The organism is Phenylobacterium soli, assembly GCF_003254475.1.
Lineage (GTDB): Bacteria > Pseudomonadota > Alphaproteobacteria > Caulobacterales > Caulobacteraceae > Phenylobacterium > Phenylobacterium soli.
The window spans coordinates 2034406-2088294 of record NZ_QFYQ01000001.1 but is presented as its reverse complement, the minus strand read 5'-3'; the positions used below and the strand labels follow the sequence as shown (position 1 = coordinate 2088294).

The 53889-nt window shown below is 69.1% G+C and carries 62 protein-coding genes (2 of these 62 cut by a window edge); 15 read left to right on the top strand and 47 right to left on the bottom strand.

The features are described from left to right. Positions 1–1387: the 5' portion of a tyrosine-type recombinase/integrase gene (locus tag DJ017_RS10360; RefSeq protein ID WP_111528651.1), read on the bottom strand. The gene continues 113 nt to the left of window position 1, outside the view; the window shows 1387 of its 1500 coding nt (coding positions 1–1387); it begins with the start codon at positions 1385–1387; its stop codon lies beyond the left edge, outside the window. A gap of 283 nt (positions 1388–1670) precedes the next feature. Then, entirely contained in the window at positions 1671–4766 is a 3096-nt protein-coding gene (gene putA / locus DJ017_RS10355) for a bifunctional proline dehydrogenase/L-glutamate gamma-semialdehyde dehydrogenase PutA (protein ID WP_111528650.1), read from the bottom strand. 119 nt (positions 4767–4885) lie between these two features. Between putA and DJ017_RS10350 the strand changes: the two genes are divergently transcribed. Further along, on the top strand, positions 4886–5365 hold the full coding sequence (locus DJ017_RS10350; RefSeq protein WP_111528649.1) for an Lrp/AsnC ligand binding domain-containing protein: 480 nt from the start codon (positions 4886–4888) through the stop codon (positions 5363–5365). Here the strand turns inward: DJ017_RS10350 and DJ017_RS10345 are convergent. The 7 genes from DJ017_RS10345 to DJ017_RS10320 are packed head-to-tail and all read right to left on the bottom strand — an operon-like array spanning position 5362 to position 9252. Beyond that, positions 5362–5559, bottom strand: coding sequence for a hypothetical protein (locus DJ017_RS10345; RefSeq protein WP_111528648.1), 198 nt, complete (start codon positions 5557–5559; stop codon positions 5362–5364). The genes DJ017_RS10350 and DJ017_RS10345 overlap by 4 nt on opposite strands. 1 nt (position 5560) lies before the next feature. Then, a complete protein-coding gene (locus DJ017_RS10340) occupies positions 5561–5941 on the bottom strand; it encodes a hypothetical protein (protein ID WP_111528647.1) in 381 nt (126 codons plus the stop codon). A gap of 18 nt (positions 5942–5959) precedes the next feature. Further along, positions 5960–6199, bottom strand: a complete 240-nt coding sequence (locus DJ017_RS10335) for a hypothetical protein (protein ID WP_111528646.1) — start codon at positions 6197–6199, stop codon at positions 5960–5962. Continuing rightward, positions 6183–6461, bottom strand: a complete 279-nt coding sequence (locus DJ017_RS20090) for a hypothetical protein (RefSeq protein WP_133255443.1) — start codon at positions 6459–6461, stop codon at positions 6183–6185. The genes DJ017_RS10335 and DJ017_RS20090 overlap by 17 nt, the downstream gene beginning before the upstream one ends. Beyond that, positions 6449–7354, bottom strand: coding sequence for a hypothetical protein (locus DJ017_RS10330; RefSeq protein ID WP_111528645.1), 906 nt, complete (start codon positions 7352–7354; stop codon positions 6449–6451). Before DJ017_RS10330 ends, DJ017_RS20090 begins: the two co-directional genes overlap by 13 nt. Next, positions 7355–7723 carry a hypothetical protein gene (locus DJ017_RS10325; protein WP_111528644.1) on the bottom strand — a complete coding sequence of 123 codons (369 nt, stop codon included), beginning with the start codon at positions 7721–7723 and terminating at the stop codon, positions 7355–7357. Continuing rightward, entirely contained in the window at positions 7720–9252 is a 1533-nt protein-coding gene (locus DJ017_RS10320; protein ID WP_133255442.1) for a hypothetical protein, read from the bottom strand. Before DJ017_RS10320 ends, DJ017_RS10325 begins: the two co-directional genes overlap by 4 nt. Positions 9253–9433: 181 nt before the next feature. Between DJ017_RS10320 and DJ017_RS20360 the strand changes: the two genes are divergently transcribed. Further along, positions 9434–9574 (top strand): hypothetical protein, encoded by a 141-nt coding sequence (locus tag DJ017_RS20360; RefSeq protein ID WP_165830595.1) that lies wholly within the window; start codon positions 9434–9436, stop codon positions 9572–9574. Here DJ017_RS20360 and DJ017_RS21070 read toward each other — a convergent pair. The 13 genes from DJ017_RS21070 to DJ017_RS10265 form a co-directional block, all read right to left on the bottom strand. After that, the gene (locus tag DJ017_RS21070) at positions 9536–10231 is read right to left on the bottom strand and encodes a glycine-rich domain-containing protein (protein ID WP_452418380.1); all 696 of its coding nucleotides are present in this window, start codon (positions 10229–10231) and stop codon (positions 9536–9538) included. The two genes, DJ017_RS20360 and DJ017_RS21070, sit on opposite strands and share 39 nt — an antisense overlap. Positions 10232–10266: 35 nt before the next feature. Continuing rightward, the gene (locus DJ017_RS20085) at positions 10267–10677 is read right to left on the bottom strand and encodes a hypothetical protein (protein ID WP_133255441.1); all 411 of its coding nucleotides are present in this window, start codon (positions 10675–10677) and stop codon (positions 10267–10269) included. A 9-nt stretch (positions 10678–10686) separates the two neighbouring features. Then, complete coding sequence (locus DJ017_RS10315) at positions 10687–11487, bottom strand: hypothetical protein (protein ID WP_111528642.1); 801 nt, start codon at positions 11485–11487, stop codon at positions 10687–10689. Further along, entirely contained in the window at positions 11487–11732 is a 246-nt protein-coding gene (locus DJ017_RS10310; protein ID WP_111528641.1) for a hypothetical protein, read from the bottom strand. The genes DJ017_RS10315 and DJ017_RS10310 overlap by 1 nt, the downstream gene beginning before the upstream one ends. Continuing rightward, positions 11732–12373 (bottom strand): phage adaptor protein, encoded by a 642-nt coding sequence (locus tag DJ017_RS10305; RefSeq protein WP_111528640.1) that lies wholly within the window; start codon positions 12371–12373, stop codon positions 11732–11734. The genes DJ017_RS10310 and DJ017_RS10305 overlap by 1 nt, the downstream gene beginning before the upstream one ends. A 92-nt stretch (positions 12374–12465) precedes the next feature. Then, complete coding sequence (locus tag DJ017_RS10300) at positions 12466–13644, bottom strand: P22 phage major capsid protein family protein (protein WP_111528639.1); 1179 nt, start codon at positions 13642–13644, stop codon at positions 12466–12468. Positions 13645–13827: 183 nt separating this feature from the next. Continuing rightward, positions 13828–14250 carry a hypothetical protein gene (locus DJ017_RS10295; protein ID WP_111528638.1) on the bottom strand — a complete coding sequence of 141 codons (423 nt, stop codon included), beginning with the start codon at positions 14248–14250 and terminating at the stop codon, positions 13828–13830. Continuing rightward, complete coding sequence (locus DJ017_RS10290) at positions 14222–14728, bottom strand: hypothetical protein (RefSeq protein WP_133255440.1); 507 nt, start codon at positions 14726–14728, stop codon at positions 14222–14224. Before DJ017_RS10290 ends, DJ017_RS10295 begins: the two co-directional genes overlap by 29 nt. A 40-nt stretch (positions 14729–14768) precedes the next feature. After that, a complete protein-coding gene (locus DJ017_RS10285) occupies positions 14769–14996 on the bottom strand; it encodes a hypothetical protein (RefSeq protein WP_111528636.1) in 228 nt (75 codons plus the stop codon). Continuing rightward, positions 14993–15586 carry a hypothetical protein gene (locus DJ017_RS10280; protein WP_111528635.1) on the bottom strand — a complete coding sequence of 198 codons (594 nt, stop codon included), beginning with the start codon at positions 15584–15586 and terminating at the stop codon, positions 14993–14995. The genes DJ017_RS10285 and DJ017_RS10280 overlap by 4 nt, the downstream gene beginning before the upstream one ends. A gap of 113 nt (positions 15587–15699) precedes the next feature. Next, positions 15700–17589, bottom strand: a complete 1890-nt coding sequence (locus tag DJ017_RS10275; RefSeq protein WP_111528634.1) for a portal protein — start codon at positions 17587–17589, stop codon at positions 15700–15702. Between the two features lie 273 nt (positions 17590–17862). Continuing rightward, entirely contained in the window at positions 17863–18369 is a 507-nt protein-coding gene (locus DJ017_RS10270) for a hypothetical protein (RefSeq protein WP_133255439.1), read from the bottom strand. A 12-nt stretch (positions 18370–18381) separates the two neighbouring features. After that, positions 18382–18945 (bottom strand): glycoside hydrolase family protein, encoded by a 564-nt coding sequence (locus DJ017_RS10265; RefSeq protein ID WP_111528632.1) that lies wholly within the window; start codon positions 18943–18945, stop codon positions 18382–18384. Positions 18946–19190: 245 nt separating this feature from the next. On the opposite strand from DJ017_RS10265, the gene DJ017_RS10260 reads away from it, so the two are divergent. After that, on the top strand, positions 19191–19655 hold the full coding sequence (locus DJ017_RS10260; RefSeq protein ID WP_111528631.1) for a hypothetical protein: 465 nt from the start codon (positions 19191–19193) through the stop codon (positions 19653–19655). Positions 19656–19662: 7 nt separating this feature from the next. Here DJ017_RS10260 and DJ017_RS10255 read toward each other — a convergent pair whose 3' ends face one another. Next, the gene (locus tag DJ017_RS10255) at positions 19663–19932 is read right to left on the bottom strand and encodes a hypothetical protein (RefSeq protein WP_133255438.1); all 270 of its coding nucleotides are present in this window, start codon (positions 19930–19932) and stop codon (positions 19663–19665) included. 210 nt (positions 19933–20142) lie between these two features. Further along, complete coding sequence (locus tag DJ017_RS10250) at positions 20143–20460, bottom strand: hypothetical protein (RefSeq protein WP_165830594.1); 318 nt, start codon at positions 20458–20460, stop codon at positions 20143–20145. Positions 20461–20562: 102 nt separating this feature from the next. On the opposite strand from DJ017_RS10250, the gene DJ017_RS10245 reads away from it, so the two are divergent. After that, positions 20563–21063: a response regulator gene (locus DJ017_RS10245; RefSeq protein ID WP_111528628.1), complete on the top strand. Its 501-nt coding sequence runs from the start codon at positions 20563–20565 to the stop codon at positions 21061–21063. A 237-nt stretch (positions 21064–21300) separates the two neighbouring features. Continuing rightward, the gene (locus DJ017_RS20355) at positions 21301–21438 is read left to right on the top strand and encodes a hypothetical protein (RefSeq protein ID WP_165830593.1); all 138 of its coding nucleotides are present in this window, start codon (positions 21301–21303) and stop codon (positions 21436–21438) included. Here DJ017_RS20355 and DJ017_RS10240 read toward each other — a convergent pair. From DJ017_RS10240 to DJ017_RS10230, 3 genes are all read right to left on the bottom strand, one after another. Then, on the bottom strand, positions 21435–22784 hold the full coding sequence (locus DJ017_RS10240; protein ID WP_111528627.1) for a hypothetical protein: 1350 nt from the start codon (positions 22782–22784) through the stop codon (positions 21435–21437). The genes DJ017_RS20355 and DJ017_RS10240 overlap by 4 nt on opposite strands. Next, entirely contained in the window at positions 22781–23074 is a 294-nt protein-coding gene (locus tag DJ017_RS20080) for a hypothetical protein (RefSeq protein ID WP_133255437.1), read from the bottom strand. The genes DJ017_RS10240 and DJ017_RS20080 overlap by 4 nt, the downstream gene beginning before the upstream one ends. A gap of 215 nt (positions 23075–23289) precedes the next feature. Beyond that, on the bottom strand, positions 23290–24498 hold the full coding sequence (locus DJ017_RS10230; protein ID WP_111528625.1) for an acyl-CoA dehydrogenase family protein: 1209 nt from the start codon (positions 24496–24498) through the stop codon (positions 23290–23292). Positions 24499–24674: 176 nt separating this feature from the next. Between DJ017_RS10230 and DJ017_RS10225 the strand changes: the two genes are divergently transcribed. Then, positions 24675–24860 (top strand): hypothetical protein, encoded by a 186-nt coding sequence (locus tag DJ017_RS10225; protein WP_111528624.1) that lies wholly within the window; start codon positions 24675–24677, stop codon positions 24858–24860. Here DJ017_RS10225 and DJ017_RS10220 read toward each other — a convergent pair. Together DJ017_RS10220 and DJ017_RS10215 are read right to left on the bottom strand one after the other, a co-directional pair. Continuing rightward, positions 24848–26734, bottom strand: coding sequence for a PAS domain-containing sensor histidine kinase (locus tag DJ017_RS10220; protein WP_111528623.1), 1887 nt, complete (start codon positions 26732–26734; stop codon positions 24848–24850). The two genes, DJ017_RS10225 and DJ017_RS10220, sit on opposite strands and share 13 nt — an antisense overlap. Positions 26735–26956: 222 nt before the next feature. Then, on the bottom strand, positions 26957–28615 hold the full coding sequence (locus DJ017_RS10215; protein WP_111528622.1) for a sensor histidine kinase: 1659 nt from the start codon (positions 28613–28615) through the stop codon (positions 26957–26959). Positions 28616–28731: 116 nt separating this feature from the next. On the opposite strand from DJ017_RS10215, the gene DJ017_RS10210 reads away from it, so the two are divergent. Continuing rightward, positions 28732–29313 (top strand): sigma-70 family RNA polymerase sigma factor, encoded by a 582-nt coding sequence (locus tag DJ017_RS10210; RefSeq protein WP_111528621.1) that lies wholly within the window; start codon positions 28732–28734, stop codon positions 29311–29313. Between the two features lie 7 nt (positions 29314–29320). Here the strand turns inward: DJ017_RS10210 and DJ017_RS10205 are convergent, their stop codons facing one another. Genes DJ017_RS10205 through DJ017_RS10195 form a run of 3 tightly spaced genes read right to left on the bottom strand, consistent with a single transcriptional unit; the run spans position 29321 to position 33407 of the window. Continuing rightward, on the bottom strand, positions 29321–30607 hold the full coding sequence (locus tag DJ017_RS10205; RefSeq protein WP_111528620.1) for a cytochrome c: 1287 nt from the start codon (positions 30605–30607) through the stop codon (positions 29321–29323). Beyond that, a complete protein-coding gene (locus tag DJ017_RS10200; RefSeq protein ID WP_111528619.1) occupies positions 30604–32955 on the bottom strand; it encodes a xanthine dehydrogenase family protein molybdopterin-binding subunit in 2352 nt (783 codons plus the stop codon). Before DJ017_RS10200 ends, DJ017_RS10205 begins: the two co-directional genes overlap by 4 nt. Beyond that, positions 32952–33407 carry a (2Fe-2S)-binding protein gene (locus DJ017_RS10195; protein ID WP_111528618.1) on the bottom strand — a complete coding sequence of 152 codons (456 nt, stop codon included), beginning with the start codon at positions 33405–33407 and terminating at the stop codon, positions 32952–32954. The genes DJ017_RS10200 and DJ017_RS10195 overlap by 4 nt, the downstream gene beginning before the upstream one ends. A gap of 155 nt (positions 33408–33562) precedes the next feature. On the opposite strand from DJ017_RS10195, the gene DJ017_RS10190 reads away from it, so the two are divergent. Then, complete coding sequence (locus DJ017_RS10190) at positions 33563–34798, top strand: acyl-CoA dehydrogenase family protein (protein ID WP_111528617.1); 1236 nt, start codon at positions 33563–33565, stop codon at positions 34796–34798. Positions 34799–34804: 6 nt separating this feature from the next. Here DJ017_RS10190 and DJ017_RS10185 read toward each other — a convergent pair whose 3' ends face one another. The 5 genes from DJ017_RS10185 to DJ017_RS10165 all read right to left on the bottom strand — a co-directional run bounded on the left by DJ017_RS10185 (position 34805) and on the right by DJ017_RS10165 (position 37306). After that, entirely contained in the window at positions 34805–35113 is a 309-nt protein-coding gene (locus DJ017_RS10185) for a hypothetical protein (RefSeq protein ID WP_111528616.1), read from the bottom strand. 247 nt (positions 35114–35360) lie between these two features. Further along, positions 35361–36071, bottom strand: coding sequence for a DUF6968 family protein (locus DJ017_RS10180; RefSeq protein WP_111528615.1), 711 nt, complete (start codon positions 36069–36071; stop codon positions 35361–35363). A gap of 195 nt (positions 36072–36266) precedes the next feature. Beyond that, entirely contained in the window at positions 36267–36803 is a 537-nt protein-coding gene (locus DJ017_RS10175) for a hypothetical protein (protein WP_133255435.1), read from the bottom strand. A 48-nt stretch (positions 36804–36851) separates the two neighbouring features. After that, positions 36852–37049 carry a hypothetical protein gene (locus tag DJ017_RS10170; RefSeq protein WP_111528613.1) on the bottom strand — a complete coding sequence of 66 codons (198 nt, stop codon included), beginning with the start codon at positions 37047–37049 and terminating at the stop codon, positions 36852–36854. Continuing rightward, positions 37046–37306, bottom strand: a complete 261-nt coding sequence (locus tag DJ017_RS10165; RefSeq protein ID WP_133255434.1) for a hypothetical protein — start codon at positions 37304–37306, stop codon at positions 37046–37048. Before DJ017_RS10165 ends, DJ017_RS10170 begins: the two co-directional genes overlap by 4 nt. A gap of 66 nt (positions 37307–37372) precedes the next feature. On the opposite strand from DJ017_RS10165, the gene DJ017_RS10160 reads away from it, so the two are divergent. The 3 genes from DJ017_RS10160 (at position 37373) to DJ017_RS10150 (ending at position 39793) form a co-directional block, all read left to right on the top strand. Then, complete coding sequence (locus DJ017_RS10160; RefSeq protein ID WP_227000096.1) at positions 37373–38047, top strand: S24 family peptidase; 675 nt, start codon at positions 37373–37375, stop codon at positions 38045–38047. Between the two features lie 231 nt (positions 38048–38278). Beyond that, complete coding sequence (locus tag DJ017_RS10155; protein WP_111528610.1) at positions 38279–38851, top strand: SOS response-associated peptidase; 573 nt, start codon at positions 38279–38281, stop codon at positions 38849–38851. Between the two features lie 51 nt (positions 38852–38902). Continuing rightward, entirely contained in the window at positions 38903–39793 is an 891-nt protein-coding gene (locus DJ017_RS10150; protein ID WP_111528609.1) for an oxygenase MpaB family protein, read from the top strand. Here the strand turns inward: DJ017_RS10150 and DJ017_RS10145 are convergent. Genes DJ017_RS10145 through DJ017_RS10135 form a run of 3 tightly spaced genes read right to left on the bottom strand, consistent with a single transcriptional unit; the run spans position 39790 to position 41530 of the window. After that, positions 39790–39996 (bottom strand): DUF3126 family protein, encoded by a 207-nt coding sequence (locus DJ017_RS10145; protein ID WP_111530047.1) that lies wholly within the window; start codon positions 39994–39996, stop codon positions 39790–39792. The two genes, DJ017_RS10150 and DJ017_RS10145, sit on opposite strands and share 4 nt — an antisense overlap. A gap of 60 nt (positions 39997–40056) precedes the next feature. Further along, positions 40057–40887 carry a serine O-acetyltransferase gene (gene cysE, locus DJ017_RS10140; protein WP_111530046.1) on the bottom strand — a complete coding sequence of 277 codons (831 nt, stop codon included), beginning with the start codon at positions 40885–40887 and terminating at the stop codon, positions 40057–40059. A gap of 28 nt (positions 40888–40915) precedes the next feature. Then, positions 40916–41530: an NUDIX domain-containing protein gene (locus DJ017_RS10135; RefSeq protein WP_111528608.1), complete on the bottom strand. Its 615-nt coding sequence runs from the start codon at positions 41528–41530 to the stop codon at positions 40916–40918. Between the two features lie 100 nt (positions 41531–41630). Here DJ017_RS10135 and DJ017_RS10130 point away from each other — a divergent pair, with 100 nt between their 5' ends. Then, entirely contained in the window at positions 41631–42245 is a 615-nt protein-coding gene (locus DJ017_RS10130; protein WP_111528607.1) for a nitroreductase family protein, read from the top strand. Between the two features lie 320 nt (positions 42246–42565). Here DJ017_RS10130 and queF read toward each other — a convergent pair whose 3' ends face one another. Further along, entirely contained in the window at positions 42566–43021 is a 456-nt protein-coding gene (gene queF, locus DJ017_RS10125; protein ID WP_111528606.1) for a preQ(1) synthase, read from the bottom strand. Positions 43022–43115: 94 nt separating this feature from the next. Here queF and DJ017_RS10120 point away from each other — a divergent pair, with 94 nt between their 5' ends. From DJ017_RS10120 to DJ017_RS10110, 3 genes are all read left to right on the top strand, one after another. After that, positions 43116–43916 (top strand): SDR family NAD(P)-dependent oxidoreductase, encoded by an 801-nt coding sequence (locus DJ017_RS10120; RefSeq protein WP_111528605.1) that lies wholly within the window; start codon positions 43116–43118, stop codon positions 43914–43916. Positions 43917–44111: 195 nt separating this feature from the next. Next, complete coding sequence (locus DJ017_RS10115; RefSeq protein ID WP_111528604.1) at positions 44112–44807, top strand: TorF family putative porin; 696 nt, start codon at positions 44112–44114, stop codon at positions 44805–44807. 204 nt (positions 44808–45011) lie between these two features. Continuing rightward, positions 45012–46937 (top strand): nucleoside-diphosphate sugar epimerase/dehydratase, encoded by a 1926-nt coding sequence (locus tag DJ017_RS10110; RefSeq protein WP_111528603.1) that lies wholly within the window; start codon positions 45012–45014, stop codon positions 46935–46937. On the opposite strand, the gene DJ017_RS10105 is transcribed toward DJ017_RS10110, so the two are convergent. From DJ017_RS10105 to DJ017_RS10080, 6 genes are all read right to left on the bottom strand, one after another. Beyond that, positions 46934–48016: a sulfate/molybdate ABC transporter ATP-binding protein gene (locus DJ017_RS10105; protein WP_111528602.1), complete on the bottom strand. Its 1083-nt coding sequence runs from the start codon at positions 48014–48016 to the stop codon at positions 46934–46936. The two genes, DJ017_RS10110 and DJ017_RS10105, sit on opposite strands and share 4 nt — an antisense overlap. Beyond that, the gene (gene cysW, locus DJ017_RS10100; protein ID WP_111528601.1) at positions 47982–48827 is read right to left on the bottom strand and encodes a sulfate ABC transporter permease subunit CysW; all 846 of its coding nucleotides are present in this window, start codon (positions 48825–48827) and stop codon (positions 47982–47984) included. Before cysW ends, DJ017_RS10105 begins: the two co-directional genes overlap by 35 nt. Continuing rightward, complete coding sequence (cysT, locus tag DJ017_RS10095) at positions 48824–49717, bottom strand: sulfate ABC transporter permease subunit CysT (RefSeq protein WP_377284595.1); 894 nt, start codon at positions 49715–49717, stop codon at positions 48824–48826. The genes cysW and cysT overlap by 4 nt, the downstream gene beginning before the upstream one ends. Continuing rightward, entirely contained in the window at positions 49714–50739 is a 1026-nt protein-coding gene (locus DJ017_RS10090; RefSeq protein WP_111528600.1) for a sulfate ABC transporter substrate-binding protein, read from the bottom strand. The genes cysT and DJ017_RS10090 overlap by 4 nt, the downstream gene beginning before the upstream one ends. A 24-nt stretch (positions 50740–50763) precedes the next feature. Continuing rightward, positions 50764–52281 carry a porin gene (locus DJ017_RS10085; RefSeq protein ID WP_111528599.1) on the bottom strand — a complete coding sequence of 506 codons (1518 nt, stop codon included), beginning with the start codon at positions 52279–52281 and terminating at the stop codon, positions 50764–50766. 172 nt (positions 52282–52453) lie between these two features. After that, positions 52454–53889, bottom strand: the 3' portion of a protein-coding gene (locus DJ017_RS10080) for a phosphoenolpyruvate carboxykinase (GTP) (RefSeq protein ID WP_111528598.1). The gene runs 415 nt beyond the window's last position; the window shows 1436 of its 1851 coding nt (coding positions 416–1851); its start codon lies beyond the right edge, outside the window; it ends in the stop codon at positions 52454–52456.

Genomic DNA, 53889 nt, shown 5'->3' with positions numbered 1-53889 from the left:
TCCAGCGATAGGTCTGCAGCGTGCCGACGGTATGGCCAAGGAACGCCGCCGCGGCCGGCGTATCCAGCCACTTCGTCTCGATGACCTCGCCCAGCACCCCTTTCGTGCCGGGCGGCGCCGGAACAACATTAGCGCGGCGGGCTGGCTTGGCCGGACCCGATGACGTCGTTCCCATCAAGCGGGCCACTTCCGCCGATATGCGGTTCGCCGCGTCCTTGAGGGGATGGTCGGCCAGGTGAGCGTAACGGTGGGTGGTCTTGGCGCTTTTGTGCCCGAGGAGGGAGCCGATCACGAGCAGGCTGTCGCCGCTGGCCGCGCCCAGGCTCGCGAACGCGTGCCTGAGGTCGTGCAGCCGCACGTCCGATAGGCCCGCGGCGGCGCGGATCCGCTCCCAGGTCGATTGAAGATCGACGATGTGTCCCTCGCCCTTTCGCCCGGGCAGCAGGTAAGGGTTTCCGACCACCTCCGGCACCGCCTGGATCACCTCCAGGGCGGCGTCGCCGATATGCACGATCTTCGCGCCGGTCTTGCTGTCCGGCAGCCGCAGACAGCTGTTGTGCTCGTCCACGTAGCTGCGCTTGAGCGTGAGGATCTCGTTGCGACGGCAGCCGGTCAGGATGAGCAATCGAATGGCCGCGAGCGCGTACGGGCTCTCGACGCCCAGGGCTTCCGCCGCGGCGAGCGCCTCGCCAAGCCGCGCAAGCTCGGCCGGGGAGAGAAAGCGCTCGAGCTTCTTCTCGGGATACTTCCGGACGCCCAGGGCCGGGTTGTCGGGCCGCACGCCGCGGCGGACGCCGAAATTAAACGCGGCGCAGAGGGTGGTGATCGCCGAGTTCGCCGCCCCCTTCCCGCCCGTGACGCGCGCGAGACCCCGCTTGCGCGCGGTCTTGCTCCGTTTCGCGGTGCGGCCTGCGGCGATGTCGGTCAGCAACTTGTCCACGTCGCCGGGTGTGACCGCGTTCGCCGGCTTGGAGCCCAGAAGCGGCTTGATGTGGTTCTCGATGTCGGCCTTGGCGGCCACGACGGACAACGGCTTTCGGGTGGCGAGCCCTTCGGTGACGTAGAGGTCGCACAGCTCGGCCACGGTGAGCGCCTTGCGATCTTCGGCCTTCTCGTCCTGGGGATCGACACCGCCGGCGACCTGGCCGAGCAGGATCTTCGCCCGGTCCCGCGCCGTCTCCGGCGTCCAGGGCGAGCCATGCGTTCCGATCGTGAAGCGCCGCGAGCGTCCACCGATCCGGTACTGGAGAATGTAGCTGCGCTGGCCGCCGCGACTGACCTTCACGCCGAAGCCCACCACCTCCGAATCCCAGAGGAAGGCGTCCTGCGGGCCGAGCGCCACGCTCTCGACCAGCTTGCGGGTGAGTTTGACGCGCTTGTTCGACATGGCCGACCGTCCCTGGATCACCGTCCGGATCGGCCGCCGCCACCTCGCGCCAGTAAGCACATAGTAAGCAGCAGGGCCGAAATCCGAGGGTGGAACCTCGGGACCCCGGCGAGCTAAGTCAATGATACGTAGTGGTTTTTCGAAGAACGTCGTGATTTGGAGTAGGCTGTGGATCGCTTGGTAAGGCTGAGGTCGGCAGTTCAATCCTGCCCGGCGGCACCACCATGAAGAAGGCCCGCAGCCGCGCTGCGGGCCTTCGTATTAGACAAGCTGGTCTGGCGCCTCAGAGCGCCAGGTTCAGCAGCGCCGGGTCACCGCCCTGAGCGGCGATGTTGACGCTCACGGCCCGTTCGACCGCGTATCGGAGCAGGGCGTGCGGACCGCCCGCCTTGGGCCCAGTGCCCGAGAGACCTTCCCCCCCGAACGGCTGGACCCCGACCACGGCGCCGATCATCGAGCGGTTCACATAGGCGTTGCCCGCGGGCACGGTTCGCTGGACCTCCTCGGCGAAGGATTCCAGGCGGCTGTGCACGCCTAGGGTGAGCCCGTAGCCCGCCTCCACGAGCGGCCGGGCCGCCTCGGCAAGGTTTGCGGAATCGTATCGGACGACGTGCAGGATCGGCCCGAAGACCTCGCGCTGCAGGAAGCCCGCCGTCGGGATCTCCGCCAGCACCGGGCCGAAGAAGTGGCCGCCAGCAGGTGCTTCGCACTGATGCAGTCCCCTGGCGCCGGTCCCGAGCCGCTCCAGGTGCGCCGCCAATCCCGCGCGGGCCTCCTCATCGATCACGGGCCCGATGTCGGTGCGAGGGTCCGCCGGATCGCCGACCACCAGCGTGTCCATAGCGCCCTTCAGGCCCTCGATGAGCGCATCGGCGGTGTCGTTCGGCGCGAACAGGATGCGCAGCGCCGAGCAACGCTGCCCGGCCGAGCCGAAGGCGGACGCCACGACGTCGTCGATCACCTGCTCGCGAAGGGCGGTGGTGTCCACGAACATGGCGTTCAGCCCGCCAGTCTCGGCGATGAACGGCACGATCGGCCCCTGGCGCGCCGCCAGGGTCCGGTTGATGGCCCAGGCCGTTTCGGTCCCACCCGTGAAGGCGACGCCGGCGCATGCCGCGTGCGCGACCAGCGCCTGGCCGACCGTCGGGCCATCGCCCGGCAGCAGGTGAAGGAGCGCCGCCGGCAGGCCCGCGGCGTGAAAGAGGCGCACCGCTTCGGCGGCGACCAGCGGCGTCTGTTCTGCCGGTTTGGCCACCACTGCGTTGCCAGCCGCCAGCGCGGCCGCGATCTGACCGGTGAAGATCGCCAGCGGGAAGTTCCAGGGGCTGATGCAGGCGAACACGCCGCGCCCATGCAGGGACAGCCGATTGGTCTCCCCGACGGGGCCCCTCAACGTGTCGGGCGCCGCGAACTGGGTCTCCGCCAGATAGGCGTAGTAGCGGCAGAAGTCGGCCGCTTCGCGCACTTCGGCCACCCCGTCGGCGAAGGTCTTGCCGGCCTCGCGCGCGCAGATCGCCACGAGGCGCTCTCGATGGGTCTCCAGTGCATCGGCCATGGCGCGCAGGATCGGGGCGCGCCCTTCCCCGCCGAGCGCGTCCCACGCTGGCTGCGCCGCCTTGGCCGCAACATAGGCCGCCTCGACCTCTGCCGGGGTTGCTGACCAGACCCGTCCCAGCCGGCAGGAAAGGTCGGCAGGCGAGGCGCGATCGTCCGCCGCGCCAACCTTGACGAGCTTGCCGTCGATGATGGGGCCGGCCTCGAGGGTTTCGCTGTTCAGCGCCGCCACAGCCGCCGTCAACGCTTGGCGATCGGCCGCCGTCGAGAGGTCCATGCCCGTCGAGTTCCGACGGCTCGGCCCATAGAGATCGACGGGCAGCGGAATACGCGGATGCGGGCCGCCACCGGCGGCTTCAACGGCCGAGATCGGATCCGAGACCACCTTCTCCACCGGCGTCCGCTCATCGAGGAGCGCATGGACGAACGAGGTATTGGCGCCGTTCTCCAGCAGCCGACGCACGAGGTAGGGCAGCAGGTCCTCGTGGCTTCCGACCGGCGCGTAGACCCTCAGCGGGAAGGCGCCGTAGCGATCCCGCGCCCCGGCATAGAGCGCCTCGCCCATGCCATGCAGCCGCTGGAACTCGGGCGACAACCCGACCTGCTTGGCCATCTGCCGCACGGCCGCCAGCGTGTGGGCGTTGTGGGTGGCGAACTGGGCGTAAAGCGACGGCGCCGCCGCCAGCAGGGCGCGAGCGCAGACCAGATACGACAGGTCCGTCGCCGCCTTGGTCGTATAGACCGGGTAGCCGGACAGGCCCGCCACTTGGGCGCGCTTGATCTCGCTGTCCCAGTAGGCGCCCTTCACCAGCCGCACCATCAGCCGCCGACCGCTCTCGCGCGCGATCCGCGCCACGGCCCCTATCACCTGCGGCGCGCGCTTCTGATAGGCCTGCACCGCAAGCCCAAGGCCCCGCCACTCGCCCAACTCCGCCTCACGCGCCAAGCGGTCGAGCAGTTCCAGCGAGATCGCCAGACGGTCGGCCTCTTCGGCGTCGATGGTCAGGTTAATGTCCCCGCGCGCGGCGAGTTCGGCCAACCGCTTCACGCGCGGATAGAGGTCGTGCCAGACGCGCTCCGCCTGCCTGGCCTCGTACCGCGGCGACAGCGCCGAGAGTTTCACCGACACGCCATGGCCGGCCTCGGGCCCCTTGCCGCCCGAACGCTGCCCCACGACGGCGATGGCCGCCGCATAGGCGGCCTCGTACCGGTCGGCGTCCGCGTCCGTGCGGGCGCCTTCGCCCAGCATGTCGAAAGAGCAGACGAACCCGTTCTGGTCGGCCCGCTTGAGCGCCTGGTCGATGGTGGTGCCGAGCACGAACTGTTCGCCCATGATCTTTACGGCCGCGCCCACCGCGCGGCGGATCACCGGCTCGCCAAGACGTCCCGCCAGCCGACGGACGAAGCCGGGCAGGTCGGCGCGCGCCTCCTCGTCCGGATCGATGACCTTGCCGGTCAGCATCAGGCTCCAGGTCGACGCATTCACCAGCAGGCTGTCCGAGCGTCCGATGTGGCTCGCCCAATCGGCCGACGCGATCTTCTCGGCGATCAGCTTGTCCCGCGTCTCTTCGTCGGGCGTTCGCAGCAGGGCCTCGGCGAGGCACATCAGCGCTAGGCCTTCCCGGGTGGAGAGGCTGAATTCCTGGAGGAAGCTTTCGACGACGCCCTGCTTTCGCGCGCTGCGCCGCGCCGCCCGCACCAGCGCTTCGGCCTCGGATCGCACCGCCGCTCGGTCGTCGTCTCCGAGCGGCTTGGCCTTGAGCGCCGCCGCGATGGCGGTGCGCTCATCGGTGAACTTTGCGCGATCCAGATCCTCGAACGTCATCGCCTCGCCTCGACTGAGGCCGCCGACCAGTTCGACGACCGCGATATCATCGGGATATTTTAATTCGGGCCGAATATCCTACGTTTGTACATCACAATCTCCGGCGAGAGCATCCGCAAATGGCCCCGAACCCGAATGACCTTCGGCTCGACGATATGGACAAGCGCCTCCTGCGAACGCTTCAGGCCGACGGGCGCATCAGCAATCAGGATCTCGCCCATCGCTGCAACCTTTCGCCGTCGGCCTGCTCCGAACGCGTTCGCCGGCTGCGCGAGCACGGCTACATCACCGGTTTCAGCGCCGTGCTCGACCCGACCAAGGTTGACCGCTCCCTGCTGATCTTCGTCGAGGTCGTCCTCGATCGCACCACCAGCGATGTGTTCGAGGACTTCGCTGCGGCGGCGCGGCGGGCGCCCGACATCCTGGAGTGCCACATGGTGGCCGGCGGCTTCGACTATCTGGTCAAGGCGCGCGTCCGCGACATGGCGGCCTATCGCGCCTTTCTCGGCGACGTCCTGGTCGACATGCCCGGTGTCCGCGAGACCCGGACCTACGCCGTGCTGGAAGAAATTAAGAGCACCAGCCTGCTGCCGATCTAGCGCTTCGTGCGACGCGTGAGGAACTGAGCCTCGAGTTCATGTTCCGCCTCGTGGGTCTGCACGGCCAGCCGCCGTTCGGCGTCGCAGGCCACCACTTGGGCGCCGCGCCTGGCGAACCCGGCTTCCAGATCCGCCATCGTGGGCTTCGCCGGCAGGATGTAGAGGCTGCACGGGCGCGCCGCTTCGGCCGGCATTTCAATCTGCGGCGCAGCCGGCAAGTTCGGGGGCCGCGCGGCACAGCTCGAGATCATTGGCGCGCAAGCGAGCAACACGATCGGCATCCAGCGGTTCACGCGCCGCCTCCGTCTGCATGAGTTGAGTTGAAAGCCGAGCCGCGGCCGATGAGGCGGCGTCGCGCCGCAACGCCGCCTCATCGACCCGGGCGACGGTCGCCCTGGCGCCCTGCGCCTCCAGTCCCGCAACCGCAGCCTGGGCCAACGCGGCCTCTGTGCGGGGCCGTTGCCGCGCCGCCTCGTCCGAACGCCCCTTCCAATAGAGGCCGCTGTACAGCACCAGGACGCAAACCGTGGCGATGACGACGAGCACCGTACGGGGCGAGAGAATGAAATTCGGCACTTCGGTCTCCGGTCGGCTTCAGGGCTCAGCCTTGCGGGCGGCTGCGGCGAGCTTTGCCCAATCCGTGACGGTGGCGCCCGCGAGGTAGAGGGTGGCGAGAGCGACGTTGGCGCCGACGAGCGCCAGGCCGATCCACTTCAGGGCGCCTGCATCCGAGAGCCGCCAGATCACACTGGCGATCCCGGCGCTGTTCAGGGCCGTCGCGGCGTAGGTGAATATCCGCCGCCAGAGCCAGCGGACCTCAAGCAGGTGGGCCATTCGACACCTCCTGGACGGCGGCAGGTCGCGCTTCGAGCCGCCCCACCCGGCCTTGGTCTGCTGACCACAGCTGCGCCAGAGCCCAGGCGAGAAGTGAGATCGCGATCGCCCAGAAGCGGTTCTTGAGCCCCTCTACCGCCTTGAGCGTATGGGCGGCCGAGCTCTTGATCTCCACCAGCCGCTCCTCGCACCGCGCCTCATGGTCGGTCAGGCGCTGCTCGAGGGAAGCGAGGCGTTCGGATTGACCAACTACTTTGGCCACGACGCCTCTCCGCTCACGCTCACATTGGTTCCATTCGTCTTACTGCTCTCGGTTCCCGTCTTCTGCTCGCCCGTGAACAGCTGGATCGGCAGGCCGCTCAGCATCGCCACGACCTGCTGGGTGCTCGTGACGGGGGCCTGCAGTTGCTGCTGATCGACGCCCCGCAGCATGTCGCCCACCTGCGCCTGAGTGGCGATATTGCCGCGCTGACTGGCGTCGTAGTCGCTCGAGAGGTTGCCAAGCTGGCGCGCCGCCGCCAGGGCGCGGTCCATCTGCTGGGACCGCAACTGGGCGTTCAGCTCCTTCGCCTGTTCCGCCCGCTGCGCGTCGGATTGCGCCGCTCCCAGCGCCTGGCTGAAACCCTGGGAGTGCAAGCCTGACAGGGTCGAAGCCCTTGCCCGCGCCAGTTCGCCTTCCGTCATGGACTGGGTCAGCGCCGCGCCCGAACCGCCGAATGCGCCGGATCCCGCCAGGTCGAGGGCCTGCTGTGCGCGCACCTTGGCTTCGTTGGCGCTCAGGTCCGCGTCCGCCGCCCCGACCACGTCCTTCAGGTACGGGTCCATGTACTGCTGGATGTAGGGCGAAGCTGTCGCGGCCTGCCCGACCTGCGGCGCGTTGGCGTTCATCACATAGCCCGTTTCACCGACCGAGCTGTTGAACAGCCAGGGCTGGCCCGTCAGGTGCTGCGCGCCCGCCCCCGCCAGGGTCTGGAGACCGTTCGCCGGCGCGACGAGGCTCTTCGGATCGAGCCCGTTCAGCGCGCCGACCCGGCCCGCGACGCTCTGGGTCAGGTTGGAGGCCCACTCCGGCACGATGGGCGTCGTCGTGGTGTTGAAATTGCTGTTGGTGGTGGAGCTCGACTTCGAGGCCGAACCGCCGATCTTGAAGCTCATCTAGAGGTCCTTTGCGATCACTCGCGCCAGCGGCGCGTATCCATCGGGCTTCAGCGCCCGCTCCCATCCAGCGCGTCCGACGATCAGCAGCCGGCGGCAGCCCTGGCCGCGGCCCCATCGCTCCATCTGCGGCAGCAGCGCGCCCCTGAGTTCGTCGAGCTCGCCCCCCGCCAGCCAGATCAGCAGCCGGCGCTCGCACGGATCGGCCTCGACCAGCGTCACCGCCGCGCTCGCCGAGCCCAACCACAGCTGCGCCTCGCCGCGCGCCAGAAGGCCGCGGACGTCGTCCAGTCTGTGGGTTCGGCCCGCATGGGCCAGGGCGGGATCGAGGAGCGGGGCCGCGCGGCCCCAAGCCTCCTCGAAGCTCACAGCAGCCCCGTCGCCGCCACGTCGAAAACCGGCTCGCCGATGCGGCACGCGGTCGGAGCGCTGGCGCCGGAGAACCGCACCTTGAACAGCCGCCCGCTGAGCAGCAGGTCGGTCTTCGCGTCGCCGGCCGCCATCGCGGCGGGAACAGAAGAGACTTCCGCCCCCTGCGGAGTCCGCCGCGCCGTCACGGTCACGTTGACGGGCCCCACCTGGCCTTTGAAATCCGGCCAGAGCCCGCGCACGAGGAGACCGTGCTCAGGATCGAGATAGCTGTCCGCCGTCTCGACGAACCAGGAAAACGGCGCCCCGTCGGCCGACCGGCCCTTCTCGTGGAAATAGACCGCGCCATCGAAGGCGACGCCGACGGGGAAAGCGCTGGGACCTGCGTCCACGAATGTGGTCCTGCCCATGATTCCGCGATACCAGGAGCCGGCGTCCGGGCCCGTCAGGCACAGGGCGAGATACCGGCTGTTCTCATACCCGTCCCGACCGTCAGGATAGTCGAACCGCACCTCGCCGAATTCGGCGTTAGAGGAAGCCACGATCTTGTCGCCCTGGCTCGCGGCCACGTTCTCCGCGAATGCCTGGCGGATGGGGCACGGGATCGGCTCTGGCTCGCCGCCCACCACATAGCGATAGAACTGCCGGTCGGGACTGACCCAGAAAGCCGATTGGCCGACCACAACCGCTGCATTCGGCCCGATGAGGCCGCAGTTGCGCCCGACCCGGTCGAAGCGCCACGGCTGGTTCAACGCGCCGACATAGGTGCCGAGGAACAGGGCGTCGCTCGTCCAGACCAGCATCACCGGTCCGGCCATGCGCCCGGCCACGATCCGGCCGCCACCGGTCAGCACATATTCCCGCGCCGTCGATCCCGAGGCGGAGGTGCTCCACTGGCTGTTGTTGCGGATCGACGAGTGGCGGATGCAGAGCGGGTTGAAGACGCCCGAGACCTCCTCGTTGCAGCCGAGGGCGAACACTTGGTAGCCGCCGTTCAGCGGCGCCACGAGCATGTGGGTGACGTTCGCGGGCGCATTCGCCAGCGGCGCAGCCTTGGCGGCCGTGTTGTTCGTCCAGGCGAAGATCGTCTGGTTGCGCGGGCTCGCCAGCAGGTTCTGTCCCCAGGCCGCGAACGACCAGGTCAGCGGGAAGTAGTCGCCGGTCGAGGGCAGGCCATAGCCGCCCACGCCAAAGGCGCCCGTGCCGAACCCCGCGCTCCCGGCGCCGTCCACCGCGCCCGCCGTGAAGCCGCTCGCCGGCGTGATGTCGAACATCGCCCCGCCCTGCCACAGCTGCAGGCCCGAGTGCGTCCCGAAGGCGATGTTCAGCACCGCGGCGTTGTCGGTCCACGGGAACGCCGTCCGGCACACCCCAGTGAGCTTGCTCGCCGTCAGGCTCTCCCAGCCGCCGACCACCTGTGGCCGCCCCAGCCGGAACCGTACGTTCGACCCATCCGCCCACCGGCCCGACCCGGCAAACGAGGTGTCATCGCCGTTCAACCCCGGCGGCAGGTCGAGGGGAATTCTCATGTGACCTTCTGTCCAGAAGCATGGGGTGCCGACCGGCGCTCCGAAGGGAGCTCGGCTTCATCAAGGCGAGGATGTCTGGTTTTGGATACGCCCAGGAGGCCCGCAGGCCGGAGAATGTGGGCGCGCTTGGGATCCCAGGAGGGGATAGCCCGCCCTCAACTCAACGTGGTATATGATCTCTATGGATCAGATCGTCGACTGGGACACCGAGCGCGACGAACGCGCTTCGCCACAACGAACGATATGGCGGCAGGTTGGCGCAGATGATTTTGAGTTCATGACGTCAGAAAGTTCGCGCGAGCAGGACGAGAACGCGACCTGAAGCACCGGCACCGCCCTGCTTTGCGCCATTCTGAGTACCACCACCCCCAGCGCCAAACGTACTACCCGCGCCTCCGTCGCTGCCGCCTACAGGCTGTCCGGCGCCACCATTTCCCCCAGCAAGGCTCAGGCCGATTGAACTTACGTCGCTGAAGCCGGCTCCGCCGCCCCCTCCACCGCCGGCGTTTGTAGCTCCGCCCGAACCTCCTCCGAGGCCGCCGGAAGTCCCCGCGCTGCCCGAGGCTCCCCCGGCACCGCCAGCTCGATTGACGTCGCCACCGCGCGCCATGCCGCCGTTCCCAGTAGGAGAAACCGCAGACCCCGCCTTGCCACCGCCAGCGGTAAGGACAAAGCCGTTTGGAAGCGTGACCGTAGTGTCGCCTCCATCAAATCCGTAGGTTGCCAGCCCAGACGCAGCCGCACCGGCGCCGACCGCCCAAGAAATAGTCTGCCCTTTAGCCATCTTCACAGTCTTCAGCAGCGCTGCGCCCCCGCCACCGCCAATCTCACGTGGAGATCCGGAGCCTCCCGATGCGCCGCCCCCGATAGCGTAGATCACCGCAACGCAGGGCTTAGCTGCAATGATTGATCCAGCACCGCTCTGGCCATCGGCTATACCAACGAGCTCCAAGGCCGCCGTGGGCTTGTGGCCACTCATTGACTGATTAGGCGCCGCGCCCAAGTCCCGACGCATCAATATACCCCACCATGAGCTCGGAAAGTAATGCCGTTGGAAACTGATTGGCCGATGGCCACGGCAAGCCCGGTGCCGGCTCCCAATACCAAGGGATTGTCTTCAGAATAGCCGAAATCTGTCTTCGGATTCGCCGCGGCAGCACCCGGCGTCACCGTTGGCATTAGCTGACTATCAATCAACGTATAGGTGGCGCCGACTTTCTTATAGAGCTGGCAGTTACAAGCAGAGCCGACAGCCCCTCTCGGAATTGCACAAATTGAGGTGATCCGGACGCCGGTCGTATCTATAGTCTCGTCGACCAGAACAACAACGTTCGTCGGTGTGTTGAAGGTGATTTCTGCGGCGGACGCAATAGCTGTCCACATCTTCGGCATTTGCGGCGATATAAAATTATTACCCGTAGGCATGTGGTTCTCCTAGAGAGCTACGGCGAACGCCAGGGCCATGGCCTGAGACGCGAGGATATTTGAGGCACCGCTGTCCGAAACTGCGGCCACGGAGCCGTCCGGTGCGGTGACTAGACGGTTCGCGCCGCTACCGTTTATGAGAGCGACGCGCCCCGACGTATCGGCCTTGAGACCACCTAGTGGCGTGGTCTGATCATTGGTGAGCAGGCTGAATTGGCCACTCACCGAGCCTTGGGTGAGAATGATGCCGCCCCACGAGGCTCCGACCCCGTCGGTCTTCAGCACCCGCCCCGCGTTTCCCGTCTGCCCCGGCAGCACCCCTGCATTCGCCGCGAACGCCGTCGCATCCACGTACGCCTTCGTCGCCGCGTCCTGCGCCGCGCCGGGATCCGCAACGCCGGTCAGGCGCTGGCCGCCGAAGTCGCTGCCCTGCACGCGGTAGACCCCGGCGCCGTCGCACATCAACGCCACGCGCTCGCCCGGCGCGATCAGCGCCGTCGCGCCAGCGCCCGTGGTGAGCGTCAGGGCCGCCGCGCAGGCGTTCCAGACGAGGTAGCTCTTGCTGACCGAAGGCACGGTCACCGTAAACGGCCCCGCGCCGGTGAACTTCAGCATCGCGGCCCGCGCCTCGTCGTCGCCGGCGTTGGCCGACGTCAGGGTCGCATTGGCCGTCAGCGCCTTGGTCAGCCAGCCGGCGATGGCGTAGTCGGCGTGGTTCAGGACGACGTTCAGCTTGTCGCCCCACAGGTTGATGTTCTCGCCCGTGAACTGCAGCTCGAAGCGCAGCGAGGCGGACCAGGAGGAAGGCATCAGACGATCACGGCTCCCGTGTCTTGGCGGATCCAGTGCACGCCGTCGGAGTGGGCGAGGATGTTGAGGTCGCTCACCAGCGCGACGCAGTTGGGATGGTTGGCGGCCGGCGGCAGGCCGGCCTGGGCCACCGCGAACACCGGCTTGGGTTCGCCGGGAACCTGCAGCCCCTCGATGGCGTCGCGGAACGACTTCAGGAGCGCGCGCAGGGCTTCCGGCACGCCGGGCCCGATCGGGTGCAGCATCAGCTTCCTCTCAGGATGTCGAAGGGTGCCCGCGGCCGCGGCAGGTCGGTGGCGAGCGTGCGCGGCGCGCGGCTCCTCGCCTCCTTGGAATTGATCTCGGCGAGCGCCGCCTCGAGCTTGCCCGCATAGGCCTGGGCCAGTTCCGCATCGCGCAGGAAGGGAGCGGCCTCGCACAGCGTGGCGAACAGATAGACGTCGGGCCAGTCGGCGAGCAGCGCATTGGTCGGCGCGGCGTCGGAGAGCTGGAACTTCGCCAGCATCCGCAGCACGAAGCCATAGGCCTGGTCGCAGGGCCGGTCGAAGGCGAGCGCGCCGCCGTCGACGCCCCAGAGGCTCGGCTGTCCGCGCAGGCTGGTCGCCGCCAGCAGGCCGGGCTCGGCGAACCGCAGGGCGCAGCGCGAGCCGTCCGACCGCAGGATCCACAGCGCCAGGGGCTCGGCGAAGCCGGCCGGCAGCGGGATCGTCCGCGCGCCGACGACGCCTGTCAGCGGCTGCTCCGTCTCGGCCAGCCGCGTCCGCAGGGCGCGGTTCAGCCGGGTTTCGGCGAGCGCAATGAATTCGGGGATGCGCGCGGTGAGGTCCGCGCGCACGAGCCAGTTGGCCGCAGCCGCCTGCAGCTCGGCGTAGGTCGTGATCGCCATGCGGGATCCGATCGGAATGGATGAGAGGGGCCCGGGCGGCCCGAGGAAAGCGGGGGCAGGCCGCCCGGGCGACTAGCGCGAAGGGGAGCGCGCTAGTTGTTCGCCAGGCGGCAGGCGAGCTGCGGCCGGATGGTCTTGTAGCCGTAGAGAACGTCCAGTCGGCACGGGAACTTGTCGTTGTTGATGTCGTACTGGCGCACGATCCGCATCGACACCCCGTCGAAGACCTCGCGCGCCGCAAAGTCGACGCCGCGCGGCATCACCATGTCGGCGCTGGCGAAGGCGAAGGCGCCCTTCTGGTAGGCCATCGAGATCCCGTGGGCCGTCGAGGCGACCCCGGCGAAGGTGATCGCCGCGGCGTTCGCGGGCGCGGCCGAGACGTTCTGCATCGGGCCGGAGGTGACGATCGCCGGCGAGATCTGCAGCGCCCCCGCGCCGCCCGCATAGTCAGCGGTCAGCGTGAACTGCTGCAGGGCGCTGGTCGCCTGCTTGGTCTCCGGATGGACGCGGAACACGCCGGCGATGGTGAAGACGTCGCCCCTCACCGCGGCGCCGGCGCCCGTGCCGACCGTCAGGCTGGAACCGGTCTGGCCCGCGCCGTTGACCACATAGGCGCCGTTGGCCGCGCCCCGCGGGTGGGCCGGCCACAAGGTGTTCTCCATGAAGTCGAACCCGGCGGTCCGCCCCATGAAGCCCTCGCGGTTCTGCTTGCCGATGCTCGACTGATCGTTGAACAGGCCCTTCAGGGCGTCGACCAGGTCGACGTTGTCCTGGGTGTTCAGGTTGCAGGTGCGGCCGGCCAGGGGCGCGAGGTTGTCGACCAGGATCTTCCGACCCTGCAACACCTTGGCGAAGGTCGCCGCCGCGCCCTGGTTGTTCACCTGGTTGTAGACGTCCTTGTACATGCTCATGGCGTCCGCCTCGATGTTGGCGGCCAGCACGCTCATGGCGGGCTCGAGGATCCGGTCGGAGAACTCGTCCAGCGACAGGGTCAGGTCGATGCTGGTGAAGTTCAGGTCGACGCCCTTCTGGGTCTGCACCTTCAGGTCCACCGAGGTCTCGGTGGTGTCCTGGGCGGCGAGCGTCGGACCGCTGCGGACCACGTACTGGTTGGGCAGGCGCACCTTCAGGGTGTCGCCCACCTTGGCGCCCTGGCGGGCGAAGCTGTCGTCGTATTCGCGCGTGATCGAGCCCACGAAGTTGAGCTTCTGGTGCAGCACGCGCAGCGCTTCCCGCGTCACCGCGGTCGGCGTCAGGATGGCGTTGGCCATGTCTGTCCTTTCAGGGATGGGATGAAGCCGCGCGAAAGCGCCCGAGGCGGCGTCGGCCGCGTGCTCGGGTGCGGCGGGCTCGCGCCCGCGGCGGCAGGTTGGTCAGTTCAGCGCCGCAGGGTGCTCCCGACCGATGGCGCAGCGCGCGGCCGGGAAGATGCGAACGCGGTCAGATCGGAGGGCTCAGAGCCCCAACAGGCGATGATGGAGGTCCATTCCGACGGTCAGGAAGAGCAAGGCCAGCGCAAAGTCCATGACGGGGATGCCGACCAGCACGAGGAGGAAGACCCAGACACGCACCCGCGGCGCCAGGAAACGCCGGATCAGCAGCCAGTAGAAGGCGACGCCCACGACGCCGAGCGCCATGGTCTCGACGAACCTCAACCACTCGGGCTGATCGCCGTTTGGAAGCAGAATCGACAGCTGGGGGAATCCGAACGCGCCAACCTGCGACACGGACGTGAGCAGCTCAGCAGGCCAGGTGCTGCACGCGCCGCACGTCCATTCATAGGCTTGCGACGCCAGGGCGGCTGCGAAGACGACGAGGAACCACCACCGCGGGACCGTGCGTGGGGCCTTACCTGTTCCGGAGTCGGATCCGTCCATCTCGCCAAGCCTCGTCATATGCCTTCTGCGCCTCCTGACCGAGTGCGTCGGAGCCCGATTGACGCACGAGTCGGTCAAGGCTCGCCTTCTGTTGCGGATCGACGAACACCGGGTTTCCCGGCTGCACGTCCGCCAAGGACCTGTCCGCGTCCCAGTCGGCGTGGTTCAGGGCGCGATCCTCGAGCGCATGCAGTTGGTCGCGGGTGAAGCGGCCGCCGGTGATCCGGTTCAGAGAATCGTCCAGCACCTTGTCGGCGCCGGAGAGCTTCATGCCGTTGTGGACGATGAAGCGCTGACCCGCGTTCAACGCCATCTGAAACGGCGCCTCGTCCGGGCCGGGCGTCAGACTCTGCACATCCGGCGACAGCGCCGCGGCCGCGGGCCCGCCCACCGGGTCCAGCAAGCCGTCCACCAGCGTGCTTCCCACCCGCGCGCGCAGGTGCTCGAGGTCATCGGGTGCGCTCATCGCCCGCTCCATTCAGGCAAGCTAGACCGTTCGGAACAATATGTGAACATCATTATCGCGCCTTCCGCACCTGTTCGGCGCGGCGCTGCATCCACTCCTTGGTTCCGAGTTCGTCGCGCACGCCGCCCGCCACTGCCGCGCCGCTGACCGACACTGCCGGACGCACGCTCGGCGCCTTCGCCGCCGCCTCCCGCTGCCCCGCCTGGTCGGCCTGGTAAGCCCGGTGCAGGATCTTCCAGACCCGCGGGTCCGACGCGTGTTGCAGCTCCTCCAGCGTCACCCCGTGCCCGCGCGCATAGTCGACGATCCGACCCGCCAGCTCCGGGCCCCAGCCTTCGATCTCCCGCGCCAGGGCCTGGCCGGTGGACGCCAGCGCCTCGGCCGCCTCGCGGCGGCGTCGATCCGACGTCCGTGGGCGTGGCGCGCCACGGCGTGGGCGTAGGCGTTCCGCAGGTCGCTCGCGTGCTGGAACCGCGCCCACAGCGCCTCGGCGCGATGCGGGTCCACCTCGGCGAGCCGGCGCCAGTCCAGCTCGGCGAAATCCTGCAGGTGCTGGTCCAGCGCCGCCAGGTGCGCCCGATCGGACAGGGCCTCGTCGTGCGCCTGGGCCTGCTCGGCGACGGCCATGCGCTCGCTCTCGAGCGCCCGCCGATGCTCGGCCAGCTCCTGGGTCTTGCGGGTGTAGTCGGCCTGCCGCAGGAACGCGCCCTTCAGCGCCGCGGGCAGGGTGTGCACCTGGCCGTCCAGCTCCAGTTCGAAGGTGTCGGGCGCCTCGCCCTCCCCCTCTTCCGACTCATAGGCCTCCGCCTCCCCCGGTTGGTCTTCGGCGCGCGCGATGTCGTCGGCCGCCTTGCGGTCGTCCTGGTCCATGGATTGTCCTTGGGATTGAGCCCCTCGGGGCGATGTAGGATAGCTGGCCGCCGGCCGCGGACCTCTGCCGCGATCTGCGCCTGACGGCGGCGATGGACATCGAGAAGTGACGTCTATCGGCGCATCGCCTTCAGCCGGTTGGTCTCGGCCTCGAAGGCCTCGATCTGAAGCCGCCGCGCGGTCTGCGCCTGGTCCTGCTTGAGCGCGGCGATCTCCGCCTGCGCCGCCTTCAGCGCCTGGCCGAGCTGGGTCAATTGCCCCTGCGCCGCCTGCAGCTGCTGCGCCTCGGCTGATCCGCCCTTCAACTGGGCCGGCAGCATCGCCTGCAGGCGCGCGGCGATCTCGTCCGCTCCCGGCCAGTCGAGATTCTTGGCCAGCAGATCGCCGATCAGCGGCGCGGCCTGCGGATAGGCGCGGATCAGTTCGATCATCTGGTTGGCCGCCTCTTCCCTCCGGGTCGTGAAGGAAGGTCCGCTCGCAACGGTGAGGTCGTACTTGCCGATGGTGAGGTCGTAGATCTTCTCGATGTCGCCGAGCTGGGCGGCCGCGCCGTTGGCGGCCGGCGGCTGGTTGACCGCCACCGCCCCGGCCGTCCCATCCGGCCCCAGCACCCGGATCACGCGCGGGGCCGCATAGACCTTGGGGATCAGGTCGATGAGGATGCGTCCTGCGTGACGCAGCGCCCGGCTCAGATTGTCGATGTAGTGGAAGGTGGAGACGTCCCCTTCCCGCTGGCGGGCCAGGATCGCGCGGCCCGAGGTCTCGTTGGACATGGCGCCCAAGCTGGCGTCGTGCAGGCCCATGATCGCCTTCATGTCGTCGGACGCCGACAGCGCCTCCTGCATCGCCCCGGCCGGCGGCCCGGCGAAGGACTGGCGCTGCGGCGGCTCGGGTCCGTCGTATTCGATGTACGCGTGGGTCTGGGTGTTGGCCGTCGCCCACTTGGCGCTGTCGGTCTCGAAGGCGCCCTTGCGTCCGATGAACGGAGTCTTGGGCGCCAGCGCCACCAGCTCCGTCATGGTCGTGCGCCAGTAGTTGAACATCCGCTGCGGGTCCTTGGCGTCCCGCACCAGGCTGCGCAGCCGGCGCTTGCCATCGACGTGCAGCTCCTCGCCATAGACCGGCACGATCGGAATGTACTTGCCGGCCCAGTCGACGGTCTCCAGCACCTCCGCGCCGGTCAGGATGCGCTGCGTGACCTTGTGGCTCGCCACCTGCCGGGGTCGCCCGACGACGCTGACGCCGAGCGCGTCGTACATCGTCTTCTGCGCCGCGTAGACCGACGCCTCCACCACCTGGCCGTCCGACAGCGCCAGGATGCTCCGCTGCACGGGCTCGCGGCGCCAGTACTCGGCGACCATCACCTGGTCGCCCTCGAGCCAGGGCCCGGTTAGCTGGGCGTAGGAATCCGCGCCCCAGTCTACGGCCTCGGCGCCCTTCCAGCGCGCTTCGAACACCGCCTTGGGCAGGGTGTCGACGACGAAGGCCGTGTTCCAGTCCGAGCTGTCCGCCGCTGTCCCGTTCGGGTCGCCATAGATCGAGAACGGGTTGGCCACCCGCTCGATGACCAGGTCCTGATCGAAGGTGTCGTCGCTGGCGTAGCGCGTATTGATGCGGAAATAGCCGAAGCCGCCGGTCACCGCGAAATCGAGGGCGGTGTCGTAGGCGACCTCCGCGTCGGACGATCGTTCGATGTGGCGGATCAGGCCGTTCAACACCTCCGCGGTCTTCGGATCGGCGGCGTCGTCGACCGGATGAACCACCATGGCCGGCTTGTTCTGCCGTGCGTCGTTGACCACCTGGCGGATGAAGGCCGGCAGCCGGTTGATGGTCAGGCACGGCCGCCCGTCCAGCTCGCGCTCGCGTCGCACCCGCTCCGGCCACTGCTCGCCAAGCCGGGCGAAACGCAGGTCGTCCAGCGCCTCGCGCCGGTTCTCGGCCTCCGAGTCGGCAGCCAGCTCGAAAGCCTCGCGCGCCTCGCGGATGATCTCGTCGTCGGACAATGAAGGCCCCAATGGCTAAGGCCCGTCCGGGCTCGAGGCCCGTCGGGTTCGGACGGCGGCCGTGGCCGCCAAGGCTCTGGAAAGAAGGCTTTGGAAGGGACGCCTTGGAACGGAAGCTTTGGACCGAAGGCTTCGGAAGAAAGCCCGCCCTCTCGCGCCCCACACGCCGATCAGCCTACGCCGATCACCCCGCCGAGGGGCTCAAGGCGCAGTTCTCAGCGATGCCAGGATCATCTCAAAAACGCGCGCGCACGTCAAGAACAAAATGAGAACTCAACGCCCGGTGAAGTCGCCGCAGACGTCGGCGGCCTCGAACGCCTCGGCGTCGTCGAGCTCGTGCGTCACGGGTCGGTAGTAGGCCCGCTTCGGAAAGGTCACGCGCCCCATGGGCTGTCCGTAGCCGCCGACGCAGCGCGCCACCTTGTCCGGCACGACATCGGGGACGCCGTCCCTCCGCAGCCAGATCCGGACCGTGCACGGATAGAGATCCTTTGGATCCCACTCGTCTGGGGGGCTGGCGTACTTCCAGTGGTCCCCCTCCCGATCGGCCACGCCATAGGTTCCTGTGGCCGCGCCACTCGGATACCAGTGCGAGACCCCGAACAGCAGACGGCCGTCGGGCTGTTCCTTAGCGGCGAAGTAGCGGAAATCGTTGTTCGGCCCGCCAAGGCAGTAGATGGCGCTGTAGGGCGAGGTGTGTGCCCCCGATCCCTGGGATGGAGGCTTCGCCGCGCCGAGCAGGGCAAGGCCCGCCACGGTGATCGCCAAGGCTCTGCGCATCCTCACCCCCCCCTAGGGCGCGTGCTTGGGCGGCAGCCGCAGCAAGGCGTCGCGAAAGGCATCGACCCGGTGCTGCGTCTGTTTCGCCCACTTGGAGTTGTAAAGCTCTTTCGCCGCGCCTGCATAGTCACCGGACTGGATCAGGCTCCAGGTCTTGGGGAAGGTCGCCGGCCATTTCTTTGCGCCGAGTTGGAAGTTCACCGCCGCCAAGCGGCGGGTGAAATCCGGATCGTCTATGCCCGCCGCATCCGCCTGTTCCTTCGCCCTCCTCAGGGCCTCCGCGCCGTCCTGGCGGAAGAAAGCGTCGACCTGGGCATCGGTGATCCGCTGCCCGACCTGCAGATTGTCCGCGGGCTTCACCAGGTGACCGATGCCGACCGTCGGCAAGCCACGGCTGTCGAGGTAGACATCATTGCGACGCCCCTCCTCCTGCGGGCTTTGCAGAAGGCGTTGCAGGTCGCCCAGTCCGCCGTCTCCGCCATCCGCCTCCGCGTCCTGACGCGCGCGCCAGGCTCTGGCGTTCGCCTCCCAGACTTCGTCGGGGACGTCGATGGATGAGAAGGGCTTCGGGGCCATCGCGCGTCTCCCGGCATGACAAGCGCCCGATCGGGCGGCGCCCGTCGGATTGGAAAGGGGATCGTCGGAAGGGGGCATCGCCGCGCCACGGACGCAGCTTTCGACGATGCCGAAAGTCTCGCAAATTCGCGCGCGGTCGTCAAGAACAAATCAAGAACATCACTCCGCCGCCGTTAACCAATCAGGCTTAACAATTCATTGACTCTAAAGCGAAGCTTCGGCGATCTCGGCGCGGGGGGAGTGGAATGCAAGCCGCACGCATCGTCGCGCTTGCGCTCCTGGGGCTGTTCGCGACCGGGACGCAGGCTGCGGCTGAGACTTACGAAGGGCCCAGCGCCTATCGCACGGCGGTGTTCTGGAACCCGGCCGAAAGGCTGTGGACCGGCGGGCTCGCTCCGGACGGCTGCACCGCCGCCGGTCACCGCGCGCCCATGGCCGCCGCCAAGGTCCGCACCGCGGTCTATCAGCAGCGCGGCGAACTGATCGGGGAGATCCGCGCCCTGCCCGCCCAGGCGCCCCTGGTCATCGCCCAGGCGCACAGCTGCGCCACTGAGGCCGACTCGGCGACCACGACCTACGCCCTGCTCACCGAGGCGGATCGCAACTGGAGCCTGTTCCGCAAGGCGTTCTCCGCCTGCATGAGCCGCACCAATCAGGCCCAGTACGTGGGCTCGATGACCCTTTGGATCGACCAGCGCTGCGACTGGTGAGCCGCCGTTAGCCCCGGCGCTCGAGGCTGCTTCCGATCTCGCCCAGGATTTCCCGGATCTCCTGCGCCACCTCGCGCGGCAACTCGCCGCCCGCGCCGCCGTCGCGGAAGAATTTCATAGCTGTCAGCGTCCGCGCGAGCTGTCCGAACGCCTCCGGCTCCCTCACCGCCAGATGGGCCAGCAGCCCCCTCAGCAGCAGGTCGTGGGCCATCAGGATCTTCTGCGCCTCGTCCAGCCTCGCCTCGAGCGCCAGGATGCGGGTTTGGTCGTCGATCATGCAGGGCCTGGAACGCGGCGTCGGGGAGCGCACGATCTTAGCGCCGAGCGCCGCCCGCGGGATGATGAATCTGCAACCGGCCGGAACCCCCGCCACGGTCGCGCTTTTTCATGCTGCGGCGACGCTTCCGATTGGTCGCGTGAAGTCTGGGAGCCGTAATGCCCCGGCCCGACGCGGCAGGCATGCCGGGCCGGGGCAATCTCCCCTCGCCTACTTGGTCAGGCTCTCGTAGCGCACGGCGAACAGTTCGCAGGCGGCGGGGAAGCCTTCGAGATAGGCCCGGCGGATGGTCCGCCGGAAGCCCAGCTCGACCCTCAGCTCGCAGTAGGTCGACTGGCCGTTGGTCAACAGGCTGCGGCGCCAGATGTACCGCGTCTGCCCCTTCACCTCGACCTGGTCGGCCCAGGGCCCATAGAGCGCCACCGCCGCGTCGAGCTCCTGGCCTGTGAGACGGGACGGCCCGCTGGTCGTGCTCGCGCAGCCGCCAAGCGCGAGGGCAAGGGCCGAGGCGAGGACGAAGAGCCGCATCATGGCCGACCTATGCCATGGAACGCCAGGGGACTGGCAAGAGCTCGCAACTCAGCCGCGCACTTAGGAAAATACTAATAGGCGTTGAGCCATACCGCTCTCATGCAACTTCGTGACGCGCGCTTTCTCGTGGTCGACGACCACCAGCCCATGCGGGAGATCCTGAAATCCCTGCTCTATGGACTCGGCGCCCGCCAGGTCCAGGAGGCGCGCGACGCCGCCGAGGCGTTCGATATCCTGCGCTACACCGTCTTCGACATCCTGCTCACCGACTACGACATGGAGGGCGCGACCGGCGTCCAGTTGGCGCGCCGTCTGCGCCGCACGGAGGGCAATGCCAACCGGCGCATTCCGATCATCATGGTCACCGGCCGGGCCGAGGGCCCGGTGATCATCCAGGCACGGGACGCCGGCGTCGACGAATACCTGGTCAAGCCGCTGACCACCGTTGGGCTCTGCCAGAAGATCGAGGCGGTGCTGGCTCGCCGCCGCCCGTTCATCGACTCCACCGCCTATGTTGGGCCTGACCGGCGCCGCAGAGCCGCCGAATTCGCCGGCCCCGAGCGCCGCCAGGCGGCCATGGCGGGCGCCCGTCGTTCCTGAGCCATACCGTCGCACCCGCCCTTCCAGACCCATTGTGGGTCGCGGCCCGGTTGCATCATTTGGCAATGCGCGCCCAGGGTTAAACGCCGGTTTCGAGAAGTGGCCGGCACGGTAAGCGGTGAGAGCCGGACATCCGCCGCAGTCAGCCACGCCCCCAGCGGGGGCTGACCGCCGGCCGAGGAGCGAGATCCTCGGCCCAATGGGGCGCCTCGGCGCCCCTTCGTGCGTTCAGGGCCCATGAGCTCCGAGAGCGTTCATACCATCCTCCAGCCCCTGCTGATCGCCGTCGCCATCAGTCTGGTGGTGTTCGCCGCGGCCACTGTGCTGCTGTGGCGCGACGGCCGCCGTCAGAAGCGCCCGGAGGGCGAGGCCTAGCCCATCCAGCCCAGCGGCTCGTTCGCCACCCGCCGCGCGCGATGGGGCGTCGCCGGGCCGCCGCGCCGGTTGGCCGCGAACTCGCCAAACGCGTCGGCCGCGTGGCTGGCGTCATCGTGCAGCGGGCCGCCGTAGCTCCGCGTCCCCCGGTTCCAGCGCTTGCGATAGGCGCGCAGGCGTTCCAGCCCGCCGCCGCAGGCTTCGGCGTCGAACCAGCACAGCGGGATCATCAACCGCGCCGCATTGATCCGCTCCTCCGGATCCATGGCCGCGCCCACGAAGACGGGACGAACGCCCAGCCCCTCCAGCGTCTCGAGCCGCGAACGCCCGGCCGCGCCCAGCTCGCGCACCCGGACGTCGTGCGGCAGATGGTGGGTCCCATAGACGTACGGCCTCGCTGCCAGCGCCTCGCGCGCGATCGCCTGCAGCCCCGCCCCCTGGGTCTCGAAGTAGTCGATGACGCGCACTTCCCGTCCGGCCTGCTGGAAGAACCAGATGGCCGTCTGGTCGTCGATGCCGAGGTCCCAGGCGGTGTCGACCTTCAGCGCGGGATCGTAGGGCACGCGTCCGATCCGCCCCGCCCGCTCGGCCTCGCCGATCAGGCCGGCGTAGTAGGCGCCCGGCGCGGCGGCGTCGAAGTCCACCAGGTACTCGGACGCGAAGCGCGCCTCGCCCTCCTCTTCCGACCCCATCTCCGCCGCCAGCTCGGCCCGCTCCCGCGCCAGTTGCTCGGGGCCGAAGACGTCGGTCTCGGTCGCGGGCGACTTCAAGGTGAACCACTCCGGGTCCCGAGCCCTGACCTCGAAGGCCCGGGTCGCGTGCCCCCGTCCGCGTGGGGTCCACAGGAAGAGCGCCCAGCCGCCGTTCTCGGCCAGGATAGGCCGGATGAAGCTCCACGCGTCGGGCTTGGCCAGGGCCCACTCGGAGAACACCACTCCGACCGGGGGCGAGCCCACCAGGCTGTTGTAGTTGTCGGAGCCCACCACCTGCCAGGTCGCCCCGTTGCGGAAGTGGATCATCATCTCCGCGTCGCGGGTGCGTGAGCGGGTCTTCAGTGGAAAGGCCTCGTCGATCCGCTTGCGGCCGGTGTGCGGATTGATCGCGTCCCAGATCGCCTTGCGGCCCTGGCTCGCCTCCGGCAGCAGGTGCCAGTAGGTGCCGGGCCGGCGCAGCATGGCCGTGGCCGCCCAATGCAGCGCCACCTCGTCCTTGCCCCAGCGCCGGTGCGCGACCACGTCGGCCCGCAGCCCGCCGCCTTCGAGGTAGAGCCACAGCGGCTTCTGGTAGTCGCGCGGGTCCCAGCGGAACGGGGCGATGGCCAGTGGGGCCGCGCCGCCGCGGCTCAAGGCTCACCCTCCTCCGCGCGCGCCTTCTCCTCCTCGGTGATGTCGCCATAGCGCTTGACGATGACGGTCAGGCCTTCCGGCGCGCCGTCCGTCTCGCCGCCCAGTCGCGGGCGGCCATGGCCCCGGTCGAGCACCTCGCGGGCGGCCGCGAGCCGGATCGGGGCCGGCGTCTCCGCCGCCTTCATCAGCTCTGCCAGGGTGGTGAGGGCCGCGCCGGAAAGACTCTGCGCTCTTTTGCGTAGCTTCGCGGCAGGCGTGCAATCGCGCCCGCCGCGTCCTGGGACGGGCATGGGAATTTCCTTTTGAAACAATCGGCGAGAGGAAATGCTCTTCCGCGGAAGCTGCACGGAACGAGCTGGGCTGAACGGCGTTCAGCAAATGACGGCGGTCCGCACGAGCCCCCCGAAACGGCCCACCGTCAGGACGTCCAAAAGCCCCCGATACCTCTCCAGGTCGGGGGCTTTTCTTATGCGGGCCCGAGAACCGGGCCGGACCGAGGGCCCGATCAGGTCGACTGGGTGGTGTCCGGCAGACCCAGAATGCGCTTGGAGATGATGTTGTTCTGGACCTCGGCCGAGCCGCCGTAGATCGACATCGCCTTGCCGAAGAGCCAGCTGCGCACCGCCTCGATCTCGTCCTTGTCGAACGAGGCGCCGCCCCATCCCAGGCCCTGATGCCCCATGATCTCCAGCGTCAGCTCCGCGCGCGTCTGGGCGACGCCGGTGGCCGAGTTCTTGAGCACTGAGGCGGCGTTGCCGGGCGAGTTGGAGTTCTTCGCCTCGGCCGCGGCGCGGGCCAGGGTCAGGTTGTGGACGCGGCTGTCCATCTGGTGGCGGATGACGCGGGTGCGCAGGTCCGGATCGGCGATACGGCCCTTCTCGTCCAGCTCCACGTACTTCTTGGCCATCTCGTGCAGCGGAACCTGCTTGCCGCCGAAGCCGGCGCCGGTCTGGCTGGCGCGCTCGTGCTGCAGCAGGCGCTTGCCCACCGTCCAGCCCTCGTTGAGGCGGCCGAGCAGCGCTTCCTTCGGCGCGGTGGCGTCGGTGAAGAAGGTCTCGCAGAACGGGCTGTCGCCGGCGATCAGCGGGATCGGCCGCGTCTCGACGCCCTTCTGGTGCATGTCGAGCAGGATGAAGCTGATGCCCTCGTGCTTCTTGGCCGTCGGATCGGTCCGCACCAGGCAGCCGCACCAGTCGGACCACTGGGCGCCCGAGGTCCAGATCTTGGAGCCGTTGATCAGCCAGTGGTCGCCCTTGTCCTCGCACTTGGTCTGCAGGCTGGCTAGGTCAGAGCCGGCGTTGGGTTCCGAGTAGCCGACGCACCAGCGCACCTCACCCCTCACGATCGGCGGAATGTGCTTCTTCTTCTGCTCCTCGGTGCCGTAATCGAGGATCGTCGGCCCGATCATCGTCACGCCCATGCCGAAGGTCAGCGGGTTGAAGGCGCCGGCCTTCGTCATCTCTTGCTGCAGGATGCGCGACTGCGGCACGGTGAGCCCGCCCCCGCCATACTCCTTCGGCCAGGTCGGCGTGCCCCAGCCCTTCTCGCCCATGGCCTTCTTCCAGGCCTGGTAGTCGGGGTCGCTCGGGCCCACGCCTTCGCCCTGGGCCAGATAGGCCTTGCCCTTCAGCGAAGACGGGAAGTTCTGCTTCAGCCAGGCGGCCGCCTCGGCCCGGAACGCCTCGAGCTCCGTGTCCGCTCCGAAATCCGCCATGACCAATCCTCCGAAAATAATCCGCTCAAAATCGGGGGCACTTTAGGCAAGCCGGCGAACGGAACAAGAATGACGCGAGGGCAGGTGTGCAAGCTTGTCACGCGGTTGAAACCGAACCCGCTCGCCTGGCGTTGGGCCAGGGCGGCCCAAAATGGGCCGAATTCAACCGAGCGGCCATGCAGAGGTCCTACGCCTTTCACCTGTTCGACCAGGGCGGCGAGCATCGCGGCGTCGTGAGCACCCCGCTCGCCTCGGACGTCGAGGCCCGCCGCACGGCCCATCGGCTGCTCGAGGAAAGCACACTCCGGCGCGTCGCCGTCGTCTGCGACGGCGTCACCGTCTTCACCCTTCAGCGCAGCTGAGGCCTGAGCTCGTCCGTCAGCCGCGCGCGGATGGTGCAGCTCACCCCCTCCGGCAGGTACTCGAGCGTCACGGCTCCAGAGAGTTCCCGCGCCAGGCCCTGCTTGAGCAGGCGCGATCCGAATCCCTGCCGCGTCGGCGGCGTCACTGGCGGCCCGCCGGACTCGCGCCAGGTGAGCATCAGCTCGCCATCGGCCCCGATCCGCCAGGCCACCGAAACGCGCCCGGCAGGAACCGAGAGCGCGCCGTATTTCACCGCATTGGTGGCCAGCTCGTGCAGCGCCATCCCGATGGCCAGGGCGGACTGCGGATTGAGCCGAACGGAGGGACCGGCGACCTCGAACCGATCCGCGCCGGGCCCGGCGAACGGGCGCAGGCTTTCGGTGACGATCTCGCGCAGGTCGGCGCCGCGCCAATGCTCCCGGGTCAGCACGTCGTGCGACCGCGACAGCGCCACCAGCCGCTCGACGAAGGCGTGGTAGGCGGCCTGCGGGTCCCCGGTGCTCCGCCGGGTCTGGGCGGCGATCGATTGAACCGTGGCCAGGGTGTTCTTCACCCGATGGTTCAACTCGTTGATCAGCAGCCGCTGCTGTTCCTCCGCGCGACGCTGCTCGGTGACGTCGTCGAACACGCCCACGGCGCGCGGGCCGCTCTCGCCTTCCACCACGTCGCTCAGGCTCACCACCGTCTTGCGCGTCCCGTCGGGCAAGCGGATCGGGTATTCGATCTCCATCCGCTTGCGGGCCTCGATGGAAGTCGCGGCGGCCGCCCGCACCTTCGGCAGCCACTCGGGTTCGATGCGCGCGAACACCTCCTCGGCGTCCACCTCGTCGCCGGGCGGCAGGCCGAAGATCTCCCGCGCCCGTTCGTCGAGGGTGACGACGCCGCTGGCCGTGTTCCAGTCGAACGCGCCGAGCCGCGCCACCGCCAGGGCGACGCTCAGTCGTCCCTCGCTCTCGCGCAGCGCCGCCTCGCCGCGGGCGCGTTCGGTGACATCCGTCGCCAGGATGAAGATCCCGGTGACGTTGTGCTCCCGATCGGCGATCGGCTGCAGGATCACGTCCATCAGCCTTATCCGCGGGGGGCCATCGCCATCGGCGGTCGGCACCGGGAGGCTTTTGCCGCTGAACGTCTCGCCCGTGGCGTAGACTTGGTCGAGCAGCGCCACGAGCGGCTCACTGACGATCGGCGCCTGAACCTCGCGCAGCGTCCGTCCGACCACATCCTCCCGCCCTAGCAACCGCCGGTGCGCGGCGTTGGACAGGACGTAGCGGTGATCGGGCCCCTCCATGAGAGTGATGATCACCGGCGCCTGTTCGAACATCTGCGCCAGTCGCTCGCGCTCGGCGGCCATACGGCGCTCGGACAGCACCCGATCGGTGGTCTCGACGACCACGGCGATCACGCCCTCCGGCCGGCCGGTCTCGCCGTACACCGGCGAATAGTCGAGGTTCATCCAGACCTGCTCGGGCGCGCCGCGGCGATACAGCGTCAGCTCCTGGTCCTTGTAGGCGAGGGTGCCGCCGGCAAGGCCCACGCGCATGACGTTGTCGTTGAAGTCGGCCACCTCGGGCCAGCCTTCGCGCACCTTCGACCCGAGCAACGCCGGGTGTCGGGCCGCCGCGAACACCGAATACGCGTCGTTGTAGAGCATCACCCCGTCCTCGCCCCACAGCAGCACGATGGGCACGGGGGAATGCAGCAGGATGCTGACGGTGGTCTTCAGGCTCTGCGGCCAGCTCTCGATCGGGCCGATGCTGGTCTGCGACCAGTCGAACGCGGAGATCAGTCGTCCGGTCTCCCCGCCGCCGATCAGGAAGGCCGACCCGTTCGCCGGCGCTCTGACCTCCACGACGTCGCCGTCGACCCGGCCCATCTCCCCTCCCCTTTACTGGCGCGCTGGTCGCGCCGTCTCACGCCCGCGCAGCGATGCGGGGGCGTTCCCGGTTAAATGCCGCGACGGCGCCGCTGGTTCATTCGCAAGCCGCGCAAGGCGGGCCCACCCGTGGCCGCGGTGAGCGTCAGACGCAATTTCGGAAGATGGTCAAATCCTATCGAAAACGCGCGCGTCGGTCAAGAACAAATTGGGAACATCGCACTACTCGGCCGCGGCCTGACTGGCGAAAGGGCCGTCCGCGGCCGGAAGCTTGGCGCGCATGCAGCAGACCAGCCCTTCCGGCCGATAGTCGACGCTCACCTTTCCGTTCAGCTCGCTGGCCAGCCCGCGTTCGAGCAGGCGCGAGCCGAACCCGCGCTTGGCTGGCGGCGTCACCGGCGGGCCGTCGCTCTCGCTCCAGATGAACTCCAGGTCCATCAGGCCTTCGCCGTCCGGCCGCAGGGTCCAGCGAAGAGAGACCTTGCCGTCGCCGACGCTGAGCGCGCCGTATTTGGCCGCATTGGTCGCCAGTTCGTGCAGGGCCATGGCCAAGGCCAGGGCCCGCTGCGGCTCCAGCCACACCGGCGGGCCGCCCATGCGGAAACGGCCGCCCCCCTCTGGATCTTCGAAGGGTCGCACCGCGCCTTCGGCCACGGCGCGCAGCTCCGCGCCTTCCCAGCGCTCCTCGGTCAGCACGTCGTGGGCGCGCGACAGGGCGAGGATCCGTTCGATGAAGCTCTCGTAGCTCGCCGCCGGATCGGTTGCCGTGCGCCGCGTCTGGGCGGCGATCGACTGCACCGTAGCGAGGGTGTTCTTCACCCGATGGTTCAGCTCGTTGATCAGCAGCCGCTGATGCTCCTCGGCGCGCACCCGGTCGGACACTTCGCGCTCCAGGGCGGCGGTCTCCAGCCGGAGCCGCCGCTCGCTCTTGGCCAGCTGCTCGCTCATCCGGCGCTCGTCGGCCACCGCCGCGAGCAGCAAGGTCGTGATCCCGCTCGCCGCGAGGAACTGCTGGGCCATCAGCACCCGCCGCGCTGCGTCCTCCGCCACCCCCGCCTGGGGCCAGATCCCCTTGCTGGCCGCCCAGATGGCGATCGCCGCGACCGGCGCCATGACCAGGCTCGCCCCCTGGACGTTGAAGGCCAGGGCCGCCCAGACCAGCACTGGGAACAGCTGCCAGCTGCCGATCGGCTGTTCCGTCGGCTGCAGGAAGACGTGCGCCGTCACCAGCACCACCGCCGAGGCGCAGACGAGAAGGTGAAACGCGCGTCCCGGCGCCATCCGACGGTCAGCTGTCCGCGAGAAGGTCAGGGCCAGCGGCGCGATCAGCAGGACCCCGCCGAAGTAGCCGAAGATCCAGTTCTCGGCGATCGCCGGCAACCGCGCGCCCGGGGTCCCGCTTGCCCAGAAGACGATGAGCGCCAGAGCTGAGATGAGAGCGCCGAGGAGACCGCCGCCAAGGATCAGCCAGGCCATGTCCCGCAGCGAGCCGAGCCTCGGGTCGAGGCCACCGCGACGCTGGATGAAGATCGTGGGGACGACGCCGCCCAGGGTGGAGGCGCCGGCCACGAGCAGGTCGGCCCATAAGGGCTGGGGTGAATGGGTCACCAGCGCGACGCTCACCCGCCCCAGGAACACCGCCGGCCATAGCTGTGGGCCGCCGAGGATCATGCTTGCGAACGCCACGCCCGCCGCCGGCCAGATGGGACTGCCGCCGCCCGGAGTCACGGCCCAGCGCAGGCCGATCAGCGCCGCCATCGTGTAGATGACATAGAGCGCCACCAGCCGGCCGACGTCTTCGGCGCGCGGGATCAGGTCTCTCGGGCGCGGGATCGGCAAGGCGCCATCCTTCCAGGTCGCGCCGGCAAGGCGCAGCCACACATTTGCACGCAAGTTCGATCGGCCGCCTAGCCCCCAGCGCGCCCGGTCGAGCTTGTCGCACCCGGCCTGGAACAAAGCTGCGCCATGCCCGTTTAGCGGTCGGAGGGAGGGCGCGTATGGCCACACATCTGACTGCCGACGACTTCGAGCGGGAGTTGCTCGACGCCGTTCCGTTCATGCGCGCCTTCGGCCGCACCCTGACCGGCGACATCGAACAGGCAGAGGATCTCGCTCAGGAGACCGTCCTCCAGGCCTGGCGCTGCCGCGATCAGTTCCGTCCCGGGACAAACCTGCGGGCCTGGCTCTCCACGATCCTGCGGAACCGCTTCTACTCCAGCCAGCGCCGCCGCAAGTGGCGCGCCGAGTACGACCAGGAGATCATCGAGCGCACCCTCGTCGCGCCGGACGATCCCTCGGCCAACGTCGAGTTGGAGGATGTCCGCCGGGCGCTCTCCATGCTGCCCGAGTTCCAGCGCGAGGCCCTGATCCTCGTCGGCGCCGGCGGCATGGGCTACGAGGAAGTGGCCCAGATCATGGGTTGCCCGGTCGGCACGGTGAAGAGCCGCGTCCGCCGCGCCCGTGATGAGCTGCAGTCGATCCTCTTCGAGGGCCGCGCCGCCGAGGCTCCCCGCGGGCCGGGCGCCCTGGTCGGTCTCGTGGGCGACTTCGACCAGATCCGCGCCGCCGCCGTCGCCTGATCTTCTCCTACTGGGTTCTCGCCTTGGCCACGTCGGACGGCTTCGCCCGCCCGTCGGCCCCGCCGAAGTGCGTCACCACATAGTTCGTCACCGCCGCGATCTCGGCGTTGGAATAGTCTGCGCCGAACGAGGGCATGAAGGCGTGGCCCTGGGGCGCCGTCACCGATGAGCCGTGCAGCACCGTCTGCATCACGTTCACTCCCTTCGGATCGGCGACCGCAGGCAAGCCGGCCAGCGCCGCCATGGGCGTCTCCTGGCCCTGCCCGTTCCAGGCGTGGCAGCTGGCGCAGGCGCCTTCGAACACCTTGCGCCCCGCCGCGTCGGCGGTCTCGCTCACCGGCGGCCCCGTCAGCGTCGAGCCCGAGAGCGAGGGCGGCGCGGCTCCGGCCGCCGGACCGCGGCTGCTCGCCGGCACGGACTTCAGGTAGACGGCCATGGCCCTGAGATCCGCGTCGGTCAGCTTGGAGAGGCTGAAGTCGATCGCCTCCTTCATCGGCCCGTTGGCCGCGCCCTTGCCGGGCGCGTAGCCGTAGCGGAAGTAGCCGGCCAGGTCGTCGACCGACCAGGCGCCGACGCCGTGGTGCGGATCCGAGGTTATGTTCCAGGCCGTCCAGCCCTGCATCGTTTCGCCCGACAGCGCCTGGCTGGTCTTGAGGCCGTACATCATGTTGCGCGGCGTGTGGCACTCGCCGCAGTGGCCGAGCGCCGTCACCAGATAGGCCCCGCGGTTCCAGTCCGCCGGTTTCGAGGCGTCGCTGCGGAAGCCGTCGCGCGGCATGAACAGCAGCTTCCAGAAGCGCATCAGGGGCCGCTGGTCGAACGGGAACGACAGGGCGTTCGGCCGGTTCTGGACCCGCACCGCCGGCAGGCTCGCCAGATAGGCCTTCACCGCCAGGACATCTCCCTCGGTCATGCGGTGATAGGAGGTGTAGGGGAACGCCGGATAGAACTCCTCGCCGCCTCGCCCGACGCCCTCGTGCATGGCCCGCAGGAACTCCCCGTCCGACCAGGCGCCGATCCCGGTGGCGCGGTCGGAGGTGATGTTCGGCGAATAGATGGTGCCGAACGGCAGGCGGAACGCCCGCCCGCCGGCGAAGGGCTGTCCCCCAGGCGCGGTGTGGCAGGCAACGCAGTCGGCGGCCGTGGCGATGTACTGGCCGCGCGCCACCAGGTCCGGCGTCACCGGCGCCGCCGCCACCGCCTTTGCCGGGCCCGCCGGCCAGAACACGAACGCCGCCGCCGCGGCGATCCCGATCAGCACCAGCCCCGCGACGACGCCGAGGAGGCGCCTCACCGCCCATCCTCCGCGGCGCGGTCGAGCCAGGCCTTCGCCGCGGCCGCCGCGGCCACGCCCACGGGTGCGATCACCGCGGCGCGCTCGGCGCGGGCGCCCTTCTTCAGCAGCCCGTGGTCGATCGGCAACTCGCGGATCCGCACCCCCGTCGCCGCGAAGACGGCGTTGGTCAGCGCCGGGGCGGCCGCCGTGGTGCCGGTCTCTCCGATGCCGCCGGGCGGGTTGTTGGTCGGCATGTGGATCACCTGGATCGGTGGCGTCTCGTTGATCCGCAGCATCCGGTAGTCGTTGTAGTTGGCCTGCTGGACCCGGCCGTTCTCGAGGGTGATCCCCTGCCAGAGCGCCGCCGTCAGCCCGAAGATGATGCCGCCCTCGATTTGCTGCTTCACCAGGTTCGGATTGACCGTCAGCCCGCAGTCCACCGCCGCCGTGATCCGCCGCAGCGCGATGTCACCCTCGTCGGAGACACCGGCCTCCAGCACCACGGCGAGATAGCTGCCGAACGACTTCTGGATGATCACGCCGCGGCCGCACCGCGCCGGCAGGGCCGAGCCCCAGCCCGCTACATCGGCGGCGCGGTCCAGCACTGCCCGCGCCCGAGGCACGTTGCGCAGGAGGTCTCGGCGGTAGGCCAGCGGATCCTTGCCCGCTGCATGGGCCAGCTCGTCCACGAAGCTCTCGACGCAGAAGATGGTGTGGGTCGGCCCGACTCCGCGCCACCAGGAGACGACCACCCCCGGCGGCGGCCGCCACTGGACATAGTCCACCAGCATGTTCGGGAAGCCGCCGTAGACGGGATCCTCCGCCTCCTCGACCGCGTCCGGGTCGACGCCGTTCGGGCGCATGCCCGCCGGCGCGTAGCGGGCAGTCACCGATGCGGCGGTGATCCGGTGCCGCCACGAGACAGGGCGGCCGTCGGCGTCCAGGCCCGCCGACATCCGGTCGACGTACATCGGCCGGTAGTTGTCGTGCTGCATGTCCTCTTCGCGGGTCCAGACCATCTTGACCGGCCAGGGGCACTGCTTGGCGATGGCGCAGGCCTGCTCGACGTAGTCGGTCTCAAGCTTGCGGCCATAGGCGCCGCCGATCAGCTGGTTGTGGAGCACCACCGCATCGGGCGCGCAGCCGATCACCTTCGCGGCCGCCGCCTGGGCGCGGGTCGGCACCTGAGTGCCGCACCAGATCTGCGCCCCCCCGCCCGTGACGTGCACGACCGCCGCCTGCGGCTCCATCGGGGCATGGCAGAGGAACGGCTGGCGATAGACCGCCTCGAACTGCTTCTTGGCGTTCTTGAAAGTCCCGGCGACGTCGCCCTTCTGCACGGCCACCGCGCCAGGTCCCGCCCTGGAGGCGCGGTCGAGGTCCGCCCAAAGCGCTGTCGACGAGAGCTTGGCGTTGGGTCCCGGATTCCAGGTGATCTTGCAGGCGTCGAGCCCTGTCTTCGCGGCCCAGAAGTGCTCGGCGACCACGGCCACGGCGTTGTCGAGCCGCACGACCTGCAATACGCCGGGAACCGCCCGAGCGGCGCTGTCGTCCACGCTCGCCAGCCGCCCGCCCAGCACCGGACAGGCCGATACAGTCGCGAACTTCATGCCCGGGACGATGATGTCGATGCCGTAGATCGCCGTGCCATTCACCTTGGCCGGCGTGTCGATCCTCTGAAGCTGCTTGCCGAGCAGCTTGAACTGGCTCGGATCCTTCAGCGCGACCTGCGCCGGTTTGGGCAGCCGCGAGGCGGCGTTCACCACCTGGCCATAGCTGACCGACCGCCCGGTCGGCGGATGGACCACGCTCGCGCGCTCGGCCCGGCACTCGGCCGGATCCACGCCCCAGCCCTGCGCCGCGGCCTGGATCAGCAGCGTGCGCGCCGCCGCGCCGGCCTGGCGCAGCGGGCCCCAAGCCCCGCGTATCGAGGTCGAGCCGCCGGTCCCCTGGAACTGCAGCAGAGGCTGTTTGTAGAGCTCCTCGTTCGGGGGCGCCGGGACCACGCTCACCTGGTCGAGCCCGACCTCCAGCTCCTCGGCGATCAGCATGGTCTCGCCGGTGTAGACTCCCTGCCCCATCTCGACGTTCGGGATGATCAGGGTGACCTTGTTGTCAGGACTGATGCGGATCCAGGCGTCGGGCCGAAAGCCGACGAAGCCCGCGCCGGCCACGTCGTTGACCTCGGCGTTGGAGACCGGCTGCGGGCCGGCGTTGTTGACCCGCTGGTCGGTGGAGCGCGCGTGCGCCTTCACCGCCGCGAAGGCGAAGCCCAGCACCAGTCCGCCGCCCAGCAGCACGCGGCGGCGGTCCGTGGTCAGCTCGACCTCGCGGGTTTCGACGATCGGACCGGCCTGCAGGCTCATGCCTTGGCCGCCCGCTTGATGGCCTCGCGGATGCGCGGATACGTCCCGCAGCGACAGATGTTGCCGCTCATGGCGACATCGATGTCGGCGTCCGACGGGTTCGGATTGCGCGCCAGCAGGGCCGCCGCGCTCATCACCTGGCCCGACTGGCAGTAGCCGCACTGGACGACCTCGACCTCGAGCCAGGCCTTCTGGGCCTTCGCTCCCGCCGGCGTCTGTCCGACCGCCTCCACTGTCGTGATCTGCCCCGGCCCGACGGCCGAGGCCGGCAGAACGCAGCTGCGAACCGGCCGGCCGTCCACATGGACCGTACAGGCGCCGCACTGGGCGATGCCGCAGCCGTACTTGGTTCCGGTCAGGCCGAAGACGTCGCGCAGCACCCAGAGCAGCGGCATCTCCGGCGGCACGTCCGCCTCGCGGACCTGACCATTGACGTTCAAGGCGATGCGCACGCGACCGCGCTCCCTGGTCCCTCCAGGTTCAATCCGCGGCAGGGGCCAATAGTTGCCTGAGCCGCCTGCAAAGCGCCGCGCGCTCTTGCCTTCCCCACCGTCGCCGCCCCAGGCTGGGCTCAACCAGAAGCAAAGAGACAAGGGAGGCTGCCGCCATGGCGATCGATTTCGAGATCCCCGAAGAGGCGAAGAAGATCCGACTGAAGGTCCGCGAGTGGGTGCAGAAGGAATGCATCCCGGCCGAGGGCCGCATCAAGGACGAAGCTTCCTACAAGTCGGTGCTGGCCGAGCTGCGGTCCAAGGCCCGCGCCCAGGGCCTGTGGCTGCCCTTCGTGCCCAAGGAATACGGCGGCATGGGCCTTGGCCCGCTCGCCAACGCCCTCGTCCAGATGGAACTCGGCATGAGCCACCTGGGCGCGCTCTCGATGAACAGCCAGGGGCCGGACGACGCCACCATCCTGACCCTGCTCGCGCATGGCACGGACCATCAGAAGGAGAAGTACCTCAAGCCGCTGCTGAACGGCGAGATGCGCGTCTGCTACTCCATGACCGAGAAGGCCGCCGGCGCCGACGCCACCGGCATGCAGACCCGGGCGGTGAAGAAGGGCAACGACGCCTACGTCCTGAACGGCGAGAAGTGGTTCTCATCGGCCGCCAGCGCCGCCGACCTCGCCGTGGTCATGGCCATGACCGACCCCGACGCGCCGCGCCACCAGCGCTACTCCACCTTCATCGTCGAGCTGCCGAACCCCGGCTACAAGATCAAGCGCGACATCCAGACCATGGCTGTCGAAGGCCCCCTGTCGCACATCATGGGTGGCGGCCACTCCGAGATCGAGATCAAGGACCTCGAGGTCCCGGCGGAGAACCTCCTCGGCGGCGAGGGCCGCGGCTTCGACATGGGCCAGCACCGCCTGGCCTACGGCCGCCTGCGCCACGGCATGCACAACATCGCCCTCGCGCAGCGCGCCCTCGACATGGCCGCCGAGCACGTCACCAAGCGCTCCACCTTCGGCCAGCTCCTGGCCGACCGCCAGGCGGTGCAGTTCATGCTCGCCGAGTGCGCCAGCCAGCTCTACATCGCCCGCCTGATGCTGCTGCACATCGCCTTCAAGGCGGAGAAGGGCATGGACCTGCGGCAGGAGAACTCCATCGCCAAGGTCTACCTGGCCCACATGGTTCACCACGTGGTCGACACCGCCATCCAGCTCCACGGCGCCCTTGGCTACAGCCGCGATACCCCGCTCGCCGCCTGGTACACCCATATCCGCTCCCAGCGCCTGGTCGACGGCCCCGACGAGGTCCACCGCTGGACCGTCGGCCGCAACGTCATCAAGGCGTTCAAGGAACACGGCACGACCGCCGGCGCCGCGGGCGGGGATTTGTTGTAGGCCGCCTTAGCTTCCCGACCAGTCGTCCCGCACCAACTTGGGCGGGAGCCCGCGGGAGAACGAGAACCGCTCGATGGCCGCGCCGTCGCGCGGATCGCCGGCGACGGAGAGCTGCAGGATCTTCCACACCGATCCGAGCGCCGTCACCGCCGTCGGCAGCGCCTCCGCCGGCGCATAACCCGAGCCGCTGAAGTCAGTACGCCGCTCCGGCGAGGTCGTCTCTCCGAAGTGCCCGACCCGCTGGAACGCCGGCAGCGCGCGATCTTCGTCAGTGAGCTCAACATCGTCCGGAATGGCCGAATTCCAAAAGGTCACCGTCTTCGACGCAAGGCCGATGGCGAGACGATCCGCCCCTGAACTTCGATGGACGCGGTATGGAGAAGCCACCCTTTGTGCAGCTGCGACTTCGGCGTCGAGGCGCTGGGCATGCCAACGGACATGTGCCAGTCCCAGTCCGTGATCTCGACGACGATCCGCCCACCCCAGTCATCAGCACCGCGCTGCTGGACGGTTCCGTTCTCATTCTCCGATACCGATGTGCTCTCCTACAGTCCGGGATCGCTCAAAACGAATGGCCCGTCAGAGGGGCAAGACTGGCGGGCGACGGGAGGCCGAGAAAGCCGCCAGGCTCGTCGATGTGGCCGAGCTTGCCGGCCTGCCACAGAGGCGAGCCATATAGTTCTCCGCTGACTAGGCAGATCGCCCGCCACAGCGCTTCGAGCCCGCTGTCTCCCTTCACATACCGATCGATCTCGATCGGACTGTCGATCTGAACACGGCAACGCCACCGGCCATCCTCTCCTAGACCTGGCGAATAGAGGCGGACCTGCATGGGGCTCCGCGGCTCCGTCACGAAATAGGTCTCCTCAACCAGAAGGTCCGCGGTCTCGGCATCGCCACTCGCCTCCTCCTCAACCTCCGCGCGGTGGTCCGTACCGCCAAGATCGAAAGGATAGGGCGCATCGTCCAGCAGGAGTGTGGGCGCGGCGAGGCCAAGATACCCCCCGTATTGACCCCGCCAGCCCAGACGGCCGGTCCTCCATAAGTCACTGCAGTAGAGGATGATGCCCAGCTTGTTCAGCCCAAGCACCAGCGCCTGGAGCGGCCCCTCCCCATAGGCGGGCCGATCAAAATCGATGGGAGGGCCTAACCGTACCCGGCAGGTCCAAGTGGACCTTTCCAGGGGAACGGGCGCAGACACCCTGGCGGACACCTTCTGCCGGGTGCTCGCCAGATCGAACCTTTCGTCGACCGCGAATCGTAATCGAACCATCGTGCGTCCGGGCTAGAGTTCCCGAACATTTAGAGAACATTTTCCCATGCCTCAATAGCGCTCTTGGCTCTGCCACTCTTCCGGTCGCACAAGCGGCGGGTCGTCCACGATCCTCCCATTGGAGCCAACCAACAAGGCAGGATCAATCGAGCCATAGGCCATTTTCTCTCTCCTCATCAAATTTCGTTGCTGGCCTCACGCCCCCGCCAGCAGGTCCAGCGCCACCACCAGCTGAGCCTCGAGCCTCAGCCCCTCCCGCTCCCCGCCGGCCGCCTCCCTCGGCGTCAGCTCGCGCCCGCAGACGAGGTCGCAGGCGGCGACCAGGGCCGGGTGGTCCGATAGCTGGCGGCGGTAGAGGGCGAGCTTGGCTTCCGCCGCCTGGCGGCGGCCGGCGCGGGCGATCAACGACGTCAGCGCCAGGCCGCCGCCGCCCATGCTCGGTTGGACCTCGAGCGTGGAGCCGATGGCCACTGTCGGCTGGGCGATGATGAAGGCGTCGCGATAGCGTAGGCCTGCGGCCTTCTGGTTCTCGGTGATGCGGCCCTTGCGGGCCAGCCAGTCGAGCCCGGGTTGGCGGCGGTAGGGCCGCTGCCGGTGGGCGGCGTCCTCGCCCTCCATCGTGAAGGCCGCCCCGCGGCGGCGTTCCAGGCCGAGCGTCTCCTCGACACCCTCCGCCACCGCCCTCGCCTCGGCGCGGCGGGCGTGAAGCTCGGCGCGGAGGCGTTCATCCATAGGCTTGCGGCCCTTCAGGGCCTTGTTCTTTCCCACCATTTCCGATCCTCAGGGCTCGCCGCGCACCGCGACAGCGTCGGCTAGGCGGTAGACGCTCTCGGCCGCCTTCTCGTCGCCCTCGATCACCACCAGGCCGGCGGCGGCGTGGGCCAGCAGCTCGCGCAGGAAGCCCGCCCGATCGCGCGGGCGCCGGCGGGCCAGTTCGCCCGCCACCACGCGGGCCGCCTCGTCGAAGGCCCGGCTCATCGGCCCCTCTCCTTCAGCACCGGGAAGCCACCTTCGCGCAGCACGTCGGCCACGTGGCGTCCGTTATTGGCGTAGGCGGGCTTCATGGGATCGGGGCCCCCGGCCTTGCGGCGCTGGAAGAGGCCCTCGAGCTTCTTCGCGCGCCTGGCCTCGACCGCCAGCTCGGCGGCGGCGCGCCAGGGCGGAGCGCCGCCGTGACGCAGGGCCGCATAGCCGGCGCTCGCGTCTACGCTGTTCTTTGTTTGTTCTCGCGACATGCGAGCGTTGTACATTCCATACAGCACTTGCTGCAAGCGATTTTGTATTTTATCTACAGCGACGAAATGACCCCATCCACCCACATGAGCGCTGGCCGAGACGGGCGCGCGGAACGGCTGCGGGAGGCGCGGATCGCCCGCGGCTTCGAGACCGCCGCGGCGGCCGCCGACGCCTTCGGCTGGAACCGCAACACCTACGCATCGAACGAGAACGGCAACGCGCCCTTCTCCTACCGCAAGGCCAAGGACTACGCGGGCGCCCTCGGCGTGCGTCCCGAGTGGCTCTACGACGCCGTCGGCGCCATGCGCCCGGCGATCGAGCCCGGCTATGTTCCGGTGGTCGGCATGGTCGGCGCCAACCCGGAAGGCGTCGTCCTCTTCGCCCTTGGCCAGGAGCCCACCGACCTCGCCCCCATTCCGCCCGGCGGCACGGAGAAGGCCGCCGCCCTGCGGGTCGCCGGCCACTCCATGCGCGGCGTCGCCGACGACGGCGCCCTGATCTACTTCGAAGACCAGCGCACCCCGCCGACGCCCGACATGCTGGGCCATGTGGTCGTGGTCGAGACCGACACGGACGAGGTGCTGGTCAAGCGCCTGCTGCGGGGCTCGAGGACCGGGCTCTACGACCTGGAGAGCGTCGCTGGGCCCACGCGCCGCGATGCTCGCCTGCGCTGGGCGGCGCACATCACGGCCATCATCCCGCCCTTCCAGGCGCGGCGCATCATCCGCGCAGGCGCCTGATCTGGGGAGGAAGAGCGGCTCCTAACGCCGGTATCCGTGCGGACCTCGCCCCTGCACCTTCAGGTTCGTTGCGGCCCCTGCCGCACGTTCGTAGGTCCGCGCCGTTAACTGATCTGACCACCGACTGCCCCGACGCATCCCCCCAGGGCGTCGGGGCCTTTTCGCCGTCGGACGCGTTGCCGGGCGAGAAGGCGCCGCTAAGGTGCGCCCTCGTCACGAGTCGCCCGCCGCATGTGCAACGAATACCGCTTCAAGCAGTCGCTGGATAAGCTCAGCCTCGAGTTCAGCCACCTGCGGATCCCGCTGCACTGGGCCGGCGGCGCGCCGAACCTCGAGCCGCGCGACAGCATCCGCCCCACCGATCCGGCCCCGATCCTCCTCGGCGACGGCGCCGGCGGCGCCGAGCTCACCTCCATGCGCTGGGGCTTCGTCCAGCCGGGCCGGCCGCCGGTGATCAACTTCCGCTCCGAGGGACGCAGGTTCGGCGGCGGCCGCTGCCTGATCCCCGCCGACGGCTTCTACGAGTTCACCGGCTCGAAGTACCCGAAGACCAAGTGGCTGTTCACCACGCCCGGCGGCACCGACCTCTTCGGGGGCGACCTCTTCTGCATCGCCGGCCTAGTGCGCGAGGACCGCTTCACCATGCTGACCTGCGACCCGGGCCCCGACGTCGCGCCCTACCACAACCGCCAGATCGTCATCCTGCCGAAGGAGCAGTGGGCGCAATGGCTCGACACGGCCCAGCCCCAGCCGCCGCTCGGGCCCCTGCCCGCGGGCGCGCTGCACGTGGAGAAGATCCGCTAAGGCGGCGCTGGCGCCCGGGCCGCTTCCGTCCTACCTCATTGCCCGCCAGCCATGCCCGCGCTCCGCGACGCCATCTCAAGTCAGGTCCTGCGCCTCGTCGGCCGGCGCGACGGCGACACGCCGTTCCTCGAAAGCACGCGTGACGCCGGCTACTTCGGCCCCGACAGTGTGGCCTGGCGGGTGCACGGCGACTTCACCTCGATGATGATCGGCGGCGTCACGGCGCTCCTGCTGCAGATGCTGCACCCCCGCGCGCTCGCGGGCGTCTGGGACCACTCGAACTTCCGCGAGGACATGCGCGGGCGCCTGCGCCGCACCGCCCGGTTCATCGCCGGCACCACCTACGGCTCGAGCGACGAGGCCGACGCCCTCATCGCCCACGTGCAGGAGATCCACGACCACGTCTCCGGCGCCCTGCCCGACGGCACGCCCTATTCGGCCAACGATCCGGAGCTGCTGACCTGGATCCACGTGGCCGAGGTGCATTCGTTCCTGGCCGCCTACCTGCGCTACAAGGGCGCGCTGACCGAGGCGGAGCAGGACCGCTACTACCGCGAGAGCGCCATCGTGGCGGAAAAGCTGGGCGCGACGGAGGTGCCGAAGTCCCGCGCTGCGGTGGCGGCCTATCTCGACGACGTGCGGGGCGAGCTTCTCTACGACCACCGCACCGCTGAGGTCGCCGACGCCCTGCTCAACCAGCCGGCGCCGCTCACCATCGCGCCATTCATGAAGCTGATCTTCCAGGCGGCCGAGGACCTGCTGCCCGCCTGGGCCCAGGAGATGCACGGCTTCAAGCCCACGCCGGCCAGCGCGCCGGCCGTGCGCACGGCCGCCCGCGGCCTTGGCCGCGTGCTGCGCTGGGCGCTGAGCAACAGCGTGGAAGTGCGCGCCCGCAGGCGCGCCGCGGAGCTCGGCCTGAAGCCGGCCCCTGCGACCGCTTAGGGCAGGTCCTCGGCGAGGATCGCCATCTCGAACATGAACGAGCCGTCCTCGTCCTCGTCCTGGAACACCACGCCCACGAACTCCTCGCCGACATAGACCTCGGCGGAGTCCTTCTGCTTGGGACGGGGGCGCAGCGTGATCCGGGCGTTGGCGAAGGTCCCGCGCAGGTGTCCCTCGATCTTGCGGATGTCTTTTTCGTCCACGCCCAACGCTCCTTGAAGTCTCGGCGGCGAACCTACATTCAAGCGCGCCGCCGATAAACCTCAGATCACGTAGTCGTACACAGCCTCGGCGAGGGTGTGGTCCATGGACTTGGCCGGCTCCTCGCAGGTCGGGCAATTGACGAGCCGCGCCGGAACGCCGGCGGCCGTGCAGCCCTTCGGCACCGGCTTCAGCACCACCGAGCCCGAGGCCACCTTGGCGTAGTCGCCGATCAGGATATTGCCGAGCACCTTCGCGCCCGCGCCCAGCAGCACGCCCTTGCCGATCTTCGGGTGGCGGTCGCCGCGCTCCGCGCCGGTGCCGCCGAGCGTCACGCCCTGCAGCATGGAAACGTCGTCCCCGATCACCGCGGTCTCGCCGATGACGATGCCGGTGCCGTGGTCGACGAACACGCCGCGGCCGATCCGGGTCGCCGGGTGGATGTCCACCTGGAAGAGCTCGGAGGAGCGGGATTGGAAGTAGAAGGCCAGGGTCTCGCGGCCCTGCTGCCAGAGCCAGTGGGCGACCCGCTGGGTCTGCAGCGCCTGGAAGCCCTTGAAGAACAGGAACGGCTGGACGTAGCCCTTGCAGGCCGGGTCGCGTTCGAACACGGCCTTCAGGTCGTCCTCCGCGATGTCGAGGAGCTCGGGCTTGGCCTCGTAGGCCTCGTCGCAGATGTCGCGGATGGTCATGCCGCGCAGCTCCTGATCGCCCAGCTTGCGCGCGAGCTGGTAGGAGAGCGCATCGCCCAGGGTGTCGTGGTTGATGATCGTCGCCGCCAGCACGCTGGCCAGCGCCGACTCCTTCTTCGCCACCGCCGCCGCCTCATTGCGAAGAGCGGCCCAAACGGGCGGTGCGATTGCGGGGTCGACGACCTCGAGGCGTTCTCTCATCGGTTCCTCCCGGCCCATCGGGTTCTCCCTACCCTAGCATGAGACGCGCGAGCGCCCCAGGCAAAGCCCCTTCGCGAGCCATATGGTAGGCCCGCAGCAGCATCGCCAGGGTCAGCGCGTCCTGCATGTGGCCGGCCACCGCGGCGTCGAGCGCCTCGCGGAACGGAACGCGGACGATGGCGAGGTCCTCGGTGTCGTCCGCCTCGTGGGCATGACCGCCGCCGCTGAGCCCGGTGGCCACATAACCGATCATCCGCTCGTCGGTGACCGAGTTGGACAGCTGGGCGTTGATGACCTCCTGCCAATGGGCGGCCACGAGGCCGGTCTCCTCGGCCAGCTCGCGCTTGGCGCCCTCCAGCGGATCATCGCCCACAGGCGAGCCGCCCTCGGGCAGCTCCCAGCTGTAGTCGGCGTGGGCGAAGCGGTTCTGGCCGACCAGCACGATGGTCCCGTCGTCGTGGATCGGCAGGATGGCGATCGCCAGGTTCTTGAAGCTGACGACGCCGTAGCGCGCCGGCCGACCCGTGGGCGCGGTCGCCTCGTGGTCGGTCACCTTGATCCACGGGTTCTCGAAGACCACGCGCTCGGTGAGGCGCTTCCAGGGCTCGCCGTGAGGCCTGAGCCACGCGGGTTTCTCGCTCATCGATCCTCGGCTCGCCTTGCGGTGCCCATCGTGGCCCTCATAAACAGGCCCTCCCTCTCGGTTTGATTAATTCCCGGCTTTCCTAATCCACGAGGCGCCCGTGACGTTCGCCCTCCCCTCGCCGCCGGACTTCGGCGCGCCCTTGCCCCTGGAGCCCGCGCCCGAGGTGCTGCGCTTCCTGGCCCGCCGCCGCTCGGCCTCGGCCCTGACTCTGGTGGAGCCGGCCCCGTCGGCGGAGGAGCTCGACCAGCTCCTGGCGCTCGCCGCTCGCGTTCCTGACCACGGCAAGCTCGCTCCGTGGCGCTTCGTGATCCTAGAGGGCGAGGCCAAGGCGCGCTTCGCCGCCCGCCTGGAGGCCCTCGCCGAGGCCCGCGGCGACCACCAGGCGGCCGCCAAGCTCGGCAAGCTGAAGGTTCCCCCTCTGGCGGTGGCGGTGATCGCTTCGCCCAACCTGGAGGCTTCGATCCCCGAGTGGGAGCAGCTGCTCTCGGCGGGCGCGGTCTGCACCACCCTGCTCTACGCGGCCCTGGCCATGGGCTACGGGGCCAACTGGATCACCGACTGGTATTCCTACGACGGCGAGGCGAGCGCGATCCTCGGCCTCTCGGCGGGGGAGCGGGTGGCGGCGTTCATGCTGCTCGGCACGCCGCGCGAGCCGCCGCTCGAGCGCGAGCGCCCCGACCTCGCCGCCCACGTCAGCCGCTGGCAGGGGTAGGACGCAACACAATTGAGCCCAGAAAACACAACGGCCGGACGGCGTAGACGCCGTCCGGCCTGAGGTGACACGCCCGAGGAGAGTTGGGCGAACCTAGATATAGGCCGGTTAAGGGGGTTTGAAAAGCGCCGATGGCCGAGGGCCCCCGAGCAGCCGGAGCTTTTCGCCTCAGAGGAGAGTAGATCCCGGCGCAATCATCGCCAGGACCGATGTTGCCAAGCCGGCGCCATCCCCCTTCGAATACGCGGGATGACCTTTCGCCGTGGAAGTATTCGGCCGCCATCTTCTCCGCGAGAACTACAGCCGCACCGGCAGGAGGCCTATCCGCGCCCCCGATATGCTGGAACGCCTTGGTCCGGCAGCCACAAGCCTTCCGGCGGCGGGCCACTTTGCCAGAAGACGTCTATGGGAATGCCGCCGCGCGGGTACCAATAGCCGCCAATTCGCAGCCAGCGTGGGGCTGCGGTCTCGACGATCCGCCGACCGATGGCCACCGTGCAGTCCTCGTGGAACGCGCCATGGTTGCGGAACGAGCCGAGATAGAGCTTCAGCGACTTGGACTCGATGAGCCACTCGCCGGGCGCGTAGTCGATGACCAGGTGCGCGAAGTCGGGCTGGCCGGTCACCGGGCACAGCGAGGTGAACTCCGGGACCGTGAACCGGGCGAGGTACAGCGCGTCCTTCTGCGGGTTCGGGACCCGCTCGAGCACGGCCTCTTCCGGGCTCGCGAACCCGCGCGCCTCCCGGCCGAGCTGGGTGAGATGGGTTTCGTCCATGGGCGCGCTTTAGCCCCCGCCTCGCCCCGCGGCAACCGAGACAGGTCCGCGCGCAGCCGCTAGGTAGGACGCCAACCAACAAGGGAGAGGCGCAATGGCCGGCGACGACTTCAAGGATTTCGTGGTGGTGGTGACGGGGGCCTCGACGGGCCTCGGCCGGGCAATCGCCGTGGAGGTCGCCTCGCGCGGCGCGGCCGCGGTGGTGATCAACTACGCCTCGAACCGAGCCGACGCCGAGGAGACGGCCCGCAAGGTGGAAGCTCACGGCGCCAAGACCGTCCTGGTCCAGGGCGACGTCGCCAAGGACGAGGACTGCCGCCGGATCGCAGCCGCGGCCGAGCCGTTCGGCCGCATCGACGCCCTGTTCAACAACGCCGGCACGACGACCTTCGCCGCCCACGGCGACCTCGACGCCGTGTCGGCTGAGGACTTCCTGCGGCTCTATGGGGTCAACGTCGTGGGCGCCTTCCAGATGGTGCGCGCCGCCCGCGCCCTGCTCGAAGCCGCGCCGCAGCCCGGCGCGGTGGTCAACACCGCCTCGATCGCCGGAGTCACCGGCATCGGCTCGTCGGTGCCCTACGCGGCCTCCAAGGGCGCGCTGAACACCATGACCCTGTCGCTGGCCCGCGCGCTCGCCCCCAAGATCCGGGTCAATGCGGTCTGCCCGGGCTTCATCGACACGCCCTGGTTCGGCAAGGGGATGGGCGAGCAGGCGGCCGAGCGGGTCCGCGCCAACGCCGCCAACACCACGCCGCTGAAGGTCGCCTCGACGCCCGAGGACATCGCCGTCTCGACGGTGTTCCTCGCCTCGCCCCACTCGCGGCACGTCACCGGCGAGACCCTGATCGTCGACGCCGGCACCCACCTGGGCTTCGCCGCCCTGGTCGCCCGCTGAGCCGAAGCTTGGTTTCAGCCCCCGGGGCGCCCGCCTGAAGGGCGCCCCGCGACGTCAAGGCGCCCAAAAACCCGGCAACGGCGACGAAGTCCCCCGCACGGCGCCGCCCGCTTTTGCTCCAGATGAGCCCACCGTGACCATTCCCCGTGCACGGTCGGGCTGCGCTCGGGCCGCCGATAGAGGGGAACCAAAATAATGAAGTCTCTTAAACTGTCGCTTCTCGCCGCCATTGGCGCTCTGTCCTTCGGCGCCGCGGCGCACGCCGAGGACAAGCCGGTCTCCGTGACCTTCAACGTCGGCGCGGCGACCGACTATGTGTTCCGGGGCGTCAGCCAGACCGACGAGAATGCGCAGATCTACGGGGGCGCCGACGCGACGCTCGGCAAGATCGGCTACGCCGGCGTGTGGCTGTCCAACGTCGATTTCAACAACGGCACGAGCATGGAGTACGACCTCTATGCCGGCATCAAGCCGACGGTGGGTCCGGTGGCCCTCGACCTCGGCGTCATCCGCTACGGCTACACCAACCAGCCCTCCGGTCCGCATGAGGACTACGTCGAGTGGAAGGTCGCGGGATCGGTGCCCGCCGGCCCGGCCACCATCGGCGCGGCGGTCTACTACTCCGATGACTTCTTCGGCGAGACGGGCCCGGCGACCTACTACGAGCTGAACGGCTCCTCGCCGATCCCGAACACCAAGTTCAGCGTCTCCGGCGCGGTGGGCCGCCAGATCGTCAAGGGTCCGCTCGACTACACCACCTGGAACCTGGGCGTCGGCTACGCCATCAACGACCACATCGGTCTCGACCTGCGCTACTGGGACACCGACGAGCACTCCTTCGGCTCGATCTACGACAGCCGCGCTGTGCTGGGCATCAAGGCCACCTTCTAAGTCTCAGCTTCGCCAGCAGATTTGCAGGAGCCGCCGGCCGCGCGCCGGCGGCTTTTTCGTTGCGCGTCGAAATTGCGGTACCTAAGGTTAACGGGCTGGGGACGCGGGCCTGCGGGCCCGCCCCTTCTCCATTAATGGAATCGTCCCGTGTCGGCGCCTATGCTTGCGAATCGTAGAGCCAGTGGGGTGCGTCCCTTGGACAGAGTGGCCTTCCGCGCGCAGACCATCGTCGCCGACGTGATCATCGCGGCGCTGGCGTTTTCGCTCGCCTTCGCCGTCTCCCCTCTGAAGCTGCCGACCTTCGACGGCCTGCCGTCGCTGACCCTCATCCAGCTCGTGGTGCTGTACGCGGCGCTGGCCGGCGGTTTCACCATGCTGTTCCGGCGCGAACTGTCGCCCTGGCGCTATGTGTCAATCCCCGACGCCCTGGTCCTGGCGCGCGTCGCCCTGCTGACCGCCGGGGTCTTCCTGCTGTGGGTGTTCGTTCTGGACCGGGCCCGGGGCCTGCCGCGGTCGACCCTGTTCATGGCGCCGCTGTTCCAGATGATGGGCTCCATGGGCGTGCGGGTGATCCGCCGGGCCCTGCACGAGAAGGCCTTCCAGTCCTTCACGCCCCTCAAGACCGCGGCCGATCGCGTGCCCGGCGCGCCGCCGATGCTGCTGATCGGCCCCGCCTCGCTGGCCGACACCTATCTGCGCGACGTCTCGCGCACCCCAGATCGCGCCTTCAATCCGGTGGGCATCGTCGGCACCGAGCCGCGCGACGTCGGCCAGCAGGTGCGCGGCGTCTGCATCATCGACCACCTCGAGAACCTCGACGCCGCCCTCGCCGACCTGCAGCGCTGGAACCGCTATCCGCGCGCCGTCCTGTTCCTCGAGGAGCCGGCGCGGCTGAAGGGGCTGACGGCCGACCAGCTCGGGCGGCTGAAGAACGACGGGGTGCGCCTGCTGCGCCTGCCCTCCATCGTCGAGCTGGCGCACCACGACGCCCTCAACCTCGTGCCCATGCGCGAGATCAACATCGAGGAGCTTCTGGCCCGCGAGCCGATCGAGCTCGACCGCGGCGCGATCGGCGCCCTGATCCGCGGCCATCGGGTCCTGGTGACCGGCGCCGGCGGCTCCATCGGCTCCGAGCTCTGCCGCCAGGCCGCGGCCTTCGGCTGCGCGCACCTGACCCTCGTCGACTTCTCCGAGACCTCGCTCTTCCAGATCGAGCGCGAACTCGAGGAGCATTACCCCGACGTCTCCTGCAAGGCGGTGCTCTGCGACGTGCGCAAGGCCGAGCGCATCAACGCCGTCTTCGCCGCCGAAAAGCCGGACCTGGTGCTGCACGCCGCGGCGCTGAAGCACGTCGGCATGGTCGAGCGTCATCCCTGCGAGGGCGTGCTGACCAACGTCATCGGCACCTGGAACGTCGCCGAGGCGGCGCGCGCCAACGGCGCGGCGCAAATGGTGCTGATCTCCACCGACAAGGCCGTCGACCCGACCACCACCATGGGCGCGACCAAGCGCCTGGCCGAGGCGGTGATCCAGGGCCAGGTTTCGTCCAACGGCACCCGCTTCGGGGTGGTGCGGTTCGGCAACGTGCTGGGCTCCGCCGGCTCGGTGGTGCCGATCTTCAAGTCGCAGATCGAGCGCGGCGGTCCCGTGACCGTCACCCATCCCGAGATGGAGCGGTTCTTCATGACCATCCCGGAGGCCGCGCAGCTCGTGCTGCACGCCACCGCCACCAGCGCCGAGGGCGAGTCCCGCGAGGCGCGCCTGTTCATCCTGGAGATGGGCGAGCCCGTCCGGATCATGGATCTTGCGCACCAGATGATCGCCCTGTCCGGCCGCACCCCGGGCAAGGACATGCAGATCCAGATCACCGGCCTGCGCGCCGGCGAGAAGCTTACCGAGGCCCTGCTCGACGAGACCGAGCGCGCCGAGCCCTGCGCCCCGAAGGTGCTGGAGGTCGTTTCGCGCTCGAAGCTGCGCATCACGACCGGTCACCTCGCCGACCTCGAAGCCCTGGCGGAGGCCGGCGACGCCGGCGCGGTGCGCACCGCGGTCTTCGATCTCGTCGCTCAGATCCGCGGCGAGAAGGCGGGGTCCAGCCCGAACCTGCGGGTCGTGGCCGGCGGCTCCTAGGCCGCGTAGACCCGAGGCCTGAGCGGCTTCACCCGCAGCGACAGTCCAGGCGCGACGCCCGCCGGCAGGGCCGGGCCGTGGGCCTGCAGCTCCAGCGCCCGTCCTTCGATCAGGCAGTCGATCCGCACGTCGGGGCCCCGCGCGCTCACCGCACGCACCTCAGTCGCCAGCCCGGACCCGTCGGCAGGGGCGAAGGCCACCTCGTCGGGGCGGAAGAAGATCTCTACGCGGCCGGCCGGCGCGTCCTTGGGCGCGGCGGTCTCCCAGTCGGCGATGGTCAGGCGCCCGGCCTCGACCACGCCCGGCATCCGGCAGGCCGCGCCCAGGAAGTCGAAGACGAAGGGGTTGGCCGGGTTCTCATAGACCTCGGCCGGCTTGCCGAGCTGGACCAGCTCCCCGTCCTTGAGGATCGCCACGCGGTCGGCGAGGTCGAGCGCCTCCTCCTGGTCGTGGGTCACGAACACCGTGGTCACGCCGGCCCGGTCATGCAGCTCCCGCAGCCAGCGGCGCAGCTCGCGGCGAACCTGGGCGTCCAGCGCCCCGAACGGCTCGTCGAGCAGCAGCATCCTGGGTTCGATCGCCAGCGCTCGGGCGAGGGCCACGCGCTGGCGCTGGCCGCCAGAGAGCTGGGCCGGGAAGCGCCCGCCGAGCCCCTCGAGCTGGACCAGCGACAGGAGCTCCTCGACCCGCGCGCGGATCGCGTCCTTGGAGGGGCGCTCGGCGCGCGGCCGTACGCTGAGGCCAAAGGCGATGTTCTGGGCCACGGTCATGTGCCGGAACAGGGCGTAATGCTGGAACACCATGCCGACCCGCCGCCGGCGCACCGGCAGGGCCAGGAAGTCCTCGCCCCCGAAGCGCACCTCGCCGGCGTCCGGTTCTTCCAACCCGGCCAGCACCCGCAACAGCGTCGTCTTGCCCGAGCCCGACGGTCCGAGCAGCGCCAGGAACTCCTTGTCCCGCGCCTGCAGCGACACGTCCTTCAGCGCCGGGAACCGTCCGTAGGCCTTGGCGATCCCACGGATCTCCAGCGCGAGGGGCGTGGCCTCAGTGCTTGCGGCTTTGCGAGAGCTCACCGGCATGTCGCCATTCGAGGACGGATTTGAGGACGAGGGTGACGAGCCCGAGCGAAGCCAGGAGCGAGGCGGCTGCGAACGCGCCGACGAAATCGTAGTCATTGTAGAGCACCTCGACGTGCAGCGGCAGGGTCGTGGTCTGGCCGCGGATATGTCCGGAGACGACGGAGACGGCGCCGAATTCGCCCATGGCGCGCGCGTTGCAGAGCAGCACGCCGTAGAGCAGCGCCCAGCGAATGTTCGGCAGGGTGATCCGCAGGAAGGTGGTGAAGCCCGAAGCGCCCAGGGTGAGCGCCGCGGCCTCTTGGTCGGAGCCCTGTTCCTGCATCAGAGGGATGAGCTCTCGCGCGACGAACGGCAGGGTGACGAGAACCGTCGCCAGCACCAGCCCCGGAAGGGCGAAGACGATCTTCAGGTCATGGTCCGCCAGCCATTCGCCGAACCAGCCCTGGGCGCCGAACAGCAGCACCCAGACGAGGCCCGAGATCACCGGCGAGATCGAGAACGGCAGGTCGATGACGGTGAGCAGCAGGCTCTTGCCCTTGAACTCGAACTTGGCGACGGCCCAGGCCGCGGCGACGCCGAACACCGCGTTCAGCGGCACCGAGATCGCCGCCACGATCAGCGTCAGGCGGATGGCGGCCAAGGCGTCCGGCTCCTTCAGGGCGGCGAGATAGGCCTCCAGTCCCTTCGAGAAGGCGTCGTGGAACACGGTCCAGAGCGGCAGGATCACGAGCACGCCCATGACGGCGACGCTGGCTATGACCAGCAGCGGCGCCGCTCCCGGCAACCGGGCCGAGGAGGTGTTGCCGCTCATCGGCGTCCCCTCCCCGCGAGCCACGTCTGCACGGCGTTGATCACGATGAGCCCACCGAAGGAGATGGCGACCATGGCCAGGCCCACGGCCGCGGCGCCGGCGTAGTCGTACTGCTCGAGCTTGATGACGATCAGCAGCGGCGCGATCTCGGTCTTCATCGGCATGTTGCCGGCGATGAAGACCACCGAGCCATATTCGCCGACCGCCCGGGCGAAGGCCAGGCTGACGCCGGAGATCAGCGCCGGTCCGAGCGCCGGCAGCACCACGCGGCTGACCCGCTGGAAAGCGGTGGCCCCGAGGGTCTGAGCCGCCTCCTCCACCTCACGGTCGAGGTCCTGCAGCACCGGCTGCAGCGAGCGCACCACGAAGGGCAGCCCGATGAAGACGAGGGCGATGAAGATGCCGAGCGGCGAATAGGCGGTCTTGATCCCGACCTTGGCGGCCAGCGCGCCCAGTGGCCCATTAGGCGCATAGATGGCCGTGAGCGCGATCCCGGCCACAGCCGTCGGCAGGGCGAAGGGCAGGTCCACCAGGGCGTCCAGCAGCCGCCGGCCCGGAAAGGCGTAGCGCGACAGCGTCCAGGCGATCAGCAGGCCGAGCGGTGCGTTGAGCAGGGCCGCCAGGGCCGAGAGTCCGAACGACAGGCGAAGCGCCGCGGCGACCCGCTCGTCGGTCAGGGTGCGCCAGACGCCGGAAAGGCCAAGCTCCCACGGACGGATGGCGAGGGCGGCCAACGGCAGCAGGACGATCAGACCGAGGTAGGCCAGGGTGATCCCCAGCGACAGGCCGAAGCCCGGCAGGATCGAGCGCTCCTTCCACGCCGAAAGGCGCGGCCTCGCGGCCGCGCCTCCCGCTGGGACCGGCGTGGGGAGGAAGGCCCGGTCCGTCACGACTTGTAGATCCGGTCGAACACGCCTCCATCGGCGAAGTGCGTCTTCTGGGCCTTGGCCCAGCCGCCGAAGGTCTGGTCGATGGTGACCAGCGGGATCTGCCGGAAGCTCGCCGCGTACTTCGCCGTCGCCTTGGCGTCGCGCGGACGGAAGTGGTGCTTGCCGATGATGTCCTGGGCGATGGGGCTGTAGAGGAAGTTCACATAGCCCTCGGCCAGGAACCGGGTGTTGTGGCGCTGGACGTTTTTGTCCACCACCGCCACCGGCGGCTCGGCGAGGATCGATTGCGACGGATAGACGATGTCGAACTTCGGGCCGAACTCGTCGATCGTCAGATAGGCCTCGTTCTCCCAGGAGAGCAGCACGTCGCCGAGGCCGCGCTGGGCGAAGGTGGTGGTGGCGCCGCGCGCGCCGGTGTCGAGCACGGGCACGTTCTTGTAGAGCCGGCGGACGTAGTCCTGGGCCGCAGCGTCGCCGCCCTTCTTGAGGCCGTATGCGTAGGCCGCCAGATAGCTCCAGCGCGCGCCGCCCGACGTCTTCGGATTGGGCGTGATCACCCCGACGCCGGGGCGGACGAGGTCCGGCCAGTCGCGGACCTTCCAGGGGTTTCCCTTCTTCACCAGGAACACGATGGTCGAGGTGTAGGGGGTCGAGTTGTTCGGCAGCCGGCTCTGCCAGTTCGCCGGCAGCAGCTTGGCGCGGGCCGCGATCTCGTCGATGTCGGCCGCCAGCGCCAGGGTGACGACGTCGGCCTGCAGGCCGTCGATCACCGCCCGCGCCTGCTTGCCCGAGCCGCCATGGCTCTGGTTGACGGTGATGTCCTGGCCGGTCTTGCCCTTCCAGTACTTCGCGTAGGCCGCGTTGATCTCCTTGTAGAGCTCGCGGGTCGGGTCGTAGCTGACGTTGAGCAGGGTGTTGCCGAGCGCGGGGGCGGCAAGGGCGCCGCCGGGCAGCGCGCCGAGGGCGAGGCCCCCCGCTCCCGCGCCCACCAGTCCGCGACGGGTGATGTCGATCTGGCTCATGACCAATGTCCTGATTGGGTGGGTCTAGAAGGCGAACTGCGAACGGAGCGAGACGACGCCGACGTCGCTGTCGAGCCGGGCGCCGGCCGCGCTCAGGCGGCGGACATCGACCCATTGATAATCCAGCAGGAAGCGGACGACGTTGTTCGGGTACCAGTTCAGGCCGAGCGTGGTGATTTTCTGCTCGCCGCCACGTACGCCGCCCAGCGGGGCCGCGGCGCCGGCGGAACCGGCCTTGTCGTTGAGATCGAGGACGCTGTAGCGGCCAGCCAGCTCCCAGGCTCCCCAGGTTCGCTTCTCCAGCGAGAACGGCTTGGCCGGCTTTACGCCATTGAAGCCGCCGTTGGCGCTGCTCCAGGGATGGCGCTCGCCGGTGAGCGTCCAGGCGCCTTGCAGGTACCAGCCGCTGAACGAGGGATCGAAGGGCGAGCGCACCGCTCCCACCTGCGTCCGGCTGACGTCGACCTGGAACCACTCCCCCGCGGCGTAGAGATTCTTCCAGCTCGCGCCCGCTTCGAGGCCGAGGACCTGCAGGCCATTGGCGGCCATCGCGCCGGTATCGACAAGGCGCGCGCCGCTGACGCGGACCTCCGGCCGCTCGGCAAGGCGCACGGCGTTGGCCTCGGCTGGGCCGGCGGCCGTATCGGCCGGCTCTAGAATGCCCTGCAGGCTGGCGCCGAGGTGCAGGTCGTAGTCCGGCCCGTGCAGCGGGCTGAAGGCGGCGCGCAGGATGTAGCCGGACTGCTGGTTGTACTCGGCCGTGGACGGCGTGCCGACGACCTTGCCGGTCAGCACGGCCGAGCCGTACCAGCGCTCGCCGCGGGCGAAGGCGCCGAAGCCGGTGCGGCCGTCGCCGCCCGCAAGGCCCCGCACCAACTCCGCGGCCGCCGCCCGCTCGAGGAACAGGCCCTCGGTGTTGCTGGTGGCGTCCTCCAGCCCCGTCGGCGTGGCCCAGGCGCCGACGCGCAGGCGCAGCGGTTCGGTCAGGCCGAACGGCCTCCAGCCGGCGTATTCCACGAAGGCCTGGTTGAGAACGGCGGACTCGCCCCCCGTGCCGCCGAACTCGCCCCAGAGGGCGATATTCCAGTCCTTGTAGACCGTGGCGTCGAAGCCAAGCCGTGCGCGACGGAAGTTCGTGCCGGAGCCGAGGTCGTTGTCCGTGCGCAGCGGGCTCACGTCGTAGTGGGCGGCGTCGAACTGGACCACGCTGCGGAGCGCGAACTTGAAGTTCCCGTCGAGGCTCGTGAACGTCGGGCGGCCGTTGTTCAGGCTGACCGTCGGCTGAGCGGCGACCTGCTCGCGGATCTGCCCCTCGCCGGCCGCCACCTGGGCCTTGAGGTCGGCGATCTGCTCCTCAAGCTCCTCGTTGCGCTTCTCCAGGGCGTCGAGGCGAGCCGAGAGCGCCAGCGCCCGCTCCTGGCTGATGCCGCTGGGCTTCGGGCTGGCGGTGGTCACCGCCTGGGCCAGGGCGGCGGGCGCGACGCTGCAGAAGAGGCTGGCCAGGATGGCGGCCGGCAGGACCCGTCGGGCAGGCGTTTTCATTGGGAAGCTCCCCTCAGCAGCTTGTGGCGGGAGCCTACCCTCTAATTCCTATAAGCAAAGTGGGATTAGACTCTCAGCGCCTCCAGAAATTCTAAGGCCGCGCTTTCGAGCCTGAAACGAAGAAGGCCGCGGGGAGCGCCCGCGGCCTTCGACGGACGGATTTTCGCTACGCCTATTCGGCCGCGGCCATGGCCGGGGACTTGGCCGTCTCCAGCCGAGCCAGCAGCGCCTCGAGCTCGGCCCAGAGCGCCTGCGGCAGGCGCTCACCGAACTTCTCGTAGTGTGGCTTCACCAGGGCGGCCTCTTCGGTCCAAACCGCCGGGTCGACGCTCAGCAGCAGATCGAGTTGGGCGTCGGTGAGGTCGAGCCCGGTCACGTCGAGGCTCTCGCGGGCCGGCACCAGACCGATGGGCGTATCGACCGCGTTGGCGCGGCCTTCCAGGCGCTCGACGATCCACTTCAGCACCCGGCTGTTCTCGCCGAAACCTGGCCACACGAACTTGCCGCGCTCGTCCTTGCGGAACCAGTTCACGAAATAGATGCGCGGCAGCTTCGAGGCGTCGGCCTGCTCGCCCATCTTAAGCCAGTGGTCGAAGTAATCGCCCATGTTGTAGCCGCAGAACGGCAGCATGGCGAACGGGTCGCGGCGCAGCTCGCCGATCTTGTTCTCGGCGGCGGCGGTGCCCTCGGAGGCCACGTTGGAGGCCATGAAGACGCCGTGGCGCCAGTCCCGGGCCTCGGTCACCAGCGGCACGGCCGACGCGCGGCGGCCGCCGAACAGGATCGCCGAGATCGGCACGCCGGCGGGATCTTCCCACTCGGGCGCGGCCACCGGGCACTGCGAGGCGGGCACGGTGAAGCGGGCGTTCGGGTGGGCGGCGGGCGTCGAGGAAGCCGGCGTCCAGTCATTGCCCTGCCAGTCGATCAGCCGCTCGGGCGGCTCGGAGGTCAGGCCTTCCCACCACACGTCGCCATCCTCGGTGAGGGCCACGTTGGTGAAGATGGTGTTGGCGTGCAGGGTGTCGATCGCGTTGCGGTTGGTGTTGACGCCGGTGCCCGGCGCCACGCCGAAGAAGCCAGCCTCGGGGTTCACCGCATAGAGCCGGCCGTCGTCGCCGAACCGCATCCAGCAGATATCGTCGCCGATCGTCTGGGCGGTCCAGCCCGGCAGGGTCGGCACCAGCATGGCCATGTTGGTCTTGCCGCAGGCGCTCGGGAAGGCGGCGGCCACGTAGTGCGACTTACCTTCCGGCGATGTCAGCTTCACGATCAGCATGTGCTCGGCGAACCAGCCCTCGTCGCGCGCCATGACCGAGGCGATGCGAAGGGCGAAGCACTTCTTCCCGAGCAGGGCGTTGCCGCCGTAGCCCGAGCCGTAGGACCAGATCTCGCGAGTCTCGGGGAAGTGAACGATGTACTTGATCTCGTTGCACGGCCAGGCGACGTCGGCCTGCCCCGCCTCGAGCGGCATGCCCACGGAATGGACAGCCGGCACAAAAAAGCCGTCCTCGCCGAGCTGGTCGAGGGCGGCCTGGCCCATCCGCGTCATGATCTTCATGGATACGGCCACGTAGGCCGAATCCGTGATCTCCACGCCGATGGCGCTGA

Bases quoted from the DNA above. Each gene is read 5' to 3' on its own strand.
- putA (WP_111528650.1), bottom strand. From the start codon at position 4,766: ATGACGTTCGAGGATCTGGATCGCGCAAAGTTCACCGATGAGCGCACC.
- DJ017_RS10350 (WP_111528649.1), top strand. From the start codon at position 4,886: ATGGCCCCGAACCCGAATGACCTTCGGCTCGACGATATGGACAAGCGC.
- DJ017_RS10345 (WP_111528648.1), bottom strand. From the start codon at position 5,559: ATGCCGGCCGAAGCGGCGCGCCCGTGCAGCCTCTACATCCTGCCGGCG.
- DJ017_RS10335 (WP_111528646.1), bottom strand. From the start codon at position 6,199: ATGGCCCACCTGCTTGAGGTCCGCTGGCTCTGGCGGCGGATATTCACC.
- DJ017_RS10330 (WP_111528645.1), bottom strand. From the start codon at position 7,354: ATGAGCTTCAAGATCGGCGGTTCGGCCTCGAAGTCGAGCTCCACCACC.
- DJ017_RS10320 (WP_133255442.1), bottom strand. From the start codon at position 9,252: ATGAGAATTCCCCTCGACCTGCCGCCGGGGTTGAACGGCGATGACACC.
- DJ017_RS20360 (WP_165830595.1), top strand. From the start codon at position 9,434: ATGGATCAGATCGTCGACTGGGACACCGAGCGCGACGAACGCGCTTCG.
- DJ017_RS21070 (WP_452418380.1), bottom strand. From the start codon at position 10,231: ATGAGTGGCCACAAGCCCACGGCGGCCTTGGAGCTCGTTGGTATAGCC.
- DJ017_RS20085 (WP_133255441.1), bottom strand. From the start codon at position 10,677: ATGCCTACGGGTAATAATTTTATATCGCCGCAAATGCCGAAGATGTGG.
- DJ017_RS10315 (WP_111528642.1), bottom strand. From the start codon at position 11,487: ATGCCTTCCTCCTGGTCCGCCTCGCTGCGCTTCGAGCTGCAGTTCACG.
- DJ017_RS10310 (WP_111528641.1), bottom strand. From the start codon at position 11,732: ATGCTGCACCCGATCGGGCCCGGCGTGCCGGAAGCCCTGCGCGCGCTC.
- DJ017_RS10305 (WP_111528640.1), bottom strand. From the start codon at position 12,373: ATGGCGATCACGACCTACGCCGAGCTGCAGGCGGCTGCGGCCAACTGG.
- DJ017_RS10300 (WP_111528639.1), bottom strand. From the start codon at position 13,644: ATGGCCAACGCCATCCTGACGCCGACCGCGGTGACGCGGGAAGCGCTG.
- DJ017_RS10295 (WP_111528638.1), bottom strand. From the start codon at position 14,250: ATGGACGGATCCGACTCCGGAACAGGTAAGGCCCCACGCACGGTCCCG.
- DJ017_RS10290 (WP_133255440.1), bottom strand. From the start codon at position 14,728: ATGGAGCGGGCGATGAGCGCACCCGATGACCTCGAGCACCTGCGCGCG.
- DJ017_RS10280 (WP_111528635.1), bottom strand. From the start codon at position 15,586: ATGGACCAGGACGACCGCAAGGCGGCCGACGACATCGCGCGCGCCGAA.
- DJ017_RS10270 (WP_133255439.1), bottom strand. From the start codon at position 18,369: ATGCGCAGAGCCTTGGCGATCACCGTGGCGGGCCTTGCCCTGCTCGGC.
- DJ017_RS10265 (WP_111528632.1), bottom strand. From the start codon at position 18,945: ATGGCCCCGAAGCCCTTCTCATCCATCGACGTCCCCGACGAAGTCTGG.
- DJ017_RS10260 (WP_111528631.1), top strand. From the start codon at position 19,191: ATGCAAGCCGCACGCATCGTCGCGCTTGCGCTCCTGGGGCTGTTCGCG.
- DJ017_RS10255 (WP_133255438.1), bottom strand. From the start codon at position 19,932: ATGATCGACGACCAAACCCGCATCCTGGCGCTCGAGGCGAGGCTGGAC.
- DJ017_RS10250 (WP_165830594.1), bottom strand. From the start codon at position 20,460: ATGCGGCTCTTCGTCCTCGCCTCGGCCCTTGCCCTCGCGCTTGGCGGC.
- DJ017_RS10245 (WP_111528628.1), top strand. From the start codon at position 20,563: ATGCAACTTCGTGACGCGCGCTTTCTCGTGGTCGACGACCACCAGCCC.
- DJ017_RS20355 (WP_165830593.1), top strand. From the start codon at position 21,301: ATGAGCTCCGAGAGCGTTCATACCATCCTCCAGCCCCTGCTGATCGCC.
- DJ017_RS20080 (WP_133255437.1), bottom strand. From the start codon at position 23,074: ATGCCCGTCCCAGGACGCGGCGGGCGCGATTGCACGCCTGCCGCGAAG.
- DJ017_RS10230 (WP_111528625.1), bottom strand. From the start codon at position 24,498: ATGGCGGATTTCGGAGCGGACACGGAGCTCGAGGCGTTCCGGGCCGAG.
- DJ017_RS10225 (WP_111528624.1), top strand. From the start codon at position 24,675: ATGCAGAGGTCCTACGCCTTTCACCTGTTCGACCAGGGCGGCGAGCAT.
- DJ017_RS10220 (WP_111528623.1), bottom strand. From the start codon at position 26,734: ATGGGCCGGGTCGACGGCGACGTCGTGGAGGTCAGAGCGCCGGCGAAC.
- DJ017_RS10210 (WP_111528621.1), top strand. From the start codon at position 28,732: ATGGCCACACATCTGACTGCCGACGACTTCGAGCGGGAGTTGCTCGAC.
- DJ017_RS10200 (WP_111528619.1), bottom strand. From the start codon at position 32,955: ATGAGCCTGCAGGCCGGTCCGATCGTCGAAACCCGCGAGGTCGAGCTG.
- DJ017_RS10190 (WP_111528617.1), top strand. From the start codon at position 33,563: ATGGCGATCGATTTCGAGATCCCCGAAGAGGCGAAGAAGATCCGACTG.
- DJ017_RS10180 (WP_111528615.1), bottom strand. From the start codon at position 36,071: ATGGTTCGATTACGATTCGCGGTCGACGAAAGGTTCGATCTGGCGAGC.
- DJ017_RS10175 (WP_133255435.1), bottom strand. From the start codon at position 36,803: ATGGATGAACGCCTCCGCGCCGAGCTTCACGCCCGCCGCGCCGAGGCG.
- DJ017_RS10170 (WP_111528613.1), bottom strand. From the start codon at position 37,049: ATGAGCCGGGCCTTCGACGAGGCGGCCCGCGTGGTGGCGGGCGAACTG.
- DJ017_RS10165 (WP_133255434.1), bottom strand. From the start codon at position 37,306: ATGTCGCGAGAACAAACAAAGAACAGCGTAGACGCGAGCGCCGGCTAT.
- DJ017_RS10160 (WP_227000096.1), top strand. From the start codon at position 37,373: ATGACCCCATCCACCCACATGAGCGCTGGCCGAGACGGGCGCGCGGAA.
- DJ017_RS10155 (WP_111528610.1), top strand. From the start codon at position 38,279: ATGTGCAACGAATACCGCTTCAAGCAGTCGCTGGATAAGCTCAGCCTC.
- DJ017_RS10150 (WP_111528609.1), top strand. From the start codon at position 38,903: ATGCCCGCGCTCCGCGACGCCATCTCAAGTCAGGTCCTGCGCCTCGTC.
- cysE (WP_111530046.1), bottom strand. From the start codon at position 40,887: ATGAGAGAACGCCTCGAGGTCGTCGACCCCGCAATCGCACCGCCCGTT.
- DJ017_RS10135 (WP_111528608.1), bottom strand. From the start codon at position 41,530: ATGAGCGAGAAACCCGCGTGGCTCAGGCCTCACGGCGAGCCCTGGAAG.
- queF (WP_111528606.1), bottom strand. From the start codon at position 43,021: ATGGACGAAACCCATCTCACCCAGCTCGGCCGGGAGGCGCGCGGGTTC.
- DJ017_RS10120 (WP_111528605.1), top strand. From the start codon at position 43,116: ATGGCCGGCGACGACTTCAAGGATTTCGTGGTGGTGGTGACGGGGGCC.
- DJ017_RS10115 (WP_111528604.1), top strand. From the start codon at position 44,112: ATGAAGTCTCTTAAACTGTCGCTTCTCGCCGCCATTGGCGCTCTGTCC.
- DJ017_RS10105 (WP_111528602.1), bottom strand. From the start codon at position 48,016: ATGCCGGTGAGCTCTCGCAAAGCCGCAAGCACTGAGGCCACGCCCCTC.
- cysW (WP_111528601.1), bottom strand. From the start codon at position 48,827: ATGAGCGGCAACACCTCCTCGGCCCGGTTGCCGGGAGCGGCGCCGCTG.
- DJ017_RS10090 (WP_111528600.1), bottom strand. From the start codon at position 50,739: ATGAGCCAGATCGACATCACCCGTCGCGGACTGGTGGGCGCGGGAGCG.
- DJ017_RS10085 (WP_111528599.1), bottom strand. From the start codon at position 52,281: ATGAAAACGCCTGCCCGACGGGTCCTGCCGGCCGCCATCCTGGCCAGC.